At 75.4% G+C, this 56998-nt stretch carries 47 protein-coding genes and 1 pseudogene (2 of these 48 cut by a window edge); 15 read left to right on the top strand and 33 right to left on the bottom strand.

Features of this window, described 5'->3' with window-relative positions:
- The 4 genes from HCN08_RS12420 to HCN08_RS12405 all read right to left on the bottom strand — a co-directional run.
- Window positions 1–1026: the 5' portion of a S53 family peptidase gene (locus HCN08_RS12420; protein ID WP_167983051.1), read on the bottom strand. It extends 354 nt beyond the left edge of the window; 1026 of the gene's 1380 nt are visible here — the first part of the coding sequence; the start codon lies at window positions 1024–1026; the stop codon falls past the left edge of the window.
- A gap of 209 nt (window positions 1027–1235) precedes the next feature.
- The gene (locus tag HCN08_RS12415; RefSeq protein WP_167983050.1) at window positions 1236–2141 is read right to left on the bottom strand and encodes an ABC transporter permease; all 906 of its coding nucleotides are present in this window, start codon (window positions 2139–2141) and stop codon (window positions 1236–1238) included.
- On the bottom strand, window positions 2138–4903 hold the full coding sequence (locus HCN08_RS12410; protein WP_167983049.1) for an alpha/beta fold hydrolase: 2766 nt from the start codon (window positions 4901–4903) through the stop codon (window positions 2138–2140). The genes HCN08_RS12415 and HCN08_RS12410 overlap by 4 nt, the downstream gene beginning before the upstream one ends.
- A gap of 168 nt (window positions 4904–5071) precedes the next feature.
- Window positions 5072–5737, bottom strand: coding sequence for an LAETG motif-containing sortase-dependent surface protein (locus HCN08_RS12405; protein WP_167983048.1), 666 nt, complete (start codon window positions 5735–5737; stop codon window positions 5072–5074).
- 232 nt (window positions 5738–5969) lie between these two features.
- Here HCN08_RS12405 and HCN08_RS12400 point away from each other — a divergent pair, with 232 nt between their 5' ends.
- The 3 genes from HCN08_RS12400 (at window position 5970) to HCN08_RS36545 (ending at window position 8579) form a co-directional block, all read left to right on the top strand.
- Entirely contained in the window at window positions 5970–6650 is a 681-nt protein-coding gene (locus HCN08_RS12400; protein ID WP_167983047.1) for a hypothetical protein, read from the top strand.
- Between the two features lie 79 nt (window positions 6651–6729).
- On the top strand, window positions 6730–7734 hold the full coding sequence (locus HCN08_RS12395) for an aldo/keto reductase family protein (RefSeq protein ID WP_167983046.1): 1005 nt from the start codon (window positions 6730–6732) through the stop codon (window positions 7732–7734).
- A gap of 101 nt (window positions 7735–7835) precedes the next feature.
- The gene (locus HCN08_RS36545) at window positions 7836–8579 is read left to right on the top strand and encodes a phosphatase PAP2 family protein (protein WP_167983045.1); all 744 of its coding nucleotides are present in this window, start codon (window positions 7836–7838) and stop codon (window positions 8577–8579) included.
- Here HCN08_RS36545 and HCN08_RS12385 read toward each other — a convergent pair.
- Window positions 8561–9826, bottom strand: a complete 1266-nt coding sequence (locus tag HCN08_RS12385) for a transglycosylase family protein (protein WP_167983044.1) — start codon at window positions 9824–9826, stop codon at window positions 8561–8563. The two genes, HCN08_RS36545 and HCN08_RS12385, sit on opposite strands and share 19 nt — an antisense overlap.
- Before the next feature lie 170 nt (window positions 9827–9996).
- On the opposite strand from HCN08_RS12385, the gene HCN08_RS12380 reads away from it, so the two are divergent.
- Window positions 9997–11010 (top strand): LLM class flavin-dependent oxidoreductase, encoded by a 1014-nt coding sequence (locus HCN08_RS12380; protein WP_167983043.1) that lies wholly within the window; start codon window positions 9997–9999, stop codon window positions 11008–11010.
- Window positions 11011–11091: 81 nt separating this feature from the next.
- On the opposite strand, the gene HCN08_RS12375 is transcribed toward HCN08_RS12380, so the two are convergent.
- Both HCN08_RS12375 and HCN08_RS12370 read right to left on the bottom strand, forming a co-directional pair.
- Window positions 11092–12690 carry a hypothetical protein gene (locus HCN08_RS12375; RefSeq protein WP_167983042.1) on the bottom strand — a complete coding sequence of 533 codons (1599 nt, stop codon included), beginning with the start codon at window positions 12688–12690 and terminating at the stop codon, window positions 11092–11094.
- Between the two features lie 113 nt (window positions 12691–12803).
- Window positions 12804–12998, bottom strand: coding sequence for a hypothetical protein (locus HCN08_RS12370; protein WP_167983041.1), 195 nt, complete (start codon window positions 12996–12998; stop codon window positions 12804–12806).
- 168 nt (window positions 12999–13166) lie between these two features.
- Here HCN08_RS12370 and HCN08_RS12365 point away from each other — a divergent pair, with 168 nt between their 5' ends.
- The 3 genes from HCN08_RS12365 to HCN08_RS12355 all read left to right on the top strand — a co-directional run bounded on the left by HCN08_RS12365 (window position 13167) and on the right by HCN08_RS12355 (window position 16353).
- On the top strand, window positions 13167–13808 hold the full coding sequence (locus HCN08_RS12365; RefSeq protein WP_167983040.1) for a nucleoside/nucleotide kinase family protein: 642 nt from the start codon (window positions 13167–13169) through the stop codon (window positions 13806–13808).
- A gap of 62 nt (window positions 13809–13870) precedes the next feature.
- On the top strand, window positions 13871–14887 hold the full coding sequence (locus tag HCN08_RS12360; RefSeq protein WP_167983039.1) for a GNAT family N-acetyltransferase: 1017 nt from the start codon (window positions 13871–13873) through the stop codon (window positions 14885–14887).
- A gap of 584 nt (window positions 14888–15471) precedes the next feature.
- On the top strand, window positions 15472–16353 hold the full coding sequence (locus HCN08_RS12355) for a M23 family metallopeptidase (RefSeq protein ID WP_167983038.1): 882 nt from the start codon (window positions 15472–15474) through the stop codon (window positions 16351–16353).
- 75 nt (window positions 16354–16428) lie between these two features.
- On the opposite strand, the gene HCN08_RS12350 is transcribed toward HCN08_RS12355, so the two are convergent.
- From HCN08_RS12350 to yczR, 5 genes are all read right to left on the bottom strand, one after another.
- Entirely contained in the window at window positions 16429–19218 is a 2790-nt protein-coding gene (locus HCN08_RS12350) for an AAA family ATPase (RefSeq protein ID WP_167983037.1), read from the bottom strand.
- A gap of 9 nt (window positions 19219–19227) precedes the next feature.
- Complete coding sequence (locus HCN08_RS12345; RefSeq protein WP_167983036.1) at window positions 19228–20034, bottom strand: phytanoyl-CoA dioxygenase family protein; 807 nt, start codon at window positions 20032–20034, stop codon at window positions 19228–19230.
- A 106-nt stretch (window positions 20035–20140) separates the two neighbouring features.
- The gene (gene rho / locus HCN08_RS12340; protein ID WP_167983035.1) at window positions 20141–21286 is read right to left on the bottom strand and encodes a transcription termination factor Rho; all 1146 of its coding nucleotides are present in this window, start codon (window positions 21284–21286) and stop codon (window positions 20141–20143) included.
- 345 nt (window positions 21287–21631) lie between these two features.
- Complete coding sequence (locus HCN08_RS12335; protein WP_167983034.1) at window positions 21632–22888, bottom strand: D-alanyl-D-alanine carboxypeptidase family protein; 1257 nt, start codon at window positions 22886–22888, stop codon at window positions 21632–21634.
- A gap of 157 nt (window positions 22889–23045) precedes the next feature.
- Entirely contained in the window at window positions 23046–24539 is a 1494-nt protein-coding gene (gene yczR, locus HCN08_RS12330; protein ID WP_167983033.1) for a MocR-like transcription factor YczR, read from the bottom strand.
- Window positions 24540–24700: 161 nt separating this feature from the next.
- Between yczR and yczE the strand changes: the two genes are divergently transcribed.
- Both yczE and HCN08_RS12320 read left to right on the top strand, forming a co-directional pair.
- Window positions 24701–25342, top strand: a complete 642-nt coding sequence (gene yczE, locus HCN08_RS12325) for a membrane protein YczE (RefSeq protein ID WP_322974400.1) — start codon at window positions 24701–24703, stop codon at window positions 25340–25342.
- 256 nt (window positions 25343–25598) lie between these two features.
- Window positions 25599–25973: an RNA polymerase-binding protein RbpA gene (locus tag HCN08_RS12320; RefSeq protein ID WP_031517570.1), complete on the top strand. Its 375-nt coding sequence runs from the start codon at window positions 25599–25601 to the stop codon at window positions 25971–25973.
- Between the two features lie 124 nt (window positions 25974–26097).
- Here the strand turns inward: HCN08_RS12320 and fxsA are convergent, their stop codons facing one another.
- Window positions 26098–26721: an FxsA family membrane protein gene (gene fxsA / locus HCN08_RS12315; RefSeq protein ID WP_167983032.1), complete on the bottom strand. Its 624-nt coding sequence runs from the start codon at window positions 26719–26721 to the stop codon at window positions 26098–26100.
- Window positions 26722–26813: 92 nt separating this feature from the next.
- Between fxsA and HCN08_RS12310 the strand changes: the two genes are divergently transcribed.
- Complete coding sequence (locus HCN08_RS12310; RefSeq protein ID WP_240970018.1) at window positions 26814–27557, top strand: hypothetical protein; 744 nt, start codon at window positions 26814–26816, stop codon at window positions 27555–27557.
- Window positions 27558–27603: 46 nt separating this feature from the next.
- Here the strand turns inward: HCN08_RS12310 and HCN08_RS12305 are convergent, their stop codons facing one another.
- From HCN08_RS12305 to HCN08_RS12285, 5 genes are all read right to left on the bottom strand, one after another.
- On the bottom strand, window positions 27604–28506 hold the full coding sequence (locus HCN08_RS12305) for a polyprenol monophosphomannose synthase (RefSeq protein WP_167983030.1): 903 nt from the start codon (window positions 28504–28506) through the stop codon (window positions 27604–27606).
- Window positions 28503–30347 (bottom strand): apolipoprotein N-acyltransferase, encoded by a 1845-nt coding sequence (gene lnt, locus HCN08_RS12300; RefSeq protein WP_407648747.1) that lies wholly within the window; start codon window positions 30345–30347, stop codon window positions 28503–28505. The genes HCN08_RS12305 and lnt overlap by 4 nt, the downstream gene beginning before the upstream one ends.
- 521 nt (window positions 30348–30868) lie before the next feature.
- Entirely contained in the window at window positions 30869–32545 is a 1677-nt protein-coding gene (locus tag HCN08_RS12295; RefSeq protein ID WP_167983029.1) for an amidohydrolase, read from the bottom strand.
- Between the two features lie 78 nt (window positions 32546–32623).
- The gene (locus HCN08_RS12290) at window positions 32624–33064 is read right to left on the bottom strand and encodes an Lrp/AsnC family transcriptional regulator (protein ID WP_322974406.1); all 441 of its coding nucleotides are present in this window, start codon (window positions 33062–33064) and stop codon (window positions 32624–32626) included.
- A gap of 35 nt (window positions 33065–33099) precedes the next feature.
- On the bottom strand, window positions 33100–34341 hold the full coding sequence (locus tag HCN08_RS12285; protein WP_167983027.1) for an FAD-binding protein: 1242 nt from the start codon (window positions 34339–34341) through the stop codon (window positions 33100–33102).
- 299 nt (window positions 34342–34640) lie between these two features.
- On the opposite strand from HCN08_RS12285, the gene HCN08_RS12280 reads away from it, so the two are divergent.
- On the top strand, window positions 34641–35141 hold the full coding sequence (locus HCN08_RS12280) for a hypothetical protein (protein ID WP_206318676.1): 501 nt from the start codon (window positions 34641–34643) through the stop codon (window positions 35139–35141).
- Between the two features lie 138 nt (window positions 35142–35279).
- On the opposite strand, the gene HCN08_RS12275 is transcribed toward HCN08_RS12280, so the two are convergent.
- Window positions 35280–36455 (bottom strand): acyl-CoA dehydrogenase family protein, encoded by a 1176-nt coding sequence (locus tag HCN08_RS12275; protein WP_167983112.1) that lies wholly within the window; start codon window positions 36453–36455, stop codon window positions 35280–35282.
- Window positions 36456–36727: 272 nt separating this feature from the next.
- On the opposite strand from HCN08_RS12275, the pseudogene HCN08_RS36915 reads away from it, so the two are divergent.
- Together HCN08_RS36915 and HCN08_RS12270 are read left to right on the top strand one after the other, a co-directional pair.
- A pseudogene (locus tag HCN08_RS36915) lies at window positions 36728–37459 on the top strand (serine/threonine-protein kinase); the annotation flags it as partial.
- Complete coding sequence (locus HCN08_RS12270) at window positions 37377–38405, top strand: hypothetical protein (protein ID WP_167982885.1); 1029 nt, start codon at window positions 37377–37379, stop codon at window positions 38403–38405. The pseudogene HCN08_RS36915 and the gene HCN08_RS12270, both read left to right, overlap by 83 nt.
- Window positions 38406–38412: 7 nt before the next feature.
- On the opposite strand, the gene HCN08_RS12265 is transcribed toward HCN08_RS12270, so the two are convergent.
- From HCN08_RS12265 to HCN08_RS12240, 6 genes are all read right to left on the bottom strand, one after another.
- Window positions 38413–39669 (bottom strand): SLC13 family permease, encoded by a 1257-nt coding sequence (locus tag HCN08_RS12265; protein ID WP_167983111.1) that lies wholly within the window; start codon window positions 39667–39669, stop codon window positions 38413–38415.
- A gap of 56 nt (window positions 39670–39725) precedes the next feature.
- Window positions 39726–41996: a putative bifunctional diguanylate cyclase/phosphodiesterase gene (locus HCN08_RS12260; RefSeq protein ID WP_407648745.1), complete on the bottom strand. Its 2271-nt coding sequence runs from the start codon at window positions 41994–41996 to the stop codon at window positions 39726–39728.
- Entirely contained in the window at window positions 41993–42814 is an 822-nt protein-coding gene (locus HCN08_RS12255; protein ID WP_167983026.1) for an SAM-dependent methyltransferase, read from the bottom strand. The genes HCN08_RS12260 and HCN08_RS12255 overlap by 4 nt, the downstream gene beginning before the upstream one ends.
- A 351-nt stretch (window positions 42815–43165) precedes the next feature.
- On the bottom strand, window positions 43166–44401 hold the full coding sequence (locus HCN08_RS12250; protein ID WP_322974396.1) for a carbohydrate-binding protein: 1236 nt from the start codon (window positions 44399–44401) through the stop codon (window positions 43166–43168).
- Window positions 44402–44584: 183 nt separating this feature from the next.
- Window positions 44585–45988: a peptidase C39 family protein gene (locus HCN08_RS12245; protein WP_167983025.1), complete on the bottom strand. Its 1404-nt coding sequence runs from the start codon at window positions 45986–45988 to the stop codon at window positions 44585–44587.
- Window positions 45989–46138: 150 nt separating this feature from the next.
- Window positions 46139–47275, bottom strand: a complete 1137-nt coding sequence (locus HCN08_RS12240) for a M24 family metallopeptidase (protein WP_407648744.1) — start codon at window positions 47273–47275, stop codon at window positions 46139–46141.
- Window positions 47276–47381: 106 nt separating this feature from the next.
- On the opposite strand from HCN08_RS12240, the gene HCN08_RS12235 reads away from it, so the two are divergent.
- Together HCN08_RS12235 and HCN08_RS12230 are read left to right on the top strand one after the other, a co-directional pair.
- Window positions 47382–47999, top strand: a complete 618-nt coding sequence (locus HCN08_RS12235) for a uridine kinase family protein (protein ID WP_167983023.1) — start codon at window positions 47382–47384, stop codon at window positions 47997–47999.
- 711 nt (window positions 48000–48710) lie between these two features.
- Window positions 48711–50624, top strand: coding sequence for an AAA family ATPase (locus tag HCN08_RS12230; RefSeq protein WP_167983022.1), 1914 nt, complete (start codon window positions 48711–48713; stop codon window positions 50622–50624).
- Window positions 50625–50648: 24 nt separating this feature from the next.
- On the opposite strand, the gene HCN08_RS12225 is transcribed toward HCN08_RS12230, so the two are convergent.
- The 8 genes from HCN08_RS12225 to HCN08_RS12190 form a co-directional block, all read right to left on the bottom strand.
- Entirely contained in the window at window positions 50649–51761 is a 1113-nt protein-coding gene (locus HCN08_RS12225) for a hemolysin family protein (protein ID WP_167983021.1), read from the bottom strand.
- On the bottom strand, window positions 51758–53140 hold the full coding sequence (locus tag HCN08_RS12220) for a hemolysin family protein (protein ID WP_167983020.1): 1383 nt from the start codon (window positions 53138–53140) through the stop codon (window positions 51758–51760). The genes HCN08_RS12225 and HCN08_RS12220 overlap by 4 nt, the downstream gene beginning before the upstream one ends.
- A 208-nt stretch (window positions 53141–53348) precedes the next feature.
- Window positions 53349–53885, bottom strand: coding sequence for a PH domain-containing protein (locus HCN08_RS12215; RefSeq protein ID WP_407648742.1), 537 nt, complete (start codon window positions 53883–53885; stop codon window positions 53349–53351).
- Entirely contained in the window at window positions 53882–54730 is an 849-nt protein-coding gene (gene hisG, locus HCN08_RS12210) for an ATP phosphoribosyltransferase (protein WP_167983019.1), read from the bottom strand. The genes HCN08_RS12215 and hisG overlap by 4 nt, the downstream gene beginning before the upstream one ends.
- A gap of 146 nt (window positions 54731–54876) precedes the next feature.
- On the bottom strand, window positions 54877–55149 hold the full coding sequence (locus HCN08_RS12205) for a phosphoribosyl-ATP diphosphatase (RefSeq protein WP_167983018.1): 273 nt from the start codon (window positions 55147–55149) through the stop codon (window positions 54877–54879).
- Between the two features lie 34 nt (window positions 55150–55183).
- Window positions 55184–55669 (bottom strand): 6,7-dimethyl-8-ribityllumazine synthase, encoded by a 486-nt coding sequence (gene ribH / locus HCN08_RS12200; protein WP_167983017.1) that lies wholly within the window; start codon window positions 55667–55669, stop codon window positions 55184–55186.
- Window positions 55666–56988 carry a bifunctional 3,4-dihydroxy-2-butanone-4-phosphate synthase/GTP cyclohydrolase II gene (locus tag HCN08_RS12195; protein ID WP_167983016.1) on the bottom strand — a complete coding sequence of 441 codons (1323 nt, stop codon included), beginning with the start codon at window positions 56986–56988 and terminating at the stop codon, window positions 55666–55668. The genes ribH and HCN08_RS12195 overlap by 4 nt, the downstream gene beginning before the upstream one ends.
- Window positions 56985–56998, bottom strand: partial view of a nicotinamide mononucleotide transporter family protein gene (locus tag HCN08_RS12190; protein ID WP_167983015.1) — the final stretch only. It continues 673 nt past the right edge of the window; 14 of the gene's 687 nt are visible here — the last part of the coding sequence; the start codon falls outside the window, past its right edge; the stop codon is at window positions 56985–56987. Before HCN08_RS12190 ends, HCN08_RS12195 begins: the two co-directional genes overlap by 4 nt.

Genomic DNA, 56998 nt, shown 5'->3' with positions numbered 1-56998 from the left:
CATCGAGATGTCCGGGGTGCCGCGCCGGGCGCCGACCACGTTCTTGACGCCGTTCTGGTACGAGGGCCGGGCGAAGACGTGCGACTGGCCGCCGCCGCCTGCTCCGTAGTCGTTGTACACGCTGTCCGGCGCGGTCCGGTCGCCCTTCTCGTCCAGGTGCAGCTGGGTGCCGCCGACAGAGGTGACCAGCGGGTCCGCGGACGGCCAGGAGTTGACCGGGTACGGGTAGTCGGTCTCGCCGTCGGCCTGGGCGTCGGTGGGGCCGGCGTCACCGGAGGAGGCCAGCACCGTCACCCCGTGCTCGGCGGCGTCCCGGAAGGCGTAGCGCAGCTTCTGGATGCTGGAGAAGTCGCCCTTGTCGAAGCCGGGGAAGGTGTTCTCGGTCGCCCCGAAACTCTGGGTGATGACGTCGCCGACGTTGTGGTCGATCAGGTACTTCTCGGCGTCCATCATCTCCGGCAGGCCCGTGACGCCCTCGGTCTCGGCGACGCCGGTCTCCACCAGCACGATGTGCGCGTCCGGCGCGACCGCGTGCGCCATCTCCACGTCCAGGGTGCTCTCGCCCGCCCAGCCGGTGTGGTCGGGGTTCGCCGGGTCGAACGGCGGCACGTCGCCCCACCTGACGACCTGCACCGTGGTGCTCTTCAGGCCGAACTGGGCGCTGTAGACGTCCAGGTCGTGCTGGATCGTCGGGGAGCCGAAGGAGTCGACGATCACGATCGTGCGGCCCTTGCCCGTGACGCCGGCGCGGTAGAGCGGGTTCAGGTCGTACGCCTGCCGGTACTGCAGCGGGGTGTAGCAGTTGATACCCCATGTCGCCTGGCACTGGGCGATGCTCAGCGGGCTGCTCACCCCGTGGATCAGCCGGTGGCCGGCGACCGCGGGCACGGCCGTGACGGCGGGTGCGTGGGCGGCGGGCGCGGCGGCGGAGGCGCCGCCGGCCGGAGCGGCTATCAGGGCGGCGGCAGTGAGGGCGGTGGCCCCGGCCGCGGCGACCACGGCGGACCGCGGACGAACTGTGCGCATGGACTCTCCCTGTGTGGAGGACGACCGCACGAGACGGATGACTGATCACACCGAACAGATCATGCCCAGGACAAGAGCCACTCCGGATTTCCGGCATCGCGTTTTACCCGGATGGCCCTCTCTTTGCCTGCGCATGACCTGCCGATGACGACCGGTCAGGAGAGCCCGCATCAGGCCGGTCCGTTCCCGGCCCGAGGAAGGGGGCCGGGTCAGGAGACGATGTCCTTGGTGCGGAAGCCGCGGAAGGCGAGCGCGGTCAGCACGACGGCGTACGACACCGACACCGACGTGCCCTGGAGCATGCTCGACCACTCCATGTCCGGCTGGAGCGCGTCGGCCCAGGAGAACTGCCAGTGCGCGGGCAGCACGTCCCGCCACGAGCCGAGCGCGGTCACCGCGTCCAGCACGTTGCCGACGATGGTCAGGCCCACCGCGCCGCCGACCGCGCCCAGCGGCGCGTCGGTCTTCGTCGACAGCCAGAACGCCAGCGCGCCGGTGACCAGTTGGCTCACGAAGATGTAGGCCACCGCGACCACGACCCGCGGCAGCGCGTCCCCCGCCGCGAGCGTACCGCCGGTGGGCAGCTCCACGTCGCCCCAGCCGTACGCGACCGTCCCCGCCACCAGCGCGACCGCGGGCAGCAGCACCAGCGCCGCCGCGCTGAAGGCCAGCGCCACGGTGAGCTTCACGCCCAGCAGCCGGGCCCGCGGAACCGGGGCCGCCAGCAGGTAGCGCAGGCTCGACCAGCCCGCCTCGGAGGCGACGGTGTCGCCGCAGAAGAGCGCGACCGGCACGACGAGCACGAAGCCCGCCGACACGAACAGGCAGGTCGCGGCGAAGTTGCCGCCCGACGCGGTCGCGGTGTCGATCAGGGTGGGGCCGCCCCGGCCCTCCTTGGGGGTGCCGCCGATCGCGAACGCGGCGATCAGGATGAACGGCAGCGCCGCCAGCAGCCCGAACACGATCATCGTGCGCCGCCGGCGCAGCTGCCGGCGCGCCTCCACCCGCAGCCGCAGGGTGCGGCCGGGCCGGTAGCCGTCGGCGGTGGCGCGGGTGCGCTCGGCGGCGGGCGGCGGCGCGGGGGCGGGGACGGGTGCGGGCGGGGCGGCGCTCATGCCGAGCCTCCGATCAGGGTCAGGAAGGCGTCCTCCAGGCGGCGGTGCGGCCCGACCCGGGCCACCGGCACGCCCAGCCGGACGAGCTCGGCGACGAACTGCGCCGGCGTCATCCCGTCCAGCACCGCGAGCAGGCCGTCCTCCTCGCGGACGGCGGTCGCGACGCCGGGCAGGCCGGCGACCTTGTCGACAAGCTGCTGCTCCAGCTCCCCGGCCACGCCGACCAGCACGGTGTCGGCCGAGCCGACGATGTCCGCGACGGGCCCCGCGGTCACCAGCCGGCCGCGGTCCATCACCACCAGGTGCGTACAGCTCTGCTCGACCTCGGCCAGCAGGTGGCTGGAGACGATGACGGTACGGCCGCCGGCGGCGTAACGGATCATCACCTCGCGCATCTCGCGGATCTGCGGCGGGTCCAGCCCGTTGGTCGGCTCGTCCAGGATCAGCAGGTCCGGCAGGCCCAGCATGGCCTGCGCGATGGCCAGCCGCTGCCGCATGCCCTGCGAGTACGTGCGCACGGCGCGCTCCAGCGCGTCGCCGAGGCCGGCGATCTCCAGCGCCTCGGCCATCCGGGCGTCGGCGGCGGGGCGGCCGGTGGCCTGCCAGTACAGCTCCAGGTTGGCCCGGCCGGTCAGGTGCGGCAGGAAGCCGGCGCCCTCGACGAACGCGCCGAGCCGGGAGAGCACCGGGGCGCCGGGCCGCACCGCCTCGCCGAAGACCCGGATCTCGCCCTCGTCGGGGCGGATGAGGCCCATCAGCATCCGCAGCGTCGTCGTCTTGCCCGCGCCGTTGGGGCCGAGCAGCCCCAGCACCTGGCCGGGCTCGACCCGGAAGGACAGGTCGCGCACCGCGTACCGGTCGGCGGACTTGGCGTACCGCTTGCTCAGCCCGGTGATCTGCAGCGGCACCGCCGCGAGCGCCGGGTCGGCCGGGCGCGGGCGGACCCGGCGGCGGCCGGTGACCAGCAGCGCGGCGGCGACCAGCAGCGCGAACGGCGGCAGCGCCCACACCCACCACGGCAGCGGCCCGGCGTCGTCGGACAGCGCGGTGTCGACCGGCACGGTCAGCTGCGGCTGCTCCAGCGACACGGTCAGCGACGCGGGCGCCGCCGGCGAGGCGTAGCCGAGGTCGGTGGTGGCCAGCACCAGCCGCATACGGTGGCCCGCGGCGAAGTCGTGGTCCACGGCGGGCAGCCGCAGCGTCACGACGGTGCCGTCCGTGGAGCCCGCGATCCGCACCGGCGCGGCGAGCCCGGCCGGCAGCGTGGCCTTGCCGCCGGGCGTGACGTCGTAGAGCTTGCCGAAGAGCACGGCGTCGTGGGCGCTGGTGCGGACCCGTACGGTCACGGTGGGCGAGCCGGTCAGGTGGGTGCCGGCCGGCAGCGGGGCGGACTCGAAGCCGGCGAACTGGCCCGGCACGTCCAGCGACAGGCTCGCGCCGAGCGAGGCCAGCGCGCCCAGCGAGCCGGCGCCGGGGACGGCGGAGATCGCCGGCGGGCTGCCGCCCGCGGGGTTGGTGATGCGCTGCGGCCCGCCGCCGAGGGTGATCCGGCGGGCGGATCCGCCGTCCAGGCCCGGGTACGCGCGGGCGTCGGCGCCGCGCAGGACGACGCTGCCGTCGGTGGAGTTCAGCCCGCCGGTCCGGGTGACCCGGAAGACGGGTCCGGTGCTTACGCCCTTGTCGCCCTTGAGGTAGCGGTCGAACCAGGAGGTGACCCGGCGGTCGATCCTGGCGTCCTCGGTGTCGCCGCCGTCGTGCCCGCCGGCGATCCAGTCGACGGCGACGGGCGCGCCGTTGCCGCGGATCGCCGTGGCCATGGCGTCGGACTGCGCGAGCGTGAAGAGCGAGTCCGTCTGCCCCTGCACGATCAGCGCGGGCACCTTGATCTTCGACGCGACGGCGGACGGGCTGAGCGCTTCGAGCTGCGCCCGCGCGGCGGCGTCGGGCCGCCCGGCCTGCGCGACCCGCTGGTAGAGCGCGCAGATGCCGGCGGTGAACCGCCCGCACAGCGGATCGGTCATCCCCGCGGCGGCAGCGGCGGCCCGCGGATCGGTGCCGGTCGGGGCCCCGCCGGCGCCGGGGGCCGGGGGCGTGGCGCCGGTCGTACCCGTGCCGCCCGTGAGGGCCGCCGCGCCCGGGAGGGCCGTGGAGCCGCTGGAGAAGAAGATGCCGGACCAGAGCTTCTTGTAGACGTCGGCCGGGAAGAGCGCGTCCGCGAGGTTCCAGTACGTCTCGCGGGGGGCGATCGCGTCGACGCGGTGGTCGTAGCCCGCGGCCAGCAGCGAGATCGCGCCGCCATACGAGACGCCCGTGACGCCGACCCGGGGGTCGCCGGGGCCGTCGAGGCGGACGTCGGGGCGGGCGGCGAGCCAGTCGATCAGCCGGCTCACGTCGGCGACCTCGCCGCCGGGCGCGTTGAGGCCGATCTGGCCGGTGGAGGCGCCGAAGCCGCGCGCGGACCAGGTCAGGACGGCGTAGCCGTGCCGGGCCAGCGCCTCGGCCTGGCCGCGCACCTCCGCCTTGCTGCCGCCGAAGCCGTGGCCGAGCAGCACCGCGGGTCTGCGGGCGCTGCCGCCGGTGGTGAAGTACGAGGTGTCCAGGTGTACGCCGCCGGCCCCGGGGAGCATCGCGTCGGTGCGGTGCACCGGCCCTCCCCCGCCGGCCGCCGCCGCGGTGCCGACCGCCGCGCCGCCCGCCACGAGCACCGCAAGCGCGCCCGCCCCGGCCAACCACCGCCTGCGCCGCGGCCATCGTAGATCCATCCCCCGATCCTATTTCGCGGGCGCCGGCGGACCGGGAACGGGGCGCGCATTCCCCGGCGTTTCACATGCCGGCGGCCCGGCGGGACGGCCGGGTGGGCCGGCCCGCCGGGCCGTTGCCGGGGCGCCGGGCCGCGGATGCGGCGGCGGCGCGGCGCCCCGGAGGGAGCGTCAGCGGTGCGAGGAGCCGCTGCGCCTGCGGGTCCAGAAGACCAGTCCGCCGCCGACCACGACGACGACCGCGGCGATGCCCGCGATCATCGGGGTGGCGTTGGAGCTACCGGTCTCGGCGAGGTCACCGCTGCCGGACGCCGGGCTGGTCGAGGCCGCCGCGACCGGCGCGGTGGTGGTGTCGCTCGGCGCGGGCGTGGTGGGCGCGGTCGTCTCCGGCGTCGTCGGCGCCGTGGTGGGCGGCGTCGTGGTGGGCGCGGTCGTCGGCGGCGTCGTCGTGGTCGGCGGGGTCGTGTGGCCCTCGCACACCGGCGCGGTCTTCTTCTCGTTGACCTGCCCCGAGTGGTCCCACGACGTGACGACCAGGTTGAGCGTCAGCGGCTGGTCGTGCGACGGCAGCGCGTTCTGGTAGTGGAAGCTCGTCGCGAAGTCCTGGTCGACGAGGGCGCCCTCGCCGGACACGATCTTCAGCGTCACGTGATTGGTCTTGCCCTGCCTGCCCTTGACGTAGTTCGTCAGGTCGACGCTCACCTTGTCGCACCCGACGGACCACCTGGGGGTGTGCGCGGAGGCGGGCGCCGCCATCACCAGAGCGCCGGCGACGGCCGCCGCGCTCACCAGACCTATGGCCGCGGATCTTCTACGGCCCTGAACGGACATCTTCATGAACCCTCCCTGGGCGGAACCGGATCTTGGCCCCCTGCTGTGACTCGCCACATGTTTCCGGTGGGACCGGGACGCTACACCCTGCGCCGCGGGCGCCACGCACCGGGCGGCGCTTGTACGGGCGCCGTAGCGACGTGCCGGCCCGCCCGCGCCGCCGGGCGGTGTCGGCGCGGCGCGATACCGTGCGCGAACGTGGCGGACGGGGCCCGAACGGGCGGAAGGGACGGCGCAGATGAGCACCGCGCTGACCGCGGCGCAGCGGCGGGCCGTGACCGGGTCCGACCCGGCGACGGGCCGGCTGGCGGCGCGGGCCGACGTGTGCGCGGCGCTGGCGGCCCGCGGCCTGGCGGTCCGGCACGGCCGCGCCGGGCACCACGGCTACTACCTGACGCCCGAAGGGCTGCGGCTGCGCGCCGACCTGACGGCGGCTCGGCCGGACGTGCCCCCGCCGGGGCGCCCGGCGCCGGCCGCCGACGCCTTCGCCGCGGACGACGGCACGGGCGAGGGTACGGGTGGCGGCACAGGTGGCGCCGCGCTCTGGGGGCCGCGCCGGGCGGCGGAGGTGGCGACCGCGTGGGAGGGCCTGCTGCGCATCCGGGCGCTGCTCCAGGACGGCGTGACGGACGTGCCCGCGCCCTGGGAGCGGGACCGCCCGGTGCACGCGGTGGCGCTGGCCCTGGAGGCGGCCGGCTGCCCGCCCGGGCGGCCGGACACGCCGGGCTACGCGGTCACGGCCGCCGGCCCCGGGGGCGAGCCGCGGGTCGACTGGCGCGGCCCGGCCGACCGTACGGCGGCGTCCGCGGCGCTCGCCCGGTGCGCGCGGTGGCTCGGCCGGCACGGCTGGCAGTGCACCGAGCACCGCGACCGCGCCGGCGCGCCCTTCCTGCTGGTCTCGCCGCGCCGGACGCGCTGAGCTGCCCCGCGACCAGCGCCGCCGGGCCGCGCGAGGCCGTCTTCACCAGGCGCGGGAGGGCGGATTAAGGTCCATGACCATGGAATACCGTCACCTCGGCCGCAGCGGCCTGATCATCAGCGAGATCGCTTACGGCAACTGGCTCACCCACGGCTCCCAGGTGGAGGAGGACGCGGCGACCGCGTGCGTGCGCGCGGCGCTCGACGTCGGCATCACCACCTTCGACACCGCGGACGTCTACGCCGGCACCCGCGCCGAGTCCGTCCTGGGCCGGGCGCTGAAGGGCGAGCGCCGCGAGGGCCTGGAGATCTTCACCAAGGTCTTCTGGCCGACCGGCCCGGGCCGCAACGACCGCGGCCTGTCCCGCAAGCACATCATGGAGTCCATCGACAACTCCCTGACCCGGCTGCAGACCGACTACGTCGACCTCTACCAGGCCCACCGCTACGACCGCTTCACGCCGCTCGAGGAGACGATGGAGGCGTTCGCCGACGTCGTGCACTCCGGCAAGGCGCACTACATCGGCGTGTCCGAGTGGACCGCGGACCAGATCCGCCGCGCCCACGCGCTCGCGCGCGAGCTGCGCATCCCGCTGGTGTCCAACCAGCCGCAGTATTCGGCGCTGTGGCGGGTCATCGAGGGCGAGGTCGTCCCGGCCTCGCGCGAACTGGGCCTCGGCCAGGTCGTGTTCTCCCCCATCGCGCAGGGCGTGCTGACCGGCAAGTACCTGCCGGGGCAGCAGCCGCCGGCGGGCTCGCGCGCCACCGACGAGAAGGGCGGCGCCAACATGATCAGCCGCTGGATGCGCGACGACGTGCTGTCGCGGGTCCAGGAGCTCAAGCCGCTCGCGGCCGAGACCGGCCTGAGCCTCGCGCAGCTCGCGGTGGCCTGGGTGCTGCAGAACGACAACGTTTCCGCGGCGATCGTGGGCGCCTCGCGTCCCGAGCAGGTCGCGGAGAACGCGAAGGCGGCGGGCGTGCGGCTGGACGCCGAGGTGCTGGCGCGGATCGAGGAGATCCTGGCGCCGGTCGCCGTCACCGACCCGCTGAAGGTGTACGAGAACGTGCCGGTCAAGCGTCCGTGAGGTCCGGCTTCCCGCGCGGGGCGGCCGGCTCCGCCCTGCGCGGGACCGGCCGCGGCGTAAAGTGACTACACAGTTGTAGTCATCCGGAAGGGGACGCGCCGGTGGACGGCGGACGGACGCGGCGGCGCCGGGTGCTCGTGCCCACCGTCCTCGCCGCCGCCTTCGCGCTCGCCTTCGGCGTGCTGGCGTGGGTCGTGGCCGGCCGCGCCGGGCCGGACGGCCTCGACTCGGGGCTGCACCGGTGGGCGGTGGAGCACCGCCCGGGCGCCTCGGTGGACGCCGCGCGCGCCGTCACCGCGGTGGGGACGGGACCGTATCCGTATCTGGCCGCCGTGCTCGGCGGGTGGCTGGCGGGCGGTCGCACCGTGCGGGGCGGGCTGCGGGTCGCGGTGGTCGCCGGGGTCGCACTGCTGGGCGGGCAGTCGCTGCGGACTTTGCTGGTGGTCTCGCTGCACCGCGCCCGGCCGCCCGCCGCGGACTTCGCGGCGCACGCGACGAGCTATTCCTTCCCCTCCGGGCACACCGCCTCCAGCGCCATGGCCGCCGGGCTGCTCGGCTGGGGCCTGCTGCGCGCGTGGCCCGGGGCCCGCGGGCGGCTGCTCGCGGCGCTGTGCGCGGCGGTCGCGCTCGCGGTGGGCGGCTCGCGCGTCTGGCTGGGCGTGCACTGGCCGACCGACGTGCTGGGCGGCTGGCTCTTCGCCGGCTTCTGGCTGAGCGCGGTGCTGCCGGTGCTGGGCCGGTACGCCGACCGGGTCACCGCCGGGCCGCGCGGGGGCGGCGACGGCGGCGACCGCGGCGATGGCGGCGATGGCGGCGATGGCGAAGGTCAGATCTTCACACCGTGAGCGCGCAGGTAGTTCAGCGGGTCGATGTCGTCGCCGTAGACCGGGCCGGTCCTGATCTCGAAGTGCAGATGCGGCCCGGTGGCGTTGCCGGTCGAGCCGGAGCGGGCGATCCGCTGGCCCTCGTTGACCTGCTGCCCCACCTTGACGGAGATCTGCGAGAGGTGGCCGTACTGGCTGTAGTGGCCGTCCGGGTGGCGGATCACCACCTGGTAGCCGTAGGAGCCGCCCCAGCCGGCCGTGACGACCTTGCCCGCGGCGACCGCGTGCACGGCGGTGCCGGTGGGCACCAGGAAGTCCTGCCCGGTGTGGTGGCCGCTGGCCCAGTGGCTGCCCGACGCCTGGTAGCCGGTGCCGAGCGGGGCGTGCACCGGCAGGGTGTAGCCGCCGGTGTGCGGCGCGGCGGCGGGCTTGGTGTGCACGGTGTGCGCCGCGGGCGTCGCGGTCTTCTTCGGCGCGGGCTTGGCGGCGGGCTTGGCCGCGGGCTTGGGCTGCGCCTTCGGTACGGCCTCGGTCTCCGGCTCGGCCGCGGGCTTCGCGGGCGGGGCGCCCAGGGCGAGCCGCTGGCCGGGGAAGATCAGGTCGGGGTCGGAGCCGACGACCGCGCGGTTGTCGGCGTAGAGCTGCGGCCAGCCGCCGCTGACGTGCCGGTCGGCCGCGATGCCGGACAGGGTGTCGCCGGAGGCCACGGTGTAGTGGTCCTGGGCGGCGGGCTTCTTGGCCGCGGCCGGCTTCTGGGCGGGCTTGCCGGCCGGGGCCTTGGGGTGCTGCGGCTTGGGCTGCTGGGCCTTGGCGGGCGCCTTCGCCGGGTGCGCGGTCACCTGGCGGATCTTGGCCGCCGGTACGCGTACGGTGTGCGACGCGGTGGCCGCCTCGCGGGTGAGCCCGGCGCGCTTGGAGCACACCGGCCAGGCGCCGGGGCCCTGGCTGCGCAGCACCCGCTCGGCGACCGCTATCTGCTCGTTCCTGGTGGCGAGGTCCGCGCGCGGGGCGTAGCCGGCGCCGCCGAAGGACTTCCAGGTGGAGGAGGTGAACTGCAGACCGCCGTAGTAGCCGTTGCCGGTGTTGATGTGCCAGTTGCCGGACGACTCGCAGTTGGCGACCTTGTCCCACACCCCGGCGCTCTCGGCGTGCGCGCTGCTCAGGCCGATGAGCGGCAGCGCGAGTCCGGCGCCGCCCGCGGTGACGGTCAGCGAGGCCTGCGAGACCCTGCTCGGTCGGTAACGGCGGTGGCGCCCGCGTAAGGCCATGGCACGCGTCCTCTCCGGACCGGCCCGGCGCCGCGCGGCCCGGGCTGTGGTGCGCCCGTGATGCGCGGGCGGGCACAGAGTAGAACCGCCCCGGGCGCGCCACAAGGGCGCACGGACGCCGGGGGCGCGTGCGCCCCCACCGGGAATCACCGGCGGGCGGGGGCGTTGCAATGAGGGTGAGTTCCGTACTGCGCGACACGCCGCTGTCGATCCTGGACCGCTCCCGGGTGCGGGAGGGCGAGGACGCCCCGCGGGCGCTGCGGGACACGGTGGCGCTGGCGCGGGAGGCCGAGGCGCTGGGCTACCACCGCTTCTGGGTCTCCGAGCACCACTCCGTGCCCGGCGTCGCGGGCTCGGCGCCCACCGTGCTGGCCGCGGCGGTCGCGGCGGCGACCAGCCGGATCCGGGTCGGGACCGGCGGGGTGATGCTGCCCAACCACCAGCCGCTGGTCGTCGCCGAGCAGTTCGGGGTGCTCGAAGCGCTCTTCCCCGGCCGGATCGACATGGGCCTGGGCCGCTCGGTCGGCTTCACCGACGGCGTGCGCAAGGCGCTGGGCCGCGGCAAGGACGCGGCGGACGGCTTCGAGGAGCAGATCGCCGAGCTGCTCGGCTGGTTCACCGGCGGCTCCCCCGCGCACCCCGGCGTGCACGCCTGGCCGGCGGAGGGCCTGCGGCCGGCGCCCTTCGTGCTGGCGACCGGCAGCGGGGCACAGATCGCCGCGCGGCTCGGGCTGCCGCTGGTGGTCGCCGCGGTGCGGGGCGAGGAGGCGATGCTCAAGGCCGTCGCCGGCTACCGGGCCGCCTTCCGCCCCTCCCCGTGGGCCGCGGCCCCGCATGTCACCCTGTCCGGCACGGTCGCCCTCGCCCCCACCGCGGCCGAGGCCCACCGGCTGCTCCTGTCCGAGGCGTGGTCCACCGCGTACTCCCGTACGCACGGCGTCTTCCCCCCGCTCCTGCCGCCGGAGGCGATCGAGGCCCGCCCGATGGCCCCGGCGGAGCGCGACCGCTTCACCGCCGCCCTGGCCGGCCATCTCGCCGGCACCCCCGAGCAGGTCGCCCCCGCCCTGACGTCCCTGCTCGAACGCTCGCGGGCCGACGAATTCCTGGTGACGACCAGCACCTACGACCGCCGCCGGCTGCTGGACTCCCACCGCCTGCTGGCGTCCCTGCGCTCGGCGGCGTAGGGCAGCGGGCCTCCCCCGGCAGGGCTGCGGGGACTCCGGGGAGTCCGGGGACTCGTCTCGGGCTGTCGAAGCAACCCGGCGCTAGGTCAGGTCGGCCACCGTGCGGATGACGTCCTTGCGCAGGGACGCGGGCTCCGGGGCCGCGGGCGCCGGGACCTCCTCGGCCGGGGGCGGGGGCGTGCCCGGGAGGAGGGCGAGGACGGCCGCGCGGTGGGCCGGGGAGGTCTCCTCGTCGTACGGGTCGGGCGTCGCCGGGACCTGGAGGCGCAGGACGGGCCCGGTGCCGAGGCGGGCGTAGCCGCGGCCCGGGGGGACCTCCGCGGCGGGCGTGGTGCGCTGCGCGGCGCCCAGCACGGCCTCGACGTGCTCCGGGGCGAGCCGGCCGAGGACGACCCGGGCCCGGGTGTGGGCCACCACGCACGGCGCCAGCGACTCCGTCGCGTCGAGCTGGTCGGCCACCGCGACCGCGACGTTCACCGCCCGCCCGTGCCGCAGCGGCACGTCCAGCAGCAGCTGCGGATCGGGACGGCCCTCGGCGAGCGCGAGCTGGCTCAGCGAGGTCGGCCGGTCGACCAGGATCCACAGCGGGCGCCGCGCGTCCTCTTCCACCGGCCGGCCCTCCTGCCGCGCGCGGTTGACCGCGACGAGCCGCCGCTCGGTCTCGTGCGCCGCCCACTCCAGCGTCGCGGCGGCGCCGAGCACCGAATCCTCGACGGCGAGCACGCCGGGCCGGCCGGCCAGGCACGCGTACTCGCCCGTGCCGCTGCCGTCGACGATCACCACGTCGCCGTGCACCAGCGACTGGAGCGCCACGCAGCGCAGCAGGCTGGTCGTGCCGGTGCCGGGCTGGCCGAGCGCCAGCAGGTGCGGCTCGGTGGAGCGGGCGCCGGTGCGCCACACCACCGGCGGCGCGTCCCGGCCCTCGCCGCACTCGCCGGCGGCGACCGGCACCGTACGGGCCACCGCGTCGGCGTCGGTGAAGCCGAGCACCGTCTCTCCCGGGGCGGTGACGAAGCGCTGCGCGACGATGTCGGTGGCCAGCGGCGGCAGCGCGGTCAGGGTGAGGTGGTTCTCCTCCTCGTTCCAGTCGAAGCGGTATTCGCGCCCGCGGCCGGCCTTGGCGTGCAGCAGCTGCTCCACCCGGGCGCGCGCGTCGGCCTCGCCGTCGGTGAAATACGCCGGGTAGCGCAGGTGCAGCCGCGCCAGCCGCCCGCCCTCGAAGTCGTACGCGGTGAACGCCTTGTCCCAGCTGCCGTCGTACGCGTACAGCGGCGCGGGGTCCGCCGGGTCGGACAGATACGGCACCAGCGCCTCGTACAGCGCCTGCAGGCGCGCCGTCTCGGCCTGCCCCGGGCCGGCCGGCGCGGAGGCCGTGCGGTCGCGGCCCATCCACGCCGCCGAGGCCAGCACCGCCGCGACGGCCAGCAGCGGCCCGTACGGCATCATCACCAGCACCACGACACCGGCGGCGGCCAGCAGCAGCGCCGGCCCGCGGCGGTCCTTGGGGGTGCGGCCCCACCAGCTGCCGGCCCAGGCCACCTGGCGGCGCATGCCGCGGGCGATGGTCAGCACCGGGTGCAGCACGTCCGTGGCCCCGTCGGCGGCGCTGCGCGCCAGGTCGCGACCGCGGACGAGCGCGGGACGGCTGCTGAGGATGCTGGGAAGGGGACGCCTGGCCACGACTGCTCCATGGAGGTGAAAGCGACCCGGGAGCGGGTGACCGCTCCCGGGCCAGGGGGGTGAAGGTCCCAGGTGTGACCCTGAGGGGATGCGCCGTCCGCCGGGACGGCCGGCTAGATCTTGATCCCGCCCAGCAGGCTGGCCAGGCTCGCACCGCCCGCCGTGATGCTGGGGGCGATGGCGGTGCTCGCCAGGTAGAAGCCGAACAGGGCGCTGACGATGCCGTGGGACGCCTTCAGCCCGTCCTTGCGGAAGAAGAGGAAGACGATGACGCCGAGCAGGACGACGCCGGAAATGGACAGGATCATGGGCTTTCTCCTGGGTGAGGGGGACGGTCACCATGAGTTCTTCCAGGGTCACAAAAAGTCATGAATCCCGCTCGGCGGCAAATGGGTGATTTGTAGCGGATTTCCCCCACGGGGGTGGGTGCCGGGGCCGCCCGCCGCCCCGGCCCCTGGTTCCGGCAGGATGGCCGTGTGCAGCTCACCCCGATCAGCAGGACCCGGCTCGCCGCCGCCCTCGCCGAGCGGATCGCGACCACCGAGCCGCCCGCCGGCCCCTGGTGGCGCGTCGCGGTGGACGGCGCGCCCGCCGCCGGCACCGCGGACCTCGCCGACGCGCTGGCGCAGGCGCTGCCCGCGCTCGGCCGTCCGGTCCTGCGGGTGCGCGCGGCCGGCTTCTGGCGGCCGGCGTCGCTGCGCCTGGAGTACGGGCACGAGGACGTGGACGCGTACTACCAGCTGTGGCTGGACACCGGCGCCCTGCGCCGCGAGGTCCTGGACCGGCTCGGCCCCGGCGGCGACGGCCGGGCCCTGCCGTCGCTGCGCGACCCGGCGACCGACCGCTCCACCCGGGCGGAGTACGTCGAACTGCCGCCCGGCGGCGTCCTGGTGCTGGACGGCCCGCTGCTGCTCGGCCAGGGGCTGCCGCTGGACCTGACGGTGCATCTGCGGCTCACGCCCGCCGCCCTGGAGCGGCGCACCGACCCCGCCGAGCGGTGGACGCTGCCGGCGTACGCGCGCTACGAGCGCGAGGTGCTGCCCGAGGAGAGCGCCGACGTCGTGGTGCGGGCCGACGACCCGCGGCATCCGGCGTGGTCGGGCGGGCCGGCCGGATGAGCTGGACGACCAGGCTCCGCCTTGCCGTGGGGCCGCGCGCCCCGCTAGCGTCCACGACCACCATGACTGTCGCCACCGCGCCGCTGACCCCCGACCACATACCCCTGGCCGTGCAGCGTTACGACCGCTGGTTCGCGCGGGCCCGCCGCCCGCCCTCGCAGCGCTCCTGGCTGGCCGACGGACCGGTGCGCGGCGCGGAACTGCTCGGCAAGCTCCAGGCGGTCCCCGGCCTTGAGGCGCTGCGCGCCCTCGACGCCGACGGCAACATGATCGGCTACCTCGCCGCCCGCCCCGTCACCCTCACCCCCGACGACCCGGCGGCCCTGCGCACCCACCCGCGCTCGGCCCTCGTCCCGTACGGCGGCCACGCGCTGCCCGGCGGCCGGGAGACCGAGGTGCTGCGCTCGCTGTACGCCAAGGTCGCCGAGCGGCTGGTCGCCGACCGCCGCCTGGTGCACTACGTGCAGGTGCCCGCCGGCGACATCGCCACCGCCCCCTGGTCCGACCTCGGCTTCGGCCGCGAGCTGGTGCAGGGCCTGATGGCCGTCAAGGCCCGGGGCCGGCAGCCGCGCGGCGTCGAGGGCCTGGGCATCCGCCGGGCCGGCCCCGGCGACCTGCCGCAGATCGGCCGGATGGCCGCCGAGTCCGCCCGCCGGCAGCGCGAGTCCGCGGTCTTCCAGCCGCAGCCCGAGGGCGCGCTCGCCGCCCTGCGGCTGCGGTACGCCGACGCGCTCGCCGATCCGCGCTGCGGCGCCTGGATCGCCTCCCGGCGCGGCGAGGAGATCGCCATGGTCGTCGTCGTGCCGGCGACCCCCGACCCGGTCGTGCCGGAGTCGTGCGTGGAGCTGGCGGAGGCATACGTGGAGCCGTCCGCGCGCGGCGAGGGCATCAGCAGGGTGCTACTGGCCACCGCGCTGGCCTGGGCGTACGACAACGGCCACCGCTACATGTCGGCCCGCTGGCACTCCGCCTCGCCGCTGGCGGCCGGGCACTGGCCGGCGGTCGGCTTCCGGCCGGTCGGCTACCGGCTCGCCCGCACCCTGGACGCCCGGATCGGCGGGCCGCCGGGGACGTACTGACGCCGGCCGCGGCACTGCGACCGACATGTTTCGTATATCGGAAATACCGCTGCAATTCGGGCATTTCACGGTGATGCGGGTCACTTCCGGACGCTCCCGTGACCCGTCTCACGGACCGGCCACCCCGCGCTGGGCGGGCGTCGCGGACGGTCACCGCACGGGCCGGAATCTCGCCGTGCGTGCCGCGCCGGTCGACCCGCGGTGACGGACCCGTACGCGGAAAGCCGCCGCCCGATCACAGGCGGTGACCGCCGGTAAGGGCGGAAAGGTACCGCATGCCGGGTTTGCTTGCCCGTCGCTCGCGGGGTCGCTTAGCTTCGCCGTACCGCGGGCCGGACGCCCGCGCCGACCGCCGGGCGGAACGCCGAATCCTGCCGCCGCCCCGGCGCAGCGACACCGAGCACCGAAAGGGCAGGAGCGGGGGACCCAGGTAAGCCGCCGCCCGGACATCCGGACGGCTCGGGGTGAAGCCGTGCCGCCGCCGGCGCGCGACCGGGAACGGACCGCGCGGACGGACGGCCGCGGCCGGGCAACTCCTGCCCGAACCCGACAGCTCACCTCGCAGGCGCAGGAGAGGAATTCCCATGCCCGCTAAGGGTCAGCACCGCAAGCCCCGCTCGCTCAACCGCCTCACCCGGGTGTGCGTCGTCGCCGGCACCGGCGCCGCCGCCGTCACGATCCCGCTGGTCGGCATCGCCCAGTCGGCTTCCGCCGCCGAGCCCGCCAAGGCGCCGGCCGCGACCTCCGCCAAGGCCCACGACTACACCGTGGTCCGCGGCGACACGCTCGCGAAGATCGCCACCACCCACCACGTCAAGGGCGGCTGGAAGGCCCTCTACCAGGCCAACAAGAAGGTCATCGGCGCCAACCCGAGCCTGATCCGCCCCGGCCAGCACCTCACGCTGAACACCGCGCCGGCCAAGGCCGTACCGGCCCCGGCGAAGGCTGCCGCGAAGGCCCCGGCGAAGAAGGCCGCGCCCGCACCGGCGGCCAAGAAGGCCGCGCCGGCTCCCGCGAAGAAGGCCGCCCCGGCCGCCGCGGTCAAGAAGGCCGTGGACACCGGCTACACCAAGCCGGTCGGCGACGCCGCCATCGGCACCGGCTACAAGGCCGGCGGCTCGATGTGGTCCTCCGGCTACCACACCGGCGTGGACTTCCTCGTCTGGAGCGGCACCCCGGTCCACTCCGTGGCCGCCGGCACCGTCGTGCAGGCCGGCGCGGACGGCGCCTACGGCAACGACGTGATCATCAAGCACGCCGACGGCAAGTACACCCTGTACGGCCACCTGACCCGCCCGGTCGTCTCGGTCGGCCAGACCGTCACCGAGGGCCAGGAGATCGGCATCTCCGGCGCCACCGGCAATGTCACCGGCCCGCACCTGCACTTCGAGGTGCGCACCACGCCGTACTACGGCTCGGACATCGACCCGGTCGCCTACCTGGCCTCGCACGGCGTCACCATCTGAGCCCGGGCCCGCCCCGGAACCCGCGTGCCCGCCCGGTCACCCCGACCGGGCGGGCACCGCCGTCCCCCGGGGCGCTCAGCCGAACAGCCCCGCCAGCTCGCCGCGCGAGACGACGCCGAGCTTGGGATAGGCCTTGTACAGGTGGTAGCCGACCGTGCGCGGGCTCAGGAACAGCCGGGCGGCGATGTCCTTGTTCGACAGGCCCTCCGCCGCCAGCCGCACGATCTGCGACTCCTGCGGCGTCAGCCCCGCCTCGGCGTCCACCGGGCCCGCCGCCCGCGCCGCCTCCGGTGCCGCGCCGCCCGCCGCGCCCAGCTCGCCGCGCGCCCGCTCCGCCCACGGGGCCGCGCCCAGCCGCTCGAAGGTGTCCAGCGCCGCGCGCAGCTGCACCCGCGCCTCGCTCTTGCGCCGCGCCCGGCGCAGCCACTCGCCGTACAGCAGGCTCGTGCGGGCCGACTCCATCGCCCGCCGGTGCGGGTCGTGCGCGGCGAGCGCGTCGCGGTAGTACGCCTCGGCGTCCGCCTCCGGTGCCCGCAGCGCCCGGCAGCGCGCCACCAGCGCCGCCGCCCAGCCCTGGCCCGAGCGCGCCGCCCACGCCTGGAACCGGCCGAAGGAGGCGTCCGCGCGCTCCGGCACGCCCAGCCGCACCGCCGCCTCCACCAGGTCCGGCACGCTGCGGGTGGCGCAGATGTGGTGCCGCACCGACTCCTCGCCGAGCAGCGCCAGCCGCTCCAGCGCCGCCTGCGCCCGCCCCAGGCCCAGCTCCAGCAGCCCCTGCGACCAGTACGCCCAGGGCGCGCCCGGCGCCATCGCGGCACCCGAGCCGCCGGCGAGCGCCGCGTCCACCCGGCGGCGGCACTCCTGCTCGTCGCCGCGCACCGCCGCGACATGCGCCAGCGCGCTGCTGAGCTGGCTGACCCACTGCCGCTGGCCGGTGTCCTCGGCGATCCGCAGCGCCTCCAGCACGGTCGTGGCGGCGGCGTCGTAGCGGCCGTCGAAGATCTCCGCCTCGGCGCGGAAGAACATGATCGTGGTGAGCCGGCCCACCCCGCCGCTCTCCCGGCTCTCGGCCGCGAGCTGCGAGGTCAGCTCGTGCGCCTGCGCGTCCTGGCCGAGCGCCAGGCCCACCCCGCACAGCATCACCAGGTCCCGCGGGTCCACCCGGCCGCCGCGCGCCGCCCGCGCCGCCGCCGCGGCCTCCCCGACCGCCGGCGGCACCCGTACGGCCGCCCCCGCGCCGAGCGCCGCGACCAGGAACCGGGCGACCGGCCGTATCGGCGCGTCCGGCGGCAGCCGCAGCGCGTCCAGCCGCTCCACCGTCGCGACGACCTCCTCGGCGCCCAGATACCAGGCCGTGTGCGTCGCCTGCACCAGCATCCGGGCCGCCCGCGCGGGATCGGCCGTCGCCGCCAGCGCCGCGCCCTCGGTGAGCAGCCGGTGCGCCCCGGGGAAGTCGCCTTCGAGGAAGTCGGCGAGCCCGCGCACATGCAGCGTCCGCGCGACGGCCGCGTCCCCGCCCCCACCGGACCCGCCGCCCGTGGTGCCGGCCCCCGCCCGTGCCGCCAGCCGTGCCGCCTCCTCCGCGAAGGCGCGGGCGCGGGGCAGCTCGCCGGCCTCCGTGGCGGACTCCGCGGCCTGGAGGAGGCGGCGCAGCCGGCCCGCCGGGTCGGTGCTCAGCCGCGCCGCGCGGTCGTACGCGGAGGCCGCGGCGGTGTGGCCGCTGCGTTCCCGCGCCCGGCCCGCGGTGTGCTCCAGCGCGGCGGCGACCGCCTCGTCCGGGCCGGTCGCCGCCGCGGCAAGGTGCCAGGCCCGGTGGTCGGGGTCGCGGTCCGGGTCGGCGGCCTGCGCCAGCGCGCGGTGCGCGGCGATCCGCTCCGGCAGCGGCGCCCGCTGGTGGATCGAGGCCCGCACCAGCGGGTGGCGGAACCGCAGCGCCGTGCCCTCCACCGCCACCAGCCCGGCCTCCTGCGCGGGCGGCAGGTCCGCGACGTCCGCGCCGAGCCCGGCCGCGGCCCGCAGCACCGTGCCCAGCTCGCCCGTATGGTCGGCGGCGGCCACCAGCAGCAGCGTCTGCGTGGCCCGCGGCAGATGGCTGACCCGCCCGTGGAAGGCCAGTTGCAGCCGGCTGGTCAGCGGCAGCGACCCCGGTACGACCGCTGTCGCGGCGGACTCCCGCAGGCCCGCCGGAAGCTCCAGCAGCGCCAGCGGATTGCCCTGCGCCTCGGCCAGCACCCGGCCGCGCAGCGCCTCGGCCATCGGCGCCTGCCGCTCCGCCAGCAGCGCCAGCGCCGCCGCCTCGTCCAGCGGCGCCGGCCGCAGCTCGGCGAGCCCCGGCGCGGTGAACGCCCCCTCGCCGTCGCGCGCCGCGAAGAGCATCGCGACGCCCTCCGCGTCCAGCCGCCGGGCGGCGAACAGCAGCGCGTCCGCCGACGCCCGGTCCAGCCACTGCGCGTCGTCCACGACGCACAGCAGCGGCCCGTCGCCCGCGTGCTCCGACAGCAGCGACAGCACCGCGAGGCCGACGAACATCGGCTCGCCCGCACCCGCACCCGCGCCGTCGCCCTCGCCGGCGAGCCCGAACGCCGCCCGTAGCGCCCGCCGTTGCGGCCCGGGCAGCGCGTCCACCGCGCCCATCGCCGGTCGCAGCAGCAGCTGAAGCCCCGCGAAGGGCAGTTCCGCCTCGAACTCGACGCCCGAGCCGCGCACCACCGTCATGCCGGCCGCCGCGGCGACCGCCTCCTCCAGCAGCGCGGTCTTGCCGATCCCGGCCTCACCGCGCAGCACCAGCACCCCGCTGCGTCCCGCCCGCGCCCCGTCCAGCAGTGCGCGCAGCTCCGCCGCTTCCCCGTCCCGTCCGTGCAGCATGCCGGCACGCTAACCGATGCCCACGGGGCCGCCGCGGCCGGCGAGACCTTGCCGGATCGCCAGCTCCACCGGCGAGTACGCCCCGTCGGCCCGCTCGGTCTCCAGCGGCACCGCCGGATGCAGCGGCGGCTGCGCCAGGAAGCGCGGCCGGCTGCCGTGGTGGGGCTGGGCGGCGTGCACCAGGAAGGGATGGCACAGGTAGACGTCGCCCGGCCGGCCGGTGGCCAGGGCCACCGGGCGGTGCGCGCTCGCCTCGACCAGCCGGCGGGCGATCCGCAGGATGGAGGCGCCCTGCTCGCCGTACGGCGCGAGCACCGGGGGCACGTCCAGGTGCGAGCCGACCCGGATCCTGGTCGGCGCGTCGTCCTCGGTGACCTCGGAGAACAGGAACAGCATCAGCAGCGCCCGGTCCCGGGAGCGGACGTTCGCGAAATACCAGGTCTCGCCGTCCGGCAGATAGCTGCCGTCGATGTGCCAGCCGGCGTCGTCCGGCTCGTCCGGGTGCGGGAAACGCAGCGGGAAGGCGCCGAGCGAGCGCCGCGGCACCCATCGCCCGGGGCCCACGAGCAGGTCGAACGCGGCATGCAGGGCGGGGGTGTCGACGGCGGCGGCGAAGGGCGGCTGCGGCATGTCGCCGACCCACCGCACCGGCTGCGTCCAGGTCGCGGGGTCGTCGCGGTCGAAGCCGGTCTCCCGCCACAGCAGGTCCGCGCACTCGCGCGCGGTCCGCGCGTCGAAGGCCCCCTCGATCTTCACGAAGCCGTCCCGCAGGAAGTCCTCGACCGTCGCCGTATCCGCCCGCCCCGTCGCGTCCATACGGCCGATCATCACCGGGACCGCGCCGCGCTTTCCACCGGATTTACGCCGGTCCCGGCGCCGGGGGCAGCTCCGGGGGCGGCACCGGGCGCGGCTCCGGGGGCGCTCAGCCGCGCTGCGGGACGGTGCCCTGCACCAGGCGCAGGAAGGACGCGTTGTCGGGCGTCTGCCGCATCCGCTCCAGCAGGACGTCCAGCGCGGACTGCGCGTCCCGCCCGTGCAGCGCCTGCCGCAGGCCGCGCACCACCGCCAGCTCGCCCGGCGCCAGCAGCAGCTCCTCGCGCCGGGTGCCGGACCCGGTCACGTCCATCGCCGGGAAGACCCGGCGCTCGGCCAGGGCGCGGTCGAGGATCAGCTCCATGTTGCCGGTGCCCTTGAGCTCCTCGTAGAAGAAGGTGTCGGCCCGCGAGCCGGTGTCCACCAGCGCGGTCGCCAGGATCGTCAGGGAGCCGCCCTCCTCGGCCAGCCGGGCGGCGCCGAACAGCCGCTTGGGCCCGGTCAGCGCGGCGGCGTCCACCCCGCCGCTGAGCGTACGGCCGCTGCCGGCCGCCGCGGTGTTGTGCGCCCGGCACAGCCGGGTCAGCGAGTCCAGCAGGATCACCACGTCCTGCCCCAGCTCCACCAGCCGCTTGGCCCGCTCCACCGCGAGCTCCGCGAGCGCGATGTGCTCCTTCGCGGGCCGGTCGAAGGTCGAGGAGAACACCTCGCCGCGCACGCTGCGGACCATGTCGGTGACCTCCTCCGGGCGCTCGTCGAGCAGCACCACCATCAGGTGGCACTCCGGGTGGTTGGCGGCGATCGCGGCGGCGACGTTCTGCAGCACGACGGTCTTGCCGGCCTTGGGCTGCGCGACGATCAGGCCGCGCTGCCCCTTGCCGACCGGCGAGAAGAGGTCCATCAGCCGGCCGGACAGCGCGCCCGAGCCCTTGAGCCCGGCGCTCTCCAGCCGCAGCCGCTCGCGCGGGTGGAGCGGCGTCAGGTCGGCGAACCTCGGCCGCGGCTGCCCGGCGGGCCGGCCGTTGACCAGCAGCACCTCGCCGAGTGCGCCGGGCTTCCCGGCCAGGCCCTCGACGAGGTCGCCCTTGCGCAGGCCGGCCGCGCGGATCTGCGCGGCGGAGACCTGGACGTCGGAGGGGGAGGCGTGCAGGGCCCGGCCGCGCAATCGGCCCTGGCCGCCGTGGATGTCGAGGACGCCCGCCACCGGGGCGGCCGTCCGGGGCCGGACGTCCGGCCGTTCGAGAATGTCGGTCATGGGGAGTCGTCCTTTCACGGACGTGCGTGGAAAGAAATGAGCGAAGAGATGCAGGGGGTGGAGGGAGGCTGCGGCGCGAGCGGAAGACCTCACGCTCCGCGGACCGCGGACCTCACCCGCGAGCCCGTGCCGCGGCATGCCGCCAGGGCGTCGGGTGCGCACCGGAGCGGATCACGCCCGGGGTTACCGCGAGGAGGAGAATCCGCCGGGCCGGACGGACGAGCCGTCGGGCGGGGCGGGACTTCGGAACCAGCACCGGCGCCGCGAAGAGGCGGGCGCAGAGAAGTGCTGTCCGCACTGTAGCACGCGGAACCGTCCGCGGACGAGCCCCCGGGCCCGGCGGGGTCAGCGTCCGCGGCCGGTGCGGCGGCGCAGCAGCAGGACGGAGCCGGCCGCGAGCACGGCGAGCCCGCCGCCGACGTACCAGGCGCGGGCGCTGGTGTTGTCCTCGCGCGAGGTGTGCGCGGCCGGCGCCGGGCGCGACTCCTGCCCGTGCGCCTGCTTCGCCTGCTGCTGCCCGGCCGACGCGGGGGCCCGCACCACCGCGCTCTTGAGCTGGTACGCGGTCGGCTCGGCGTTCAGCGTGCCGACCGAGGCGGTGTGCCCGGCCGCCTCGAAGCCCCAGTCCAGCAGCTTGCCGGCCTCGGTGTACACCGCCTGCGGCAGCCCGGACTGCGGGTTCATCACCGTCACGATCAGCGTCCTGCCGCCCCGTTTCGCGGCGGCGACCAGGGTGTTGCCGGCGTTGGTGGTGTAGCCGTTCTTGACCCCGATCAGCCCGGGGTAGGGGTGCACGCCCTGCGCGCCGGTCAGCAGCCGGTTGGTGTTCTGGATGCCGAAGGACTTCACGTAGACGCCCTGGGCGTCGTACCCGCCGGGGAACTGCGCCTCGGCCGTCGAGGCGTAGGCGGCGAAGTCGTGGTCGGCCAGCCCCGCGCGGGCGAACAGCGCGAGGTCGTAGGCGGAGGAGACCTGGCCGGGGTTGTCGTAGCCGTCCGGGGAGACGACATGCGTGTCGTCGGCGCCCATCATCCGGGCCCTGGCCTGCATCTGGGAGACCGTCAGCGCGACCGAGCCGTTCATGTGCGCCAGGACGTGCACGGCGTCGTTGCCCGACGCGAGGAAGACCCCGCGCCACAGGTCGGCGACGGTGTACGTCTGCCCCGCCTGGACGCCGACCAGGCTGCTGCCCTCGCCGATGCCGAGCAGGTCGTCGTCGGTGACCTTGTGCGTCTCGTCCGCGGGGAAGCGGGGCAGCACGGTGAGGGCGAACAGGGTCTTCAGCGTCGAGGCGGGCGGCAGTTCGCGGTGCGCGTTCTTGGCGGCGAGCACCTGGCCGGTGCGGGCGTCGGAGACCGTCCACGACAGGGCGGACAGGCCGTCGGGCAGCGGCGGGGCGTCGTCGGCGACATGCACGCCGGGCTCGGCGAGCAGCGCCCCGCCGATGAGCTTGCCGGGGCTCCCGTCGCCCGTGCCGCCGGGGGCCGCGGCGGCGCTCGCTCCCGGCGCGACCGCGAGGGCGCCGAGGCAGCAGGCCGCGCAGGCCGCACGGAGCGCGGTGACGACGCGGCGACGGTTCTGAGCTACGCGGCGGTCTCTCATACGCTCACCATATGAACGCCAATGCGCTGCGGGCGGGCCTCCCGCGACACCACGCCGCCCCCCACCCCATGGTGTGACCCCTCCTTGCTCCACCCGGCCCAGATCCCGCGCGCCCCGTCCGCCCCGGGCCGCGCCCGCGCCGCCGCGGTGCTCGGCGTCAGGCCACGAACAGGCCCGAGGGCTCGGCGTCGGGGGCGCCGCCGGAGCGGACGACGTTCGCGGCGGCGGAGAGCCGGGCGGCGGCCTCGGAGGCGGTGGGGTTGCTGACGGTGAAGGGGATGCGGACGTAGGACTCGAACGCGCCGTCCACGCCGAAGCGCGGGCCCGAGGGGACCCGGACGCCGAGGCGCTCGCCGGCGACGGCGACCCGGGAGCCGGAGACGTCGCCGGTGCGCACCCACATCGTCATGCCGCCGCGCGGCACGGTGAAGTCCCAGCCGGGGGTGTGCTCGCGCAGGGCTGCCGCGAGGTCGTCGCGGCACTCGCGGGCGCGCTGCCGGCGGGTGGCGAGCGCCTGGTCCCAGCCGCCGCCGCGCAGCAGCCACGCCACGGCGAGCTGGTCGATGACCGGCGAGCCCAGGTCGAGGTAGGCGCGCGCGGACACCAGCCGGCGGACCACGTCGGGCGTCGAGCGCACCCAGCCGATCCGCAGCCCCGCCCACACCGCCTTGCTCGCCGAGCCGACCGTCATCACGGTCCCGCCGCGGTCGAACGCGGCCATCGGCCGTACGCCCGGCTCCTGGCCGTCGAGCGTCAGCTCGGCCATCGTCTCGTCGGCGACGAGCACCGTGCCGGCCGCCCGCGCCGCCTCGACCAGCTCGCGCCGCTGCTCGTCGCCGACCAGCGTGCCGGTGGGGTTGTGGTAGTCGGGCATGACGTACGCCATCCGCGGCGCCGCGTCCCGCAGCACCCGCCGCCAGGCGGCCATGTCCCAGCCGCCGAGCCCTTCGCGCAGCGCCACCGGCACCAGCCGCGCGCCGGTCTCCCGGAAGAGCTCCAGGACGTTGGCGTAGCTCGGCGCCTCGACGGCGACCCGCTCGCCGACCCCGGCCACCCGGCGGGCCGCGGCCCCGATCGCCCCCATCGCGCCGGTGGTCACCATGATCTGCTCGGGCATCGTCGGCACGCCCCGCGCGGTGTAGCGGTCGGCGATGGCCTCGCGCAGCACGGGCAGCCCGGCGGGGAAGTCGCCGTGCGTGGCCGCGTAGGCCGGCAGCTCGGACAGCGCGCCCTGCATCGCCCGGGTCAGCCACGGCTCGGGCGCCGGCAGCGCCGCGCAGCCGAGGTCGATGACGGAGCCGGCGGCGTCCGGCGGCAGCGGTTCGAGCGCGCGGTGCGGCAGCGTGTGGCCTTCGGGGACCGCGGTCCAGCTGCCCGCGCCGCGCCGGGAGCGCGCGAAGCCCTCGGCGCGCAGCGCCTCGTACGCCGCCGCGACCGTGGTCCGGCTCACACCGAGCGCGAGGGCCAGTTCGCGCTCGGCGGGCAGCCGCGCCGCGACCTGGACCCGGCCTTCGAGGACCAGCAGCCGCACCCCGTCGGCCAGCCCGCGGTAGGCGGGGAGCTTACGGCCGCCGCCGCCCGCCGTGGCGGGTCCGGGCTGGAGGAGCCGGGCCAGATGCGCCGCACTCACCGACGCGGTCCACTGCGACATGGAATTCAGTCCACCTTCCGCGGATTGGCTCTGGTTGGCGTCGCCTTACAGGCCACAGAGTGTCATGCGCGTGCACATGACCAGCCTGGGGGGTTCCGTTGTCGCCGCTTCGTCCACTTTCGTCGCTTCTCCCGTCGCTCCGCCCCCGCGGCCCGCTGCCGGTGGACCGCCTGGTCCGGCTCTACGCCGGCCTGCTCCTGTACGGCGTGACCGACGGCCTGGTGATCCGCGCGGAACTCGGCCTGGACCCCTGGGACGTCTTCCATCAGGGCCTGGCGAAGCACACCGGCATCGCCATCGGCAATGTCTCCATTCTCGTCGGTGCGGCCGTCCTGCTGCTGTGGTGGCCGATCCGGCAGCGCCCGGGCCTCGGCACGGTCTCCAACGTCGTCCTGGTCGGCGCGGCGATCGACGCGACCTGCGCGGTCGTGCCGCACGTGGAGGCCCTGGGCGTGCGGATACCCCTGCTGCTGGCCGGCGTGCTGTTCAACGGCGCCGCCACCGGCCTGTACATCGCGGCCCGCTTCGGCCCGGGACCGCGCGACGGGCTGATGACCGGGCTGCACCGCAGGACGGGCAGGTCGCTGCGCCTGATCCGCACCGGGATCGAGGTCACGGTGCTGGTCGCGGGCTTCCTGCTGGGCGGCGGGGTGGGGATCGGCACGGTGCTCTACGCGCTGACGATCGGCCCGCTCGCGCAGTTCTTCCTGCGGGTTTTCGGCGGCCTGGGCCCGGGTACGCGCACTGTCACCGCCACCGGGGGCGCCGCGACGCAGGGGCGCGCGATGGCGGACACGATTTAGCTCCGGAGCCCGCGGCGCGGTAGTGTACGCGGTTGGCTCGATCGGTTGACCGTTACTGCACGGGAAAGATATGACAACACCGGGTGACATCTTCCCCCAGATGTGACAAACCGGGCGCCGGTGGGTACAAACAGGGGCGACACGACGGGCGACGCATGTCCCTTCACGGGAATCTTCACCGCCGACCGGACGTTGACCGGATGACGACGACAGCGACACCTGTCCTGTGGGCGACCAAGCCCGGGAGGCACGATTCATGAGTGAGCGAGCTCTCCGCGGCACGCGACTCGGGGCCACCAGCTACGAGACCGACCGCGGTATCGATCTGGCCCCGCGCCAGACCGTTGAGTACGCATGCCGGAACGGACATCGCTTTGAGATGCCGTTCTCGGTCGAGGCCGAGATTCCGCCGGAGTGGGAGTGCCGCGCCTGCGGCCAGACCGCGCTGCTGGTGGACGGCGAAGGCCCGGAAGAGAAGACCACCAAGCCCGCGCGTACGCACTGGGACATGCTGATGGAGCGGCGCACCCTCGAAGAGCTCGAGGAAGTGCTGGCCGAGCGGCTGGCCGTGCTGCGCTCCGGCGCGATGAACATCGCGGTGCACCCGCGCGACAACCGCAAGACCGCCTGACCTCAGCAGGGGGGACGGCTCGGATTCTCCCGCCCGGCGCGGGACGCAGCGTTGCGTTCCCCGGCCGGGCGGCCGTATGTCCGCACGGCATGTCCGCACGGCGCACGCCCGCGAGGGGCGTACGTCAGTGGTCGCGGTGGATGACCTCGCCCGGGATGACCTTGCCGTCCGGGCGGTGGATACGGGCCTGCTCGCCGGCCTGCTGCGCCTGCTGGAAGAAGTCGCCGAGCGATCCGGGCTGCTCCTTGCCCGGGTGGCGGCGCAGCGACCGGCGGGTGGCGCGCTCGGCCAGCGCGCCGACGAGCCTGCGGGTCGGCGGGAAGAGCAGCAGCAGCCCGGCGGCGTCCGACACGAAGCCGGGGATCATCAGCAGCAGCCCGCCCAGCATGTGCAGGCCCGTGCGCCCGCCGCCGGTGGGCGGCGGCGGCTGCTCGGCCTCCCCCGGCGGGGTGACCGCCGCCGTGAGGTTGCGCCATGCGCTGCGCCCGGCGCGCTTGACGGCCATGGCGCCCAGCACGAACCCGGCGATGATGCACAGCAGCACGACGAGCCCGCTGGTGGCCGAGGCCACCACGGTCAGCAGCCAGATCTCCAGCACCGCCCAGGCCGCGACCGCGAGCGGCACCACCGTACGGGCCCGGGACCTGCGGGGCCGCTGCCCGGGGCCGCCTGCCGGACCGGAGCCCGGCTGACCGGGGCCCGGCTGCTCCTGGCCCGGGCGGAAGGGGTCCGGTGAACGCGTCGTCATAGCTCAAGTGTGCCAAAGAGCGGGTAAAGGCCGGGTCGGCAGGGGCCGCTCCGGTTGGACTGCGGCCCGCCCGGAACGCCACGATGTGCCGCGTGACGCACACCCCGCCCGATCCCCCGCCCGATCCCGCTCGCGGCCCCTCCCCCACTTCCGCGGAACCCGCCGCCGCGCACGGCCTGGAGCCCGCGTGGCGCCGGGTCACCCGGGGCGAGCCCCGGTGGGCCTCGACGACCGCGGTGGCGGCCGTGGTGGTGATCCAGCTCGCGCTGCCGGCCCGGCTCTCGGTGCACCCGCAGTGGCTCATGCCGGCCGTGGAGCTGGTGCTGCTGGTCGCCCTGGTCATCGGCAACCCGCACCGCATCGAGCGCAGCTCCCGCGTCATCCGCGCGCTGGAGCTGGCCCTCGCGCTGGTGATCGGCGGCGCCAACGCCTATGCGGCGGTGCGGCTGGTCGCGGGGCTGGTACGCGGTACGGAGGGGTCGTCGGCGGGTCCGCTGCTGCTGACCGGCGGCGCGATCTGGCTCACCAACATCGTGATCTTCGCGCTGCTGTACTGGGAGCTGGACCGCGGCGGCCCGGCCGCCCGCGCCGGCGGCGAGCGGGACGTACCGGACTTCCTGTTCGTCCAGATGCAGTCGCCGGAACTCGCCCCGCCGCACTGGGAGCCGGCGTTCTTCGACTACTTCTACCTGTCCTTCACCAACTCCACCGCCTTCAGCCCGACCGACGTCATGCCGGTGACGCGGTGGGCGAAGGCGCTGATGCTGGCGCAGTCCGCGGTGTCGCTGCTGACGGTGGTGCTGGTGGTGGCGCGGGCGGTGAACATCCTGAAATGAGCCGGAGCCTGGACCGGAGCGCGGACCCGGCCCCGTACCGGAATCGCTAGCTCGGGCTCTGCGACGGCCGCTCGATCGGCGCCTCGCCCGCGGGTGCGGGCACCGAGGGGCTGCCGGCGGGCGGGGCCGCCGGCGGGGCGGGCTCCGCGGGGTCGGCGGCGCGGACGCCGGGCTCGTCGCCCGGGGCGGGCCTGCGGCCGGTGAGCTGGCCGGCCCGGGCGGTCATGCCCCACGCGGTGACCCGCAGGAACGCCTCGGCGACGATGTTGCGGCTCATCTTGCTGTCGCCGCGCTCGCGCTCGACGAAGGTGATCGGCACCTCCACCACGTGGAAGCCGGCCTTCACCGCGCGCCAGGCGAGGTCGACCTGGAAGCAGTAGCCGGCCGAGGCCACGTCGTCCATGCCGAGGCCGAGCAGCGTCTCCTTGCGGAAGGCCCGGTAGCCGCCGGTGACGTCGCGGATGGTGACGCCGAGCATCAGCCGGGAGTACGTGCTGCCGCCGCGGGAGATGTACTCGCGGCTCTTGGGCCAGTTGACCACCCGGCCGCCGGGGATCCAGCGCGAGCCCAGCACCAGGTCGGCGCCCTTGAGCGCGGTGAGCAGCCGCGGCAGCTCCTCGGGCTGGTGGGAGCCGTCGGCGTCCATCTCGACGAGCACGTCGTAGCCGTGGTCGATGCCCCAGCGGAAGCCCGCGAGGTAGGCGGCGCCCAGGCCCTCCTTGCCCTTGCGGTGCAGGACGTGCACGGCCGGGTCGGCCGCGGACAGCTCGTCGGCGAGCTTGCCGGTGCCGTCGGGGCTGTTGTCGTCGGCGACGAGGATCTCGGCCTCCGGCACCGCGGCCCGCACCCGCCGCACGATGGGCACGACGTTCTCGGCCTCGTTGTAGGTCGGGATGATGACCAGGACCTTGCCCAGCGGCCGGTAGGTCCGCTGCTCGCCGTCGTTCACTGCTGTTCGTGCCCTTTCGCCGTGCGGGTGCGCTCGCGCCTGCCGAGCGCGACGGCAGCCGCACAGGACAGGAGCCCCACCATAGCGAGAGTCCACTCGGGTGCCGCACCGACGCGATCGGCGAGCGTCGTGCCGTCGCGCAGCGGGATGTCGGCGTCCAGCACTTCCTGCGTGAATTCCTTGCTGCGCTGCTCGATCTTGCCATCAGGAGCGACGATCGCGCTGATTCCGCTGGTCGCGGCGGTGACGACGGCCCGGCCGTGCTCGATCGCGCGCAGCTTGGACATCGCCAGCTGCTGCTCGGGCTGCCCGGTCCTGCCGTAGGTGGCGTTGTTGGTCTGGACGACGATGGCGCGGGCGCCGGCGTTGACGGTGTCGCGCACGATGCCGTCGTAGGCGACCTCGAAGCAGATCACGTCGCCGAGCCGGGCCGGGCCGATCTGCAGCACGCCGGTGGTCCTGCCGGGGTAGAAGTCGCGCGGGATCTCGTCGAGCCGGCTGATGACCTTGGTGAGCTCCTTGCGGAAGGGCACGTACTCGCCGAACGGCACCGGGTGCTGCTTGGTGTAGTGCGCGCCGGGGCCCTTGACCGGGTCCCAGACGATGCCCTCGTTCTGCACGTGGTCGGCGTCGGGCCCGTCGACCAGCACGCCCACCAGGACCGGTACGCCGACCGCCTGCACGGCCTGGGTGATCTTGTCGTACGCCTCCGGGTGGGTGAAGGGGTCCAGGTCGGAGGAGTTCTCCGGCCACAGCACCAGGTCGGGCTTGGGCACCTTGCCGGACTTGATGTCGGCGGCGAGCTTGAGGGTGGCCTGGACATGGTTGTCGAGGATCATCATCGGGCGGCCGAGGAAGTGCAGGCCGGGCTGCTGGACGTTGCCCTGCACGACGGCGATCCGCACGTGGTCGGTGGCGTTCGTCGGCAGCGGCACGAGCAGGCCGACCAGCAGCACCGCCGCGGACAGCGCGAGCGCGGCGCCCGCGGACAGGGCCGTACGCAGGTCGCGGGGGTCCGGGCGGAGCCGGGCCAGGGCGAGCGCCGCCGCGGCCAGCAGCGTGCCGCTGAGGGCCACCGCGAAGGTCACCAGCGGGGCGCCGCCGAGCGCGGCCAGCGGGGTGAAGGGCGAGCCGGTGTTGGCGAAGGCGAGCCGGCCCCACGGGAAGCCGCCGAACGGCAGCCGGTCCCTGGCCAGTTCCTCGGTCACCCACAGGCAGGCCGCCCACGCCGGCCAGCCCGGCAGCCGCATGACGGGCACCGTGCAGGCGCCGAGCACGGCCAGGAAGCCCGCCTCGATCGCGGCGAGGCCGACGACGGCGTCCCAGCCGACGGTGTGCAGCCACTGGAGCAGCCAGATGAAGAACGGCCAGCCGAAGGCGAAGCCGAGCCACGCGCCCTGCCGGACGGTACGGCCGCGCATCAGCAGCGTGAACGCGGCGACGGCGACCAGGGACAGCGGCCAGATGTCGTACGGCGGGAAGGCGGCGGCCAGCGCGAGGCCGCTGACCGCGGCGACCGCGCTGCTGCGGGCCATCCGGCGGGACACGGCGGCGAACCGGGCCCGCCGGGTGGGGCGGGGCGGGGCGGCCTGCGGGGCCGCGGTGCCGGCGGGCTCACCGGCAGTCGCGCCGCCCTCGGCCGGTGACCGGCCACTACCGGAGCCGGTGCCGGTGCCGCTGCGGGTCGCGGTGGCGGTCTGCGGGGCCGGCTCCGCGCCGGGGGCCGTTTCCGGCACGGCGGGGTCCGCCGGGGGCGCTGCCGTCGCGGCTTCGGGGCGCAGGCGCACGGTGTGGGCCTTCCTGCAGGTGGCGGGGTGGTGAAGGCGACCGTACCTCGCCATGAGCCCAAGGCAAGCCGCCGGTGGGCAAAGCTTCCCACCCGACACCGCCGTGCCCCAACCCCGCGTGCTGCGGAACGGGCCCGGACACCCTTCGGGCCGACCCGGGACACGCTGGCTGCGCGTCCGACCGAGGCCGTTGTCTACTGGGCGTCCGGGCCCTTCCCGGGTCCCACCTGCCGATCGGGCGGCGCTCACCCTCCGTACCCTCACGGGCGGAGAGGCCCACTGGCGAGCCGCGTTCCACGTCGTGCGCGCTGGACCTGGCTGCCAGTGGCGGCGTGCACGTGCGGCGCGACACCCCATGGCCCAGCGGCGGTCGACGCAACCGCGAGTACCCCCGGTTCGGCGTCCTGTGGTGGACTTCGCCGAACCTACTCGCCTTCGACCGGCAACTGTCAACAGCCCTGTGACCTGCGGGGTTTCACCAAATCAGCAGGTCAGTGCGGACCGCGCCCGGCGGGTGCGACACGCCGCTGCCGGGCCAGGGCACACCGTTCGGCCGCATCGGGCGGCGCCGGGTGTCACCCGTTCGGCTGCTCCTGGCGCCGGTGCACGACGCGGCCGGCGACGACGGTGCGCAGCGCCACCGGCAGGTCGGCGCCGGGCGTGAGGTCGGGCAGGCCCGGGGTGCCGGAGCGCGGGTCGGTCGACCAGTTCGCGACCCGCTCGTCGGGGGCCTGGACGAGCAGGTCGCCGACCTGCCACACGGCGTAGTCGGCGGGCGCGCCGGGCACCAGGACGCCGGCGTCGTCGCGGCCGGCCGCCCGCCAGCCGCCGCGGGTGTGGGCGGTGAAGGCGGCGCGGGCGGAGACGCGGTGGGCGGGGGTGCGGTGGAAGGCCGCGGCGCGGACCGTGCCCCACGGGTCCAGCGGGGTGACGGGGCTGTCGGAGCCGAGCGCCAGCGGGACGCCCGCGCGGGTGAGGGCGGCGTACGGGTTGAGGGCGGCGGCCCGCTCGGCGCCCAGCCGCTGGGCGTACATGCCGTCCGGGCCGCCCCAGGCGGCGTCGAAGGCGGGCTGCACGGACGCGACGAGGCCGAACTCGGCGAAGGCCGCGACGGCGGTGTCCGAGAGCAGTTCGGCGTGCTCCACGCGGTGGCGCAGGGCGCGCACCCGCTCGACGCCGAGGGCCTGCGCGGCGGCGCGCACACCGGCCAGGACGCTGTCCACGGCGGCGTCGCCGATGGCGTGGAAGCCGGCCTGGACGCCTGCCTGCGTGCACAGCAGCAGGTGGCGGGCGATCACCTCGCCGTCCAGGTACGCCACGCCCGAGGTCGCCGGGGCGTCGGCGTAGGGCGCGTGCAGGCACGCGGTGTGCGAGCCGAGGGAGCCGTCGACGAACAGGTCGCCGGCGGCGCCGGCCGCGCGCAGGTCGCGCAGCCGCTCCAGGTCCTGCGGGCCGGCGACCGGTTCGGCCCAGTAGCCGAGCACACGGGGGCCGCCGCCCCGCGCGGCGAGCGCGAGCAGGGCGGTGAGGTCGTCCTGCGAGGAGATCCGCGGGCCCGCGCACTCGTGCAGCGCGCCGATGCCCTGCGCCGCCGCGTGCGCCAGGGCGGCCCGCTGGGCGGCGTCGCGCTGTACGGGCGTCACGGCGGCGTAGGCCGCCTCGCGTACGGCGTGGTGGGCGTCGCGGGTGAGCGGGCCCTGCGGGGCGTGGCCGGGCAGCGCGTCCAGGCCCGGCACGAGGGCGGCCAGCGCGCCGGTGACGGCGGCGGAGTGCACGTCGGTACGGGACAGGTACAGCGGGCGGCCGTCGGCGGCCCGGTCCAGCTCCGCGCGGCTCGGGGCGCGGCCCTCCGGCCAGGCGGTCTCGTCCCAGCCGTGCCCGAGGAGGACCCGGTCGGCGGGGTGCGTGGCCGCGTGCGCGGCGACCCGGTCCAGGGCGTGCCGCAGGCTGCGGCATCCCGTGAGGTCCAGCCCCGTGAGGGCGAGCCCGGTGGAGGTGGCGTGGACGTGCGCGTCCACGAAGGCGGGCGTGACGAGCGCGCCGTCCAGCTCGACGGTGCGGTCGACGCCGTCGGCGAACGACGCGGCGGCGGCCTCGCCGCCGACCCAGGCGACGGTGTCGCCCTGCACGACCATCGCTGTCGCGAACGGGTCCGCGGGGCTGTACACGAAGCCCCCCCGGAGCAACGTCGTCCCCTCCTCGGAGGGCCCGCCCTCCACGAGGTCTTTTCCACCGGTAGCGCGCGTCTGCATCCCCTCATCCTCCCCCACCCCTCGGGCGCCCCCCGACCTGCCCCGTTCCGCCGTCGCGGGAAGGGGCGGCCCGGAGGGCTACATGCGGGGCGGGCGGGACTCGTACGGGGTGGAGAGGACGACCGTCGTGCGGGTGGAGACACCCGCGAGGGTGCGGATCCGCGCGAGGAGGTGCTCGAGCTCGCTCGGCGTGGCCACCCGCACCTTGAGGATGTAGTTCTCGTCGCCCGCCACGGAGTGGCACGCCTCGATCTCGGCGACCTCCGCGAGCCGCTCGGGGATGTCATCGGGCGCCGAGGGGTCGAACGGCTTGACGGAGATGAACGCGGTGAGCGGCAGCCCCACCGCCTCCGCGTCGACGATCGCGGCGTAGCCGCGGATGACCCCGCGCTGTTCGAGGCGGCGTACCCGCTGGTGGACCGCCGACGTGGAAAGGCCCGTCGCCTTGCCGAGGTCGGTGTAGCTCATGCGCCCGTCGGCCATGAGCAGTTCCACGATCTGCCGGTCCAGCTCCTCCACAGCCGACGACCTTACCGGTCCGGCCGGGATTTCGGTCATGCGCGCAACATCCGGTCCAGGAAGGCGTTGGAGAACGTGCCCGCCGGGTCGGTCGCGGCGACCAGCGCCCGGAAGTCGTCCATGCGCGGGTAGCGCGCCCTGACCTGCGCCGGCTCGGTGGTGAAGAGCTTGCCCCAGTGCGGGCGCGGCTCGTACGGGGCGAGCGCGGCCTCGACCGCGCCGAGCACCGGCCGTACGGCCTCGGTGTCGGCCACCCACGTGAAGTGCAGGCCCACCGTGTCGCGGCCGTAGGCGGGGCTGAGCCACAGGCGGTCGGCGGCGACCGTGCGGACCTCGCAGATCTGCAGGACCGGCGCGACGGTCTCGCGCAGGGCGTCGAGGGCGGTGAGCGCGGCGGTGGCGTGGGCGCGCGGCACCAGGTACTCCGACTGGAGCTCCTCGCCGCTGCTGGGCGTGAAGCCGGGCCGGAAGTGCGGCAGCCGCTCGTGCCAGGGCCCGGGGGTGTCGAACTGCTCGGTGCAGTGGACCGGGTCGACGCCGGGCACGGGGTGCAGCTTGGCGGTGGCGGGCCCGGCCCACGGGAAGTCGGCGGCGGGCGCGTCGGCGAGCTGCTTGAGCCAGACCTGCGTGAAGCGCGGCGCGCGCCAGTCGGTGAAGAGGCTGACGCTGTACGCGGCCGACGTGATCGCGTCGAAGTGCGCGAGCGCGTCGGCGAGTTCGAGGCCGGTGCGGACCTGCTGGCGTACCGCGAAGTCGGGCCGCAGGTCGAGGGTGAGGTGGGTGACGACGCCGAGCGCGCCGAGGGCGACGACGGCGCCGTCGAAGGTGTCGCCGTCGGCGGCGCGGCTGAGGGTGCGCAGCGAGCCGTCGGCGGTGACGAGGTCGAGGGCGGTGACGGCGGTGCCGAGCGAGCCGTTGGCGTCGCCGGAGCCGTGCGTGCCGGTGGCGACCGAGCCGGCGACGGAGATGTGCGGCAGCGAGGCCATGTTGGGCAGCGCGAAGCCGTGCGCGTGCAGGTGCGCGGCGAGGTCGGCGTAGCGGACGCCGGCGGCGACCCGGACGGTGCGGGCGGCGGTGTCGATGTCGATCTCGGCCGGCAGCGCGCCGACGTCGAGGAGCGTGCCGTCGGTGTCGGCGGCGTCGCTGAAGGAGTGGCCGCTGCCGAGCGCCTTGGCCCGGCGGGCGCCGGCCACCAGGGCGCGCAGTTCGGCCACGGTGGCCGGACGGCGCACTTCGGCCGCCGAGAAGGTCAGGTTCCCCGCCCAGTTGGTCTGCATCACGTCACGCTTCCGCTTCCCGCGGGACCCGCCCTGGCCTCGCCTCTCGGCACCTTATCCGGCGTCTTGGCAAGGCGCCGCGCGGGGGCTCAGGGGGGTGCGCGGGCGCACGGCGGGGGCGCACGATCCGGCCATCACGGCGGGTGTGACGAAGGCCACACCGGGTGGACCGCTCGGTCCGCTATGGCGTGGTTACCCGCGTAGCGCGGCGGGAAGTGCTCGCTATGGCCGCGAGCGCGCGAGTACGGGCGACGCCGGGCCGACCCGTTGAAGGGCATCCCACCCGAGGGGGACACATCATGCGCAATCACGTGCGCCACAGCCGCAGCGAGCGGACGAGGCCCGCGTTCGAGGAGGGTCACGAACCCGTCGCGACGCCGGCCGTGGCGTCCGCCGGCCTGCCGGACGCCGAGCCGTCCGACGAGCCCGCCGACCTCGCCGAGCTCTTCGCCGCTGACGCCGAGGACGGGCTCGACGAGGACGCCGCGGACCTGATCCGGCTGTCGTGCCCCGGCTGCGGCCGGCCCATCGCGGTCTTCGCGGACGAGGAGCGGCTGCCGCAGCACGCCCTGTGCCCGACGCCGTGGAATCCGTTCGGCCTGACCGTCTGCGACGGCTCGGGGCGCTCGGTCGCCGAGGCCCGCCCGCTCGACGCCGACCCGGCCGCCGACGCGCGGCAGGAGCTGGCGGCGCTGCTGACGCTGCCGGCCGGCCTGGACTGGCGCACCCAGCCCTTCTCGCACGTCGGCGGCCCCGAGTCGCGGCCCCGGCACCTGCCCGAGCAGCGCCTCGCGGCGTAGCGGCTGCCGCCGGTCCGGACGCGAGCGGCGGGGGCCGCCCCTGCCGCGTGCCGGCCGGCGGCCCTTCGGCCGCCGGCGGGCGCGACCCGCGCGGACCCTGCCGCGTACGTCCCGCCGGACCCGCCCCGCGGCCCCGCGTCAGCGCCTGGTCTCCGGGCCGGCCAGGTGGCGGGCGACCACTATCCGCTGGATCTGGTTGGTGCCCTCCACGATCTGCAGCACCTTCGCCTCGCGCATGTGGCGCTCCAGCGGGAAGTCCGCGGTGTAGCCGTAGCCGCCGAGCAGCTGGACCGCGTCGGTGGTGACCTGCATGGCGGTGTCGGTGCAGAAGAGCTTGGCCATGGCGGCCTGCGCGGTGAAGGGCCGCCCGGCGTCCCGCAGCCGCGCCGCGGACAGGTACAGGGCGCGGCCGGCCTCGATCCGGGTGGCCATGTCGGCGAGCATGAAGCGCAGGCCCTGGAAGTCGGCGACGGGCCGGCCGAACTGCCGCCGCTGGAGGACGTATCCGAGGGCGCCGTCGAGTGCGGCCTGGGCGAGGCCGGTGGCGCACGCGGCGATGCCGAGCCGGCCGGAGTCGAGGGCGCCGAGCGCGATGGTGAAGCCCTGGCCCTCCTCGCCGATCCGGCGGGCGTCGGGGACGCGTACGCCGTCGAAGTGCACCTGGGCGGTGGGCGAGCCCTTCAGGCCCATCTTCCGCTCGGGTGCGGCGGCGCTCAGGCCGGGCGCGTCGCCGGGGACGAGGTAGGCGGAGATGCCGCGCGCGCCCTCGCCGCCGCTGCGGGCCAGGACGGTGTAGAAGTCGGCGACGCCGCCGTGGGTGATCCACGCCTTGGTGCCGTCCAGCACCCAGTCGCCGCCGTCGCGCACCGCGCGGGTGCGCAGCGCGGCGGCGTCCGAGCCCGAGGTGGGCTCCGACAGGCAGTACGCGCCCAGCAGGGCGCCGCCGAGCATCGCGGGCAGGTGCTCGGCGCGCTGCTCCTTGCTGCCGTAGCTCGCCACCGCGTGGCAGGACAGGGTGTGGACGCTGACGCCGAGCCCGACGGTGAGGCGGGCGGCGGCCAGCTCCTCCAGCACCTGGAGGTAGACCTCGTACGGCTGGCCCGCGCCGCCGTACTCCTCGGGGTAGGGCAGGCCGAGCAGGCCGGCCTCGCCGATCAGGGTGAACGTCTCGCGCGGGAAGCGCCCGGCGTCCTCGTCGGCCGCGGCGGCGGGGGCGATCTCCCGCCGGGCCAGGTCCCGGGTGAGCGCGAGCAGGTCGCGCGCCTCCTCGGTGGGCAGTTGGCGGATCACCGGCTGCGGACCGTGTTCCTGCATCGCGGCGCACTCCTCCCGGTCGGGGGCGACGGTGGCGTCCGCCGTGGGTGGGCGGTGCCGTCCGATGGGCATACCCGGCGGCGAGGTTCCCGTACCGGGTCTCGGCAGGGGCTGATCATCGCCACCGGCGCGATGGAGTATGCCCGATCGGGCGACGCGCGTCACCGGGGCTTTCCGCAGTCGACCGGCAGTCGACCGGCCCGGTGTCGCAGGCGGGCAACGGTTTCCGGCAACCGGCGGGGCGCCGGGGCCGGGCGTCGTACGCTTCGCGCATGGAGAGTCTGGGGGCCGGCGACCCGCGGTCGATCGGCGGTTATCCGCTGTTCGCCCGGCTCGGAGCGGGTGGCATGGGACAGGTGTTTCTGGCGCGGACGCCGGCGGGCCGGGCGCTGGCGCTCAAGACCGTGCGGCCGGAATTCGCCCTCGATCCCGGCTTCGGCGAGCGGTTCGCCCGGGAGATCCGCAACGCCGACCGGGTGCGCTCGCCGTGGACGGTCGCGGTGGTGGACTTCAGCCCGCCCGGGGCGTCCCCGCAGTGGCTGGCGACCGAGTACGTACCGGCGCCGTCGCTCACCGACCGGGTCGCCGCGCGGGGCCCGCTGCCGGCGCCGGCCGTGGCGACGCTGGCCGCAGAGCTGTGCGCGGCGCTGCGGACCGTGCACGAGGCGGGGCTGGCGCATCGCGACGTCAAGCCGTCCAATGTGCTGCTGGCCGAGCGGCGACCGCTGCTCATCGACTTCGGGATCGCCCGGGCCGCGGAGGACTCCCGGCACACCAGCACCGGCGGGATGATCGGCTCGCCCGGCTACATGGCGCCCGAGCAGGCCACGGCGGGGGTCGCGGCCGAGCCGGGCGACCTGTTCGCGCTGGCGTGCGTGCTGGTGTACGCGGCCACCGGGCGCGGGCCGTTCCACCGTCCGGGTGAGGAGGCGTCGGCGCCGGCGCTGCTGTACCGGGTGGTGCACGAGGAGGCCGACCTCGGCGGCGTACCGGACGTGGTGCTGCCGCTGGTCCGGGCGTGCCTGGCCAAGGACCCGCGCGAGCGGCCCGGCGCGGCTGCCGCGGCGGCGCTGCTGCCGGGCGGCGGAGCTGACGGCCCGGCAGGAGCGGACCCTGGCGGCGCTCGGCGCGGCACCGGCGGGCCCGCAGGCCGGCGCGTCGCCGTACGGCCCGGGGCCCGCGACCACGCCGTACACGGCCGGCCCGGGCAAGCCGTACGCCGAGGGGTCCGGGACCCCGCCGTACGCCGCAGGTCCCGGCCCCTCGCCGTACACCGCGGGGACCTCCCCGTACGCCCCGGGGACGACGCCGTACGGCCCCGCGCCCACGCCCGCGCCCGCGCCGCAGCCGTACGGCCCGCACGGCGGCGGCGCGCCCGCGGCCGGGAAGCCGGCGCGGCGGCGGGTCGCGGTCCCGGTGCTCGCGGCGGCCGGCGCCGCCGTGGTCGCGGCCGTCGTGGCGGTGGTGCTCAGCCAGGGCGGCGGCGACCACGGCGGATCGGCGGACGGCGGCGCAAGCGGCGGCGGCAAGGGCTCGGGCAGCCCGTCGAACGGGGCGTCCACGGCGGCCGGCGCGCTGCCGGCCTCCTGGGTCGGCACCTGGTTCGGCGAGGGCCCCGGCAGCGTCTTGCAGGGCACCAGCGACGTCAAGGTCACCCTCACGCTGAACGGCGGCGAGCGGGGCAGCACCGTCGGCCGGCAGATCAGCAACATCAGCGCCGTGGGCACCTCCGCGGAGGCCGGCTGCACCGAGGACCTGGAGCTGTCCCAGGTGCAGGGCGCCACGGTGGTCCTCCGGGCGGTCACCAGCACGCCGACCGACCCGGACTCCGGGCTGGGCTGCCCCAAGGGGCGCACCTACACGCTGTCCATGACCGACGCGACGCATCTGCGACTGGACGCGGGCTCGCAGGCCGCGGGGGCGCCGGCCACCCTGGAGAAGCAGGGCTGAGCGGGCGTCAGGTCCCGGTGAGCCGCAGCCCGGCCCACAGCGCGACGGTCGCCGCGACCAGCGTGGGCGGCACGGTGAGCAGGCCGAGCTTGGTGAAGGTGCGCAGGTTCGCGTCGGCCCCGTGGTCGCGCAGCACCCGGCGCCACAGCAGCGTCGCCAGCGAGCCGGCGTAGCCGAGGTTGGGGCCGAGGTTGACGCCGATGAGCACGGCGAGCACCGGGCCGGGGCCGCCGGGCTCGGCGAGCGGCAGCAGCGCGAGGGTCGCCGGCAGGTTGTTGATGACGTTGGCCAGGACCGCGGCGAAGGCGGCGACGCCCAGCAGCGCGGGCAGGCCGCTGCCGTCGGGCAGGACGCTGCCGGCCGCGTCCGACAGCCCGCCCCGTACGACCGCCTCGACGACGACACCGAGGGCCAGCACGAACAGGCAGAACAGCGGCCCGGCGGCGACGACCAGGCCGCCCACCGTGGCCTTGCGGCGGTACAGCGCCCGCCCGCCCAGCACCAGCGCGCCGCCGAGCGCCGCCCACGCCGGGTTGATCCCGGCCAGCGAGGTGACGGCGAAGCCGACGAGGGTCAGGGCCAGCACCACGAGGGTGAGGACCGGCACGGCGGGCGGTTCGCCGCGCTCGGGCGGGTGCTCGGTGACGGCGAGGTCCGCGGCGAAGAAGCGCCGGAAGACCAGGTACTCGATGCCGACGGCCAGCACCCACGGCACGGCCATCAGCGCGGCGAACCGGGTGAAGGTGACGCCCGCGGCGGTGAAGGCCAGCAGGTTGGTCAGGTTGGACACCGGCAGCAGCAGCGAGGCGGAGTTGGCCAGGTGCGCGCACGCGTAGACGTGCGGGCGGGGGCGGGCGCCGGCGCGCGAGGCGGTGGCGATGACCACCGGGGTGAGCAGCACGACGGTGGCGTCCAGGCTGAGCACCGCGGTGACGACGGCGGCGACCGCGAAGACCCCGGCGAGCAGCCGCTGCGGGCGGCCGTGGCAGGCCTGCGAGAGCGCGTCGCCCGCGGCGGTGAACAGCCCGTCCTCGGCGCACAGTTCGGCCAGCACCAGGACCGCGGCCAGGAAGCCGACGACCGGTGCCAGCTCCTTGATCTGGTGCCACGCCGCGGACACCGGCACCGCGCCCACCGCGGTGAGCAGGACCGCGGCCGGCACCGCCGCCGCGGCCTCGGGCCAGCCGCGCGGGCGCAGCACGGCGAAGCCCAGGACGAGCAGCAGCGCGGCCACGGACAGCGTCTCTGCGGCAGCGGTGCTCAGTGGAACTCCCCGGTCCGGATGGCGGCGTACCAGGGGATTCCATCACAGCGGGGCGCTCAGCCCGCGTCGGCCAGGCTCAGCTTGTGCAGCTGGTCGGCGGGCCCGGCCTTGCCGTAATACCAGCCCTGCGCGGTGTCGCAGCCCAGCGCCCGCAGGTGCTCGGCCTGGGCGCGGGTCTCGACGCCCTCGACCGTGACGGTGAGGTTGAGGTCGTGGGCGAGCGAGACGATGCCCTCGACGATCTTGACCTCGACCGGGTCGGGCTGCGGCTGCCGCATGCCGCGGGTGAAGGAGCGGTCGAGCTTGAGCACGCTGACCGGGAGCCAGCGCAGCGAGGAGAGGTTGGAGTAGCCGGTGCCGAAGTCGTCCAGGGCGATGGCGACGCCGAGGTCGGCGATCCGCCGCAGCGGCTTGAGGGCGTCCTCGTCGGCGCCGATCAGGGCGCTCTCGGTGACCTCCAGGCACAGCGCGGTGGGCTCCAGGCCGGTCTCGTCGAGCACCGCGGCGACCTCGGCGACCAGGTCGGGGTGGCCGAGCTGCACGGGCGAGAGGTTGACGTTGATACGGGGCGGGCGGCCGGCGCACTGCAGGTCCTGGCGCCAGTCCTGGGCCTGCTGCGCGGCCTGCTCCAGCACCCAGCGGCCGAGCGGCACGATCTGCCCGGTGCTCTCGGCGAGCGGGATGAACTGGTCGGGGCCGAGCACGCCGTGCACGGGGTGGCTCCAGCGCACCAGTGCCTCGGCGCCCAGGACCGCGTTGTCCTCCAGGCCGATGAGCGGCTGGTACTCCACGAAGAACTCGTCGTGCCGCAGTGCGCTGGGCAGCTGGTTGGTCAGGCCGTGCCGGGTGATCGCGCGGGCGTCGGCGGCCGGGTCGGCGACCTCGTAGCGGTTGCCGCCGCGCTCCTTGGCGCGGTACATCGTGATGTCGGCGCTGCGCAGGACGTCCTCGGCGCCGCGCCCGCCGACCGGGCCGTGCACGATGCCGATGCTGCCGTGCACCGGCAGCTGCCGGTCGTCGAGCAGGACCGGCGCGGACAGTGCCGTGAGGATGCGGGCGGCCAGCTCGGTGACGGCGCGCAGGTCCGGCGGGTCGGCGTAGAGGGCGACGAACTCGTCGCCGCCGACGCGGGCGACCAGCTGGTCGGGCGTGGTGAGGCAGCCGCGCAGCCGGTCGGCGACGGCGACCAGCAGCCGGTCGCCGACGGCGTGGCCGAGGCTGTCGTTGACGGCCTTGAAGCCGTCGAGGTCGAGGTAGCACACACCGATCTGCCGGGGCGCGGGCGCCGCGCCGCCCGGGCCCGTACCGCCCTTACGGCTGGCCTTATTGCCGCTGCCCGTACCGCCGGCGCCGGTGTTCTCGGCGAGCGCCTGGTCGAGGCGCTCGAAGAACAGCGCCCGGTTGGGCAGCCCGGTGAGCGCGTCGTGGGTGGCCTGGTGGCGCAGCCGCTCCAGCAGCCGGCGGCGCTCGGTGACGTCCTCCAGCAGCGCGAGCTGGTAGCGCGGGCGCCCGGCGGTGTCGCGCAGCAGCGAGACCTGCACGTCGGCCCACAGCACCGTGCCGTCCGAGCGGGGGAAGGCCTTCTCCACGTGGTAATGGTCGCGTTCGCCGCGTACCAGCTCGCGGTTGAGGTGGTCGGTGCCGGGGGCGTTGTCGGGGTGGGTCCACTCGCCGACCCGGCGCTGGCGGATGTAGGACTCGTTGCCGAGCATCCCGGTGAGCGCGTCGTTGACCTCCAGTACGGTGCCGTCGAGGTCGGCGATGCCGATCCCGATGCCGGCGGTCTCGAACACCGCGCGGAAGCGGGCCTCGCTGGCCGCCAGCGCGATCTCGGCCTCGGTCTTGGCGTTGAGCGCGGCCCGCGAGATGGACTCCTGCTCGCGCAGGGTGCGTTCGCGCAGCGCCTGCGAGAAGCCGACCGCCACCGCGTGCTGCAGCCGGGAGCAGCGCACCCGGCACTCGTCGGCGGCCAGGCCCGGCCCGGGGCCGCAGTAGAGCACCATGTAGGCGTCGATGACGCCGAGGATGCTGGGCAGCGCCTCGGGGTCGGTGCAGTGCGCGGCGACCAGGGCGGTGCCGACGGGTACGGCGTCGCGCGGGTCAAAGCGGGTGGCGTGCAGCGAGTCGCGCAGCGAGCGGGCCAGCGGCAGCAGGTGCGCCTCGAACTCGGCGCGGGTCATCGAGGTGGCGGTCACCGGGTAGATCGCCCGGCTCCATATCGCGGCGAAGCGCGCCAGGCTGTCCTCGGCGGCGGCGGCCCGGCCGGTGGCCCGGACCACCGGGGTCCCGTCCGGGCCGCGCCCGGAGGGGGCCGGTCGCGCGGTCACGCCTTGAGCCCCACACCGGCGAACCCGGTCAGCACCGCCGGGTCGATGTCGTCGCCGGGCGGGGTGTCGGGGCGCCAGTGCGGCATCGGGACGACGCCGGGCTGCAGCAGTTCGAAGCCGGTGAAGAAGCGTTCCACCTCGGGGACCGGGCGCAGGATCAGCGGGGTCCTGGTGCGCTGGTAGACCGCGGCGCCGCGGTGCACGTCGTCGTCGAGGGAGCGGTCGTGCGGGGTCACGGTGGCGTGGGTGATCACCAGTACGCTGCCGGGCGCGAGGGCGTCGCGGAGGGTGGCGACCACGCCGTGCGCGTCGTCCTCGTCGGACAGGAAGTGCAGCACCGCGACCAGCAGCAGCGCGACCGGCCGGTCGAAGTCCAGCAGCCGACGGGTCTCGGGGTGGTCCAGGACCGACTGCGGGTCGCGCAGGTCGGCGGCGGCGATGGTGGCGTGCGCGTTGCCCTCCAGGACCGCCCGGCTGTGCTCGACGGCGACCGGGTCGTTGTCGACGTAGACGACGTTCGCTTCCGGGTTGAGCGCGTGCACGACCTCGTGGACGTTGCCGAAGGTGGGTATGCCCGAGCCGATGTCGAGGAACTGGTCGATGCCGCGGCCGGCGGCGTAGCGCACCGCCCGGCGCATCATCGCGCGGTTGGCCTGACCGACCTTGGGCATCGCCGGCACGGCCTTGAGGACGTGCCGGGCGGCCTCCCGGTCCACCTCGAAGTTGTGCGAACCGCCGAGGAAGTAGTCGTACACCCGGGACACGCTGGGCACGTTGATGTCGATGCCGGGTGGTGCCCAGGAGGGACGGTCAGTCACGGTGGAGTCTCCAGGTCGGGGGGCCGGGTGGACGCGTCCGGAGCGCACTGCCGCGGACGGGTGGGCCGCTTTCCCTGTGAGGCTACTGATCGTGTGTTCGGAGCGAAACAACCATCCGGAGACGCTACGTCCGTTTTCGGTCAACAACCACCGGCATGTGCACGTGCGGGAACGCGCAACGGCGACATCGCGCCAGGCGCGGGGGACGACCGGACACCATGGTGGGCCCGCGGCGTGCGCAGCCGCGGGCCCACCATCGTTTTCCGGCCATTTTCCCGGGGCCTGGCGCGGTCGCTCGACGCCCCGTCAAACGACCTTGTCAGTACGGGAGTTGCGCGTTCGCGCCAGCGCTCAGCAGGTGCCCTCGTCCTGCCACACGCCCCACTCGCCGGTGGTGCCGGGCTCCTCGTTGGTGGTCCACCACTTGGCCTTCCACTTGTGGCCCTTGTGGGCGACCTCGTTGCCGCCGACGTAGACCGCCGACGCGCTCCACTCGGCCACCGTGCAGGTGCCGCCGCCGGGCGGGGTGGTCGGCGGGGTGGTGGGCGGGTTGGTCGGCGGGGTGACGCCGGCGAACTTCACCGAGAACTTCGCGAAGTCCCAGGCCGCCTGCGGCACGCTGCTGCACGTCCCGGACGTGGTGCCGTTGTCCGGCGGGTTGCACTGCCGGTCGCGGTTGAGCGACCAGAAGGTGAAGCGGCCCATGTGGTTGCTGGTGGCGTAGTTCAGCACCGTCTGGAAGTCGGACTGGTAGAAGTACTCGCCCGAGTCGCTGCGGCCGTTCATGCCGGAGAAGCCCTCGTGGGCGTACGCGGTCGCGGTGTCCCAGCCGAAGGTGGACTTCAGCAGGCCGTTGAAGGCGGTGAGCGCGGCGGTCTGCGACGCGGCGCCGTTGAAGCCGCCGTCGAAGGGCATGATGGAGAAGTTGTTGGGCGTGAAGCCCTGCGACTTGGCCTCGTTGAGCATCTGCTGGCCGAACCAGCCGGTGCCGGCCGCGGTGCCGGCGGTGGTCACCGAGATGAACAGGCCCGGGTTGTTCTGCTGGAGGATCTTGGCCGCGCCGATCTCGTGCGCGACGGCGGCGGTGTTCTCGTACTCCGGCTCCTCCAGGTCGAAGTCCATCGCCTTGAGCTGGTACTTGTTGATGACCTGCTGGTACGCGGCGGCGGTGGAGGCCGCGTCGGAACACGCCTGGCCGAGCTTGGTGCCGCCGTAGCCGCCGATCGAGACCGAGACGTCGCCGCCCTTGGCCCGGATCGCGGAGATGACGTTGCCGACCGCGGTGTCGGAGGAGACGGCGCTGGTGCCGCCCCAGGTGGGGCTGCAGCCGCCGCCGTTGGGGGCGAGGATGAAGGCGAGCTGGAAGGCCTTCAGGCCGGTGGCGTCCATGATCGCGGTCGCGTCCGGCGGGTTGTTGTCGGTCGGCATCAGGTACGGGGCGGCGGCGTACCACTGGTTGCTCAGGGCGTTGGCCGCCGCCGTCGCGCCGTCGGCCTGGCCGGCACCGAAGGTGGCGGTGGCGCCGAGCCCGGCCACGGCGAGCGCGGCGGCGGCCACGCCGGAACCCAGTGCATGGAGACGCTTCACGTCTGGACCTCCTTGGGGGAACGTGGCAGCAGAATCCTGCGCTGACGCGAACCCGTCAATGAGTTGGTCCAGACCTTTAGAGCAATCCACAAATTGGTCTCTACCAATTGGGGTTTCCGGCGGGCCGCCGGTCATCCGCGGCCGGTCATCTGCGGCCGGTCGTGAGCGGTCCGGGCGGCCCGGTCACACCACCCCGACCGCCGCCAGGGCGCGCCGCTGCCGCGGGCTGGGCTTGGCGGGGAAGTAGAGGTAGCACACCCCGCCGGTGCCGCCGCTGACGCCGCCCGAGGCGTTGATCCGCTTGGTGCGCAGCCAGATCGTCTCGAACTGGGCGCGCTTGTAGACGTTGCGGACCACCGCGTCGCTGTCGCTCGCCGGGTCGTTGGCGACGACGTCGCCGTCGGCGGTGAAGCCCACCAGCGCCATCAGGTGCCCCGAGGTGCCGTATCCGGCGCCGTCCAGCTCCGAGGCCAGGAAGGACTGGGACGTTATCACCGGGATGCCGGCCGCGATCAGCGTCTCGACGTCGCTGAGCGAGTGCAGCCGGGTGATGACGCCCTGGAGGTCCTGGTAGGTGGCCGCGTAGGCCGCGTTGAAGGGCCAGTTGCCGCAGCCCTCGTACTGGTAGTCGTACGTGTAGCGGGCGCCCTGGTCGACCTGCGGGTCGGCGTAGGACGGGTCCACCCACGCCAGCTGCTCCGCGGTCGGCCCGCGGCCCCAGTATTCGATGACCATCGTGGACGACGTCGGGCTGCACCACGCCTCGCCGCCGTTGTCGTACTCCGGGTACTGGCCCTTGTGGATGTTCTGCGAGTACGCCGGCACCGGCAGTTCGACGCCGGTGGCCACGCCCGGCACCGAGGCCGGCACGGTGAAGCGGTCCGGGATGTCGGAGGCCATCGCGCCCAGCCGCCACACGGTCGGGGTGAGCCGGCTGCCGGGCTTGCGGTAGAGCGTGAGCCGCAGCCGGTAGGAGGCCAGCAGCGGGCCCGCGGTGGTGTCGTCGATGGAGAAGGTGTCGGTCCAGATGCTGCTCTTGCCGTCGGTCTGGTCGTCCACCGAGGTGCGCCGGATGTCCTCGGGGCCGTCGCCGGCGGTCCAGCGGCCCATCACGTACGCGGGCGTCGCGGTGCCGTCGGTGTACGTGCCCAGCAGCTCGACCTGGATCCAGGTGCCGGCCGGGGTGTGCGCGTTCCAGGACGCGATGAGCTCGCTCGCCGGGTGCGGCACACGCCGTACCGGGGAGGTCCAGCTGGCGTACTCCCAGGCGGCGGTGGTGCCGGTGTGCGGGTCGGTGTAGTCCGACGTGCCGTGCGCGCGGGCGATCCGCAGGCCCGGGCGGACGCCCGGCACCGGCAGCGTGCCGGCGTGCGTGCCCGACAGCCACTGCGGGAAGGTCGTCCACGCGTGGTAGTCGACCGGCGCGTCGTCGGGCGCGGCGCCGCCGCCGTGCCCGTGGCGGCCGGCGGCCGTGGCAGGCGCTGCGGAAGCCGCAGCCGCGGGCCGCGCGGCTGCGGTGGTGGCCGCGGCAGCGGCGGCGGCGAGCGCCGCGGTGATGACGGTACGGCGGGGTGCGGTACTGGTCATGGCTGAATCCCCTCTTCTCCCTCGACGGGTACGGGACACCCCTGCGCGCCGCCAGGCGGGCAGGTCGCACCACCATGGCAGTACCGCCGCCCCTTCCACCAGGTTTTCCGGCCGCGTGGCGCGACCGTCATTGGTCTTGTCCTGTGGCGCTCAGCCGGGCAGCACCACGAGGTCACGCCCGGTCAGATTCAGCCGCTCGCCGCCGGTTTCGGTGCACACCGCGATGTCCTCGATGCGGGCGCCGTAGGTGTCGGGCAGGTAGATGCCCGGTTCGATGGAGAAGGCCATGCCCGGGGCGAGCGCCCGCCGGCTGCCCGCGACGATGTACGGCTCCTCGTGCGACTCCATGCCGATGCCGTGGCCGGTGCGGTGGATGAAGTGCTCGCCGTAGCCGGCGGCGGTGATGATGTCGCGGCCGACCGCGTCCAGTTCCTCGGCGGTGATGCCGGGGCGCACCGCGTCGGTCTGCGCGGTCTGGGCGCGCAGCAGCACCGCGTACAGCTCCCGGAAGGCGGCGGGCGGCTCGCCGACGGCGTAGGTCCGGGTGGAGTCGGAGCAGTAGCCCTCCGGGGTGGTGCCGCCGATGTCGACCACGACCGGGTCGCCGGCCCGGACGACCCGGTCGGAGACCTCGTGGTGCGGGCTCGCGCTGTTCGGCCCGGAGCCGACGATGACGAAGTCCACGGTGGCGTGGCCGGCCGCGACGATGGCGTCGGCGATGTCCTTGGCGACCTCGCGCTCGGTGCGGCCGGGCCGCAGCCACTCCCCCACCCTGCGGTGCACCCGGTCGATCGCCGCCCCCGCCCGGCGCAGCGCCTCGACCTCGGCGGGGCTCTTGCGCATCCGCAGCTCCAGCAGCACGTCCCCGGCCAGGCTCGCCTGGGCGCCGGGCAGCGCGGCCTGGAAGGCCAGCAGCTTCTCGGCCCACATGTGGTTGTCCACGGCGAACCTGCGCACCCCGGGCGGCAGCCGGCGGGCGATCAGCGCGTAGGCGTCGTCGGTCTCGGCGAAGCCGGTGATGTCCAGGCCCAGGCCGCCGGCGGGCGAGGCGAGCGCGGCGGGCCGCTCCAGCGCGGGCACGACCAGGAAGGGGTCGGCCTCGGCCGGCACGACCAGGCACGTCAGCCGCTCCAGCGGCAGCGCGTGGTAGCCCGTCAGATAGCGCAGGTCGGCGCCGGGCGAGACCAGCAGCGCGTCGACGCCGGCGTCGCGTACGGCCTTCCTGGCCAGGTGGAGGCGCTCGGCGGGGTGGAGCGCGGCGGCTGAGGAGTGGTCGGAATCGGTCACGCCGCCCACGGTAGACGCCGGGCCTGCCGCGGGTCGCGACCTTTTCCGGCACGTCGTACGCGCCCCTGCCCGGTGGTCCGCACGACAGGCCCTAGGCTGCCGGGTCATGGAGGAACACGGCCTTTCCCTGCGCGGGCTCGCCGCCACGCTGGGCATGCTGCCGCCGTCCTGCGGCCCGGTGCGGCTGGTCGCCGTCGACGGGCACGCCGGGGCCGGCAAGTCCACGCTGGCCCGGCGGCTGGCCGAGGAGCTGGACGGGGTGCCGGTGCTGCACACCGACGACCTCGCCACGCACGAGGAGCCCTTCGGCTGGCAGGACCGGTTCGCCGCGCAGGTCCTCACGCCCTTCGCCGGGGGCCGGGCGGCCACGCACGGCGTCTACGACTGGACCGCCCGCCGGTTCGCCGGCGAGCGCACGGTGCCGGCCGCGCCGGTGGTGCTCGTCGAGGGCGTCGGCACCGGGCGCCGGGCGCTGCGCCCGCACCTGGCGCTGCTGCTGTGGCTGGAGGTCGAGCCGCCGGTCGCCAGGGCGCGCGGGATGCGCCGCGACGGCCCGCAGCTGGAGCACTTCTGGACCGGCTGGTCGGCCGCGGAGGACGCGCATTTCGCGGCCGACCCGTCCCGCCTCTACGCCGACCTGCTGGTCCATCAGACCCCCGACGGCTACCGCGCCGTCCCCGCCGCCGCGACCCGGCTCCCCCGGGGCCTGGGGGACACGGCTTGACCCCTTGGCGGAGAGCAATTACGTTTTCAACCAAGCGGTCCCGGAAGACCGCTTCCGTAGCACGGAGCCCCCGGTTGTTCCCCCGTGACCGGGGGCTCCGTCCTGCATCCCCCCACCTGCGCCCTGAGGCGCCCCCGACGGGCGCGGCGCCCGCACCTGCGCCCGAAGGCGCACTCCAAGGCACGGCGCCCGCACGGACGCCGGGGGCGCAACCCCGGCACACAGACCCGCGGGTGGCCACCGCGCGAAAGCACAGCGGCGGGCGCCGAATGCACGGGCAGCCACCCCGCGAAGACGCACCCCCAGCCCGCAGCCCGGTGACAAACCCCGGCCGGCGCCCGGGGCGCAGCCCCGGCCCACAAAGGCGCGGCGTCCGAGCGGGCGCCCGGGGCGCAGCCCCGGCGGATGAACCCGCGCGACAGCGCAGAGGCCAGCGGCGGACGGGTCCCCGCGCGACCGCCGCGCGACGGCGCGAGGCCGACGGTGCGCCCCGGGGCGGGGGCGCCCGGGGGCGGGCGCGCCTCGGCCCCCCGGCGAGCAACCTCGCAGAGGCTACGCGCTCTACGGCGGTGAACGCTTCGCGGGTACGATGCCAAAGGGTTGCCGGTGGTGTCGTGGGGTGTCACCACCTGCTTCAACTCCCGTATGCCGCCTACCGGTTGGCGACGGGAGGTGTCGGCGAGGGGCACGGGGGACGAGGGTGGGGACCACATGGACTTCGGCACCGACCGCGCGGGCACCCCTGCCGATCTCGCGTGGCTGCGCGGCATCGACGCGTACACCGTGGGGGCGTACGTGCAGGCCGAGGAGGAGTTCCGCACGGCCGTCCGGCTGGACCCCGGGATGGCCGACGCCTGGCTCGGGCTGCACGCGCTGCGCGCCGACACCGCGACGGCGCTGCTCCAGATGTACCGGCACCGCGACCGCTTCGGCGAGCAGCGCGCCGCGCACCGCCGCACCCTGAACTCCTGGTACTGGCTGGGCTGGTGGGTGCAGCCGGTGCTGGAGACCGGCCGCGACCTGCTGCTCGCGCACGCCTCGCACTGGCTGGACGGCCGCCATGTCGCCGAGCTGGACCGGGCGCTCGCCGACTGCCCGCCGGTCGACACCGACCCGCAGGTGCGCTTCCTGCACGCCTGCCGCGCCTACCTCGTCAAGGACTGGGAGCACCTGGTCCGGCACACCGAGCCGCTGCTCGGCGACCCGCTGCTGGGCATCGAGGCGGGCCTGTTCGGCGGGATGGCCCGGGTGCGGCTGGAGATGTGCGGGCAGGCCGAGCCGCTGCTGGCCGCGGCGCTCATGCGCTGCCGCAGCGAGCAGCCGCAGCGCAAGGAGCTGCGCTACTGGCTCGCCCGGGCCTACGAGGGCACCGGCCGCACCGCCGCCGCCGTACCGCTCTACCGGGCGGTGCACCGGGTGGACCCGGCGTTCATGGACACCGCCGCGCGGCTGGCCGCCATACACGAGACCGACGACGGCCTCGACGAGGGCGCGGGCCTGGCCACCGCGGTGTCGCTGGCCGGCGGCCAGGCCGTGCCCGAGGGCGCCGCCGACCTGGACGCCGCGCTCTACGCCGACCCCGGCGACGGCCGCCCGCCCGGCGGCCCCGACCCGGACGAGGCGCTGCTGGCCCCGCCCGGCCCGCTGGAGGACGACATACGCGACCGGGCCGCCGCCCCGCTGGCCGCCACCGCCGCGGCAGCCGCCCCCGCGCAGACCCTGCCGCTCGGCGGCTCCGACCCGGCGCTGCTGGCCCAGGCGCTCGCCGAGCTGGACCGGATGGTGGGCCTGGAGCCGGTCAAGCGCCAGGTCAAGGCGCTGTCGGCGCAGCTGCGGATGGCCCGGCTGCGCGCCGGGCAGGGCCTGCCGGTGCAGCCGCCCAAACGGCACTTCGTCTTCTCCGGCCCGTCCGGCACCGGCAAGACCACGGTGGCCCGGATACTCGGCCGGGTCTTCTACGCCCTCGGCCTGCTGGGCGGCGACCACCTGGTGGAGGCCCAGCGCTCGGACCTGGTCGGCGAGTTCCTGGGCCAGACCGCGGTGAAGGCCAATGAGCTGATCGACTCCGCGCTCGGCGGGGTGCTGTTCGTCGACGAGGCGTACGCGCTGTCCAACTCCGGCTACAGCAAGGGCGACGCGTACGGCGACGAGGCCCTCCAGGTGCTGCTCAAGCGGGCCGAGGACAACCGCGACCGGCTGGTGGTGATCCTCGCCGGCTACCCCGAGGGCATGGACCGACTGCTGGCCGCCAACCCCGGCCTGGGCTCGCGCTTCACCACCCGGGTGGACTTCCCCAGCTACCGCCCCGCCGAGCTGACCCGGATCGGCCAGGTGCTGGCCGCGGAGAACGGCGACCACTGGGACGACGAGGCGCTGGAGGAGCTGCGGGCGATCAGCACGCATGTCGTCGAGCAGGGCTGGATCGACGAGCTGGGCAACGGCCGGCTGCTGCGCACCCTGTACGAGAAGAGCTGCGCCTACCGGGATCTGCGGCTGTCGGAGTACCGGGCGACGCCCACCCGCGAGGAGCTGGCGACGCTGCGGCTGCCGGACCTGATGCAGGCGTACGGCGAGGTGCTGTCGGGCCGCGGCCCTGGCGTCCCGCCGCCCGACCCGGTGGAGTAGCCCGGGCCGGGCGGCGGGGACGGCTCAGCGGCCGGGTGTCAGCGGCCGGTGCCGGTCGGCGGCGACGGCGGCGCGGACCAGCTCGCCGGGCTCGGTGCGGTGGGAGCGGTGGGAGGGGTCGGTGACCTCGCCGACCAGCATCTCCAGCACGTCCTCCAGCGCGACCAGCCCCAGCACCCGCCCGCCGCCGTCGGCGACCGCCGCGAGGTGCGAGGCGGCCCGCCGCATGGAGGTCAGCGCGTCGTCCAGCGGCAGGTCGGCCCGCAGGGTGATGATCGGCCGCCACAGCCGGCGCGGCACCGGGCGGTCCTGGTCCTCCAGGTCCAGCACGTCCTTGACGTGCAGATAGCCCAGGAACCCGGGCCCGGCGTCGGAGTCGGCGGCGACCGGGAAGCGCGAGTAGCCGGTGCGTACCGTCAGCTCCTCGACCTGCCGGGCGGTCACGGACGGGCCGAGCGTGATGAGCTGGTCCGGGGTGAGCAGCACCTCGGTGACCGGGCGGGTGCCCAGCTCCAGGGCGTCCTCAAGGCGCTCCTGCTCGTCGGAGTCCAGCAGCCCGGCCCGCCGGGCGTCCTCGACGAGCACGGTCAGCTCGGCGCTGGTGAAGACCGCGTCGACCTCGTCCTTGGGCTCGACGCGGAAGGCCCGCAGGATCAGCCGGGCGCCGGTGCCGAGCACCACGATGACCGGCCGGCAGATCCGGGCGAAGCCGACCAGGCCGGGGCTGAGCCGCAGCGCGGTCCGCTCCGGGTCGGCCATGGCCAGGTTCTTCGGCACCAGCTCGCCGATCACCAGGTGCAGGAAGACCACCAGCGCCAGCGCCAGCACGTACCCGATCGGGTGCACCAGGTCCTCGGGCACGTGCACCGCGGTGAACACCGGCTCCAGCAGGTGCGCCACGGTCGGCTCGGCGACCGCGCCGAGGGTCAGCGAGCAGACGGTCACGCCGAACTGCGCGGCGGCCATCATCTGCGGCAGGTGCTCCAGGCCGTACAGCACGGTACGGGCGGCCCGCTGGGTGGCGGCGAGCGGTTCGATCTGGCTGCGGCGCACCGAGACCAGGGCGAACTCGGCGCCGACGAAGAAGCCGTTGCCGAGCACCAGCAGCAGCGCGACCAGCAGCATGAGCGCGCTCATCGGCCGCCCTCCCGCGTCCCGCCGGCGGCGTCCGTGCCGCCGCTGCCGCCGCCGGTGGCGTCGCCGCCGCCGGCCGGGGCGGTGCGGACGATCCTGACCCGCTCGGCGCGGTGGTGCCCGACCTCGGCGACCCGCAGCCGCCAGCCGGGCAGCTCGGCGGTGTCGCCGACCTCGGGGATCCGCCCGAGCAGGTCGGCGACCAGGCCCGCGACGGTCTCGTACGGGCCCTCGGGCGCCTCCAGCCCTATCCGGGCCAGCTCGTCGACCCGGCAGCCGCCGTCGGCGTCCCACGCGGGGTTGCCGTCCTCGGCGGGCACCTGGGCGAGTTCGGGCAGGTCGATGGCGTCGTGCTCGTCGCGGACCTCGCCGACCAGCTCCTCGACGATGTCCTCCAGCGTGACGACCCCGGCGGTGCCGCCGTACTCGTCGACGACGACGGCGATCGGCTGCTGGCTGCGCAGCAGCTCCAGCAGCGGCTGGGCGGCCAGCGTCTCGGGGACGAGCAGCGGGACGACGGCGATCCGGGCGACCGCGGTGCGGTCGCGCCGCTCGGCGGGGACGGCGAGGGCGTCCTTGAGGTGGACCATGCCGACGATGTCGTCCAGCCGGTCGCGGTAGACCGGGAAGCGGGACAGGCCGGTGGCCCGGGTGAGGTTGAGGACGTCCGCGGCGGTCGCGGTGTCCTCCAGGGCGCTGACCCGCACCCGCGGGGTCATGACGTTCTCCGCGGTGAGGTCGGCGAGCGACAGGGTGCGCACGAACAGGTCGGCGGTGTCCTGCTCCAGGGCGCCGGCGCGTGCGGAGTGCCGGGCGAGCGAGACCAGCTCGGTGGGGGTGCGGGCGGAGGCCAGCTCGTCGGCGGGCTCCACGCCGAGCATCCGCACCAGGCGGTTGGCGGCGCCGTTGAGCAGTTCGATCACCGGCCGGAAGGCGCGGGAGAACGCGCGCTGCGGTCCGGCGACCATCCGGGCGACGGCGAGCGGCCGGGAGACCGCCCAGTTCTTCGGGACGAGCTCGCCGATGACCATCTGCACCGCGGACGCGGCCATCATGCCGGCCACGACGGCGATACCGGGGGCGGCGCCGCCCGGTATGCCGGCGCCGCGGATCGGGCCGGTCAGCAGGTCGGCGAGCGCGGGCTCGGCGAGCATGCCGACCACCAGCGAGGTGATGGTGATGCCGAGCTGGGTGCCGGACAGCTGGAAGGAGAGCTTGCGCAGCGCGGCCACCACGCCGGCGGCGCGGCGGTCGCCCTCGGCCGCGGCGCGCTCGGCGGCCGGGCGCTCCACCGTCACCAGGCCGAACTCGGCGGCGACGAAGAAGCCGTTGGCGATCACCAGGACGGATGCGGCTGCGAGCAGCAGCAGGGACGTGCTCATGAGGCCGCCGCTCCCGGTTCTCCGGAGGAAGGGGCGGCGCTGGTACTACCGGACGGTGCGTCCATCGGGGTGTGGGTGTCACTCCTCGGTCGGGCGGTCGGGTCTGCGGGCGTGCCGCGCGGGCAGGCCCCGGATCCAGAGTAGTAGGCGGCCCGCCGACCGCGAAGGACGGCGGGCCGCGACGGTGGCGTACGGGCCGGGCGGGCGGTCAGCCGGGGCCGGCCTGGTCACCGCCCCGCCCGGGGCGCTCGGGCGCCTCGCCGAGGGCGGTCACCAGCTCGCGCAGCAGCCGGGCGTCGTGCAGGGCCTGCCGGCGGGCGATGCCGGGCTGGATGCCCATGACGGCCAGCGTGGTGCCGTCGGCGAGGTCCAGGTGGACCCAGGCGTCGCCGGGCCGCAGCCGGACGCCGAGCACTTCGGCCCAGGCCAGCCGCCGCCGGACGACGACGTTGACCACCGTGAGGCCGCCGCGGTCGGCGACGGCCTTGGGGCGGCTGAGCAGCACCAGTACGGCCAGGGCGAGCACGCCGAGGACGGCCACCCCCACCCGGTCGCCGGTGCTCCACGGGGAGGCGCCCTCCTCGGGCATCAGCACCGCGAGGACCAGGAACGTGCCGAGCAGCAGTATGCCGACCGTGAGCAGTACCACACGGGTGAGCAGCGGCCGGAAGGTGACCGGCAGCCGGGCGGCTGCCTCGGCGCGGGCCCGGTCCCGGTCGGCGCGCTCGCCGCCGGTGGCGTTCACAGCCGGGCGGCGTGGATGCCGGTGGTGAGGATAGCGCGGGCGCCCAGGTCGTACAGCTCGTCCATGATCCGCTGTGCGTCGTCGGTGGGGACCATGGCGCGGACCGCGACCCAGCCCTCGTGGTGCAGCGGGGAGACAGTCGGCGACTCCAGGCCGGGGGTGAGGGCGACGGCCCGCTCGACGTGCTCGGCGCGGATGTCGTAGTCCATCATCACGTAGCGCCGGGCGACCAGGACGCCCTGCAGGCGGCGCAGGAACTTCTGCACCTTGGGGTCGTCGGCGGGCGCGCCGACCGGGCGGACGACGACGGCCTCGGAGGCCATGATGGGCTCGCCGAAGGCCTCCAGGCCGGCGTTGCGCAGCGAGGTGCCGGTCTCCACGACGTCGGCGATGACCTGGGCGACGCCGAGCTGGATCGCGGTCTCGACGGCGCCGTCGAGGTGCACGACGGTGGCGGCCACGCCGTTGTCGGCCAGGTGCTTCTCGACGACGCCCTCGTAGGAGGTGGCGACCGTCATCCCGCCGAGGTCGGCGACGCTGCTCGCGGTGCCGGGGCGGGCGGCGTAGCGGAAGGTGGAGCGGGCGAAGCCGAGCTGGAGGATCTCCTCGGCGCTGGCGCCGGAGTCCAGCAGCAGGTCGCGCCCGGTGATGCCGATGTCGAGCCGGCCGGAGGCGACGTAGATGGCGATGTCGCGCGGGCGCAGGTAGAAGAACTCCACGTCGTTGGCGCTGTCGAAGAGCACCAGCTCCTTGGACTCCTTGCGCTGCCGGTAGCCGGCCTCATGGAGCATGGCCGCCGCGGGTCCGGACAGTGAGCCCTTGTTCGGGACGGCGATGCGCAACATGGGGTGGGGTTCCTTCGTGTGGGATGCGTACAAGATACGTACGGGATGCGTGCGGGATGCGTGCGGGAGCTGGTGCCAGGGGGTGCCACGGAAGCGGGCGTGGCCGTACGGCCCGTGCCCCTTGCGGGGCGCGCGGGCCGCACGGCTCACAGATGGGCGTAGACGTCGTCCAGCGAGATGCCGCGGGCGACCATCATCACCTGGACGTGGTAGAGCAGTTGGGAGATCTCCTCGGCGGTGGCGGCGGCGCCCTCGTACTCGGCGGCCATCCACACCTCGGCGGCCTCCTCGACCACCTTCTTGCCGATCGCGTGCACGCCCTTGCCGACCAGTTCTGCGGTGCGGGACGTGCCGGGGTCGCCGGTGGCGGCCTTGTGCTGCAACTCGGAGAAGAGCTGCTCGAATGTCTTGTTGGCCATGGTGGTCCCTAGCCTACGGGGAACCGCCCCGGGCTCACCGCCACGGCTCGGATAGTGAACGGATGACGGTGGCGGTGGCGACCGCGGCGGTGACCGCCTCATGGCCCTTGTCCTCGTTCGACCCGGGCAGTCCGGCGCGGTCCAGCGCCTGCTCCTCGGTGTCGCAGGTGAGCACGCCGAAGCCGACCGGCACCCCGGTGTCCACGCTGACCTGGGTGAGCCCGGCGGTGACGCCCTGCGAGACGTACTCGAAGTGCGGGGTGCCGCCGCGGATGATGACCCCGAGCGCGACCACCGCGTCGTAGCCGCGGCCGGCCATCGCCTTGGCGACGACCGGCAGTTCGAAGCTGCCGGGGACCCGCAGGAGGGTCGGCTCCTCGATGCCGAGGTCGTGCAGGGCGCGGATCGCGCCGTCCACCAGGCCGTCCATCACCTGCTGGTGCCACTGGGCCGCGATCACCGCCACCCGCAGGTCGCCGCAGTTCTTGACGGTCAGCTCGGGGGCGCCCTTGCCGCTCACATCTCTCCTCGGTGCTCGGTGCCGTTTCCGGCGTCGACGGTGCGGGGGCGGGCCACGGTCTCCAGCCAGGGCAGGTCGTGCCCCATCCGGTCGCGCTTGGTCCGCAGGTACCGCAGATTGTGCTCCCCGGCCCCGACCGGCATGGGCTCGCGTCCCAGCACGTCCAGGCCGTGCCGGACCAGCGCGCCGGTCTTGGCGGGGTTGTTGGTGATCAGCCGCAGCGAGCGCACCCCGAGGTCGGTGAGGATCTGCGCGGCGGCGCCGTAGTCGCGGGCGTCGGCGGGCAGGCCGAGTTCGAGGTTGGCGTCCAGGGTGTCGCGGCCCCGCTCCTGGAGTTCGTAGGCCCGCAGCTTCGACAGCAGGCCGATGCCGCGGCCCTCGTGGCCGCGCAGGTACAGCACGACGCCGCGGCCCCGCTCGGCGATCCGGCGCAGCGCCTCCTGCAACTGCGGGCCGCAATCGCAGCGCTGCGAGCCGAAGACGTCGCCGGTGAGGCATTCGGAGTGCACCCGGACCAGGACGTCGGTGCCGTCGCCGAGGTCGCCGGCGACCAGCGCGATGTGCTCGACGCCGTCGGCGGTGCTGCGGTAGCCGTACGCGCGGAAGTCGCCGTACGCGGTGGGCAGGGTGGTGTCGGCCTCGCGGCGCACGGTGGGCTCCGCGGAGCGGCGGTAGGCGATCAGGTCCTCGATGGAGATGATGGCCAGGCCGTGCTTGCGGGCGAAGGAGACCAGGTCGGGCAGCCGGGCCATGGTGCCGTCCTCGCGGGCGATCTCCACGATCGCGGCGGCCGGCCGCAGCCCCGCGAGCCGGGCGAGGTCCACCCCGGCCTCGGTGTGGCCGGGCCGCACCAGCACCCCGCCGCTGCGGGCGCGCAGCGGGAAGACGTGCCCGGGGCGTACGAAGTCGGCGGCGAGCGCGGTCGGTTCGGCCAGCAGGCGGATGGTGGCGGCGCGGTCGGCGGCGGAGATGCCGGTGGTCACGCCGTGCGCGGCGCCCGCGTCGACCGAGACGGTGAAGGCGGTGCGCATCGACTCGGTGTTGGCGTCCACCATCTGCGGCAGGTCCAGCCGGTCGAGGTCGGGGGCCTCCATGGGCGCGCAGATCAGCCCGCGGCACTCGCTCATCATGAACGCCACGATCTCCGGGGTGATCTTCTCGGCGGCCACGACGAGGTCCCCCTCGTTCTCCCGGTCCGCGTCGTCGACCACGACGACCGGGCGGCCGGCGGCGATGTCGGCGATGGCCCGCTCGACCGGGTCCAGCCCGAGGTCGGCCTCGTCGTACCAGTCGTCCTGCAGTGCGGTCACGGCGCTCATGCCGTCACTC

Origin of the sequence: Actinacidiphila epipremni, assembly GCF_012034175.1 — a bacterium.
GTDB classification, from domain to species: Bacteria; Actinomycetota; Actinomycetes; order Streptomycetales; family Streptomycetaceae; genus Actinacidiphila; species Actinacidiphila epipremni.
This window is presented reverse-complemented; position numbering and strand designations above follow the sequence as displayed.

Bases quoted from the DNA above. Each gene is read 5' to 3' on its own strand.
- HCN08_RS12195 (WP_167983016.1), bottom strand. From the start codon at position 56,988: ATGAGCGCCGTGACCGCACTGCAGGACGACTGGTACGACGAGGCCGAC.
- HCN08_RS12345 (WP_167983036.1), bottom strand. From the start codon at position 20,034: ATGGACGCGACGGGGCGGGCGGATACGGCGACGGTCGAGGACTTCCTG.
- HCN08_RS12410 (WP_167983049.1), bottom strand. From the start codon at position 4,903: ATGGATCTACGATGGCCGCGGCGCAGGCGGTGGTTGGCCGGGGCGGGC.
- HCN08_RS12380 (WP_167983043.1), top strand. From the start codon at position 9,997: ATGAGGGTGAGTTCCGTACTGCGCGACACGCCGCTGTCGATCCTGGAC.
- HCN08_RS12400 (WP_167983047.1), top strand. From the start codon at position 5,970: ATGAGCACCGCGCTGACCGCGGCGCAGCGGCGGGCCGTGACCGGGTCC.
- HCN08_RS12275 (WP_167983112.1), bottom strand. From the start codon at position 36,455: ATGCAGGAACACGGTCCGCAGCCGGTGATCCGCCAACTGCCCACCGAG.
- HCN08_RS12285 (WP_167983027.1), bottom strand. From the start codon at position 34,341: ATGCAGACCAACTGGGCGGGGAACCTGACCTTCTCGGCGGCCGAAGTG.
- HCN08_RS12350 (WP_167983037.1), bottom strand. From the start codon at position 19,218: ATGCTGCACGGACGGGACGGGGAAGCGGCGGAGCTGCGCGCACTGCTG.
- HCN08_RS12335 (WP_167983034.1), bottom strand. From the start codon at position 22,888: ATGAGAGACCGCCGCGTAGCTCAGAACCGTCGCCGCGTCGTCACCGCG.
- HCN08_RS12205 (WP_167983018.1), bottom strand. From the start codon at position 55,149: ATGGCCAACAAGACATTCGAGCAGCTCTTCTCCGAGTTGCAGCACAAG.
- hisG (WP_167983019.1), bottom strand. From the start codon at position 54,730: ATGTTGCGCATCGCCGTCCCGAACAAGGGCTCACTGTCCGGACCCGCG.
- yczR (WP_167983033.1), bottom strand. From the start codon at position 24,539: ATGTCGCAGTGGACCGCGTCGGTGAGTGCGGCGCATCTGGCCCGGCTC.
- HCN08_RS12295 (WP_167983029.1), bottom strand. From the start codon at position 32,545: ATGCAGACGCGCGCTACCGGTGGAAAAGACCTCGTGGAGGGCGGGCCC.
- HCN08_RS12245 (WP_167983025.1), bottom strand. From the start codon at position 45,988: ATGACCAGTACCGCACCCCGCCGTACCGTCATCACCGCGGCGCTCGCC.
- HCN08_RS12395 (WP_167983046.1), top strand. From the start codon at position 6,730: ATGGAATACCGTCACCTCGGCCGCAGCGGCCTGATCATCAGCGAGATC.
- HCN08_RS12320 (WP_031517570.1), top strand. From the start codon at position 25,599: ATGAGTGAGCGAGCTCTCCGCGGCACGCGACTCGGGGCCACCAGCTAC.
- fxsA (WP_167983032.1), bottom strand. From the start codon at position 26,721: ATGACGACGCGTTCACCGGACCCCTTCCGCCCGGGCCAGGAGCAGCCG.
- HCN08_RS12280 (WP_206318676.1), top strand. From the start codon at position 34,641: ATGCGCAATCACGTGCGCCACAGCCGCAGCGAGCGGACGAGGCCCGCG.
- rho (WP_167983035.1), bottom strand. From the start codon at position 21,286: ATGACCGACATTCTCGAACGGCCGGACGTCCGGCCCCGGACGGCCGCC.
- HCN08_RS12360 (WP_167983039.1), top strand. From the start codon at position 13,871: ATGACTGTCGCCACCGCGCCGCTGACCCCCGACCACATACCCCTGGCC.
- HCN08_RS12225 (WP_167983021.1), bottom strand. From the start codon at position 51,761: ATGAGCGCGCTCATGCTGCTGGTCGCGCTGCTGCTGGTGCTCGGCAAC.
- HCN08_RS12235 (WP_167983023.1), top strand. From the start codon at position 47,382: ATGGAGGAACACGGCCTTTCCCTGCGCGGGCTCGCCGCCACGCTGGGC.
- HCN08_RS12370 (WP_167983041.1), bottom strand. From the start codon at position 12,998: ATGATCCTGTCCATTTCCGGCGTCGTCCTGCTCGGCGTCATCGTCTTC.
- HCN08_RS12355 (WP_167983038.1), top strand. From the start codon at position 15,472: ATGCCCGCTAAGGGTCAGCACCGCAAGCCCCGCTCGCTCAACCGCCTC.
- HCN08_RS12230 (WP_167983022.1), top strand. From the start codon at position 48,711: ATGGACTTCGGCACCGACCGCGCGGGCACCCCTGCCGATCTCGCGTGG.
- HCN08_RS12415 (WP_167983050.1), bottom strand. From the start codon at position 2,141: ATGAGCGCCGCCCCGCCCGCACCCGTCCCCGCCCCCGCGCCGCCGCCC.
- lnt (WP_407648747.1), bottom strand. From the start codon at position 30,347: ATGGCGAGGTACGGTCGCCTTCACCACCCCGCCACCTGCAGGAAGGCC.
- HCN08_RS12405 (WP_167983048.1), bottom strand. From the start codon at position 5,737: ATGAAGATGTCCGTTCAGGGCCGTAGAAGATCCGCGGCCATAGGTCTG.
- HCN08_RS12220 (WP_167983020.1), bottom strand. From the start codon at position 53,140: ATGAGCACGTCCCTGCTGCTGCTCGCAGCCGCATCCGTCCTGGTGATC.
- HCN08_RS12385 (WP_167983044.1), bottom strand. From the start codon at position 9,826: ATGGCCTTACGCGGGCGCCACCGCCGTTACCGACCGAGCAGGGTCTCG.